Source organism: Mesorhizobium sp. M1227, assembly GCF_040318315.1.
Lineage (GTDB): Bacteria > Pseudomonadota > Alphaproteobacteria > Rhizobiales > Rhizobiaceae > Mesorhizobium.
Genome location: NZ_JAMYLZ010000018.1, coordinates 1 through 56,248, shown reverse-complemented (window position 1 = coordinate 56,248; position 56,248 = coordinate 1). Strand labels below are relative to the sequence as shown.

Here is a 56,248-nt window from a genome sequence, read left to right as displayed (position 1 = left end):
TGCCTATCCGTTCTAACCGTGGGCTCGCTGTCCGATATATGCAGCAGCTTGCCTTCCCGACTCTGTCGACGAGGATGCGATAATGGACATCAAGGCTGCCGTCGTCCGGGAGAGGGGCGGGCCGTTCCTCATCGAAGACCTTCAGTTGGAAGCGCCTTCTGCAGGAGAGGTTCTGGTCAAGGTCGTGGCGTGCGGCATCTGCCACACCGATCTGATCATCCGCGACCAATTCTATCCCACCCCGCTGCCGATCGTTCTGGGGCACGAAGGAGCCGGCATCGTCGAAGCAGTCGGGGTGGGCGTCAAGACCGTCAGGCCCGGTGATCACGTCCTGATGTCGTTCGCCTATTGCGGAACTTGTCCCAGCTGTCTGGAGGGAGCGACCTCCTATTGCTGGCACCATATGGAGATGAATTTCTCCGGCAAGCGGTATTCGGGCAGCGATTGGACGATCCCCGCACCACTGTCAAAAAAGTGCGCTCATGGCAACCCGGAGCCGATCAACGGGGCGTTCTTCAACCAGTCCGCGCTGGCAACCCATGCGATCGCGACGGAAGAAAACGTCGTCGTGGTCGACAAGGAGGCCGACCTGAAGACTCTTGCTCCCTTGGGCTGTGGCTTCCAGACGGGTGCCGGTGCGGTCCTCAATACCCTGCGGCCTGAGGTTGGATCCTCGCTGGTGATCACCGGAGCCGGCAATGTCGGCCTGGCCGCGGTGATGGCGGCCAAAATAATCAAATGCGATCCGATCATCGTCATCGACGTCGTGCCGGAGCGGCTCACGCTCGCCAGGGAACTGGGTGCCACCCACACGATTGACGCGACGCGGGAAGATGCGGTCGCGGCCGTAAAGCGGATTTGTCCGGGTGGCGTGCGCTACGCAATCGAATCCACCGGCAATCCCAACGTGCTGCGATCCGCGTTTGAGGTGCTGCACGCGCGCGGAGTCTGCGGGTTGATCGGCGGCTCCAAGATCGGGACCGAGGTCAGCCTCGACATGACACATCTGCTGTTCGGCCGAACGGTGCGCGGCATCCTGCAGGGCGACAGCAAGCCGAAGAAATTCCTGCCTCAGCTCGTCAAGCTCTACAAGGACGGGCTGTTTCCAATCGACCGCCTGATCAGCCACTATCGGCTGGCCCAGATCGAGGACGCGGTCGCCGACATGAAATCCGGGCGCACGATCAAACCCGTGCTGCTTATGGACTAGCTGAGGAATCGGCCGTTCCCGAATTCAGGTTGATGACGATAGATCATGGCGTGATGCGGCTCCCGCCGCAGGCCGAAGGTACAGAAGACGATTTGACAGATAGTCAGTATTGTGATCATATTACTGACTGTCAGGCGATGGAGGAAACGACATGTCACTGACGGGAAAGCATGCAGAGACGCCGGAGCGCAGAGCGTTCTACGACAAGATCGACAGCAGGAGCTTGACGCCTCTCTGGACTGTGCTTTCCAGCATCATCACGCCCGAGCCGAAGAGCGGCTGCTTGCCGCACTGCTGGAACTTCGCGGAAGCGAAATCCTACCTTCTCGAATCCGGCGAACTCATAACCGCAAAGGAGGCGGAGCGCCGCGTCCTCATCCTGGAGAATCCGGGCCTTCGTGGCCAGAGCCGAATTACGACGTCTCTTTATGCCGGGCTGCAGCTTGTACTGCCCGGCGAGGTGGCGCCGGCGCATAAGCACAGCCAGTCCGCGCTCCGCTTCGTGCTCGACGGCAAGGGCGCACACACTTCGGTAGACGGCGAACGCACCGAGATGTCTTTTGGCGATTTTGTGCTTACCCCACCGGGGGCCTGGCACGACCATGGCAACAAAACCGCCGAGCCGATGATCTGGCTGGATGGGCTGGATGTTCCAATGGTCTCGTTGTTCGACGCGTCCTTCGCCGAAGAGCATCCGAAGGACGAGCAGCCGATCTACCGCGCAACCGGCGACGCGTTGGCCCGCTATGGCGCCAACATGCTGCCTGTTGATTTCGCAACCCGCAGGAAGACCTCGCCCATCTTCAACTATCCCTACGAGCGGTCACGCGGGGCCCTGGACCAGATGCGAAAGCAGGAGGAGTGGGATCCGTGCCACGGCCTCAAGCTGCGCTACGTCAATCCGGTTGACGGCGGGTTCGCCATGCCGACGATCGCGGCCTTCCTGCAGCTTCTGCCGAAGGCGTTCTCGACCAGCGCCTACCGTGCGACGGATGCTACCGTTTTCGTGGTTGTGGAAGGATCGGGCAGTTCGACGATCGATGGACAGGTGTTCGAATGGGGGCCGAAAGATATTTTCGTGGCGCCGAGCTGGAAATGGATTTCGCACGCGCCGCTCACCGATGCGGTGATTTTTTCCTATTCAGATCGTGCCGCCCAGGAAAAGCTTGGCCTGTGGCGGGAGGATCGGGGCAATCACTGAGGAGATTCGGACATGACTTTCGTATTCGAAGCTCCGACCCAGGCGAGTGTGGCAGTCCGCGGGGAGCAAGCCAGATTCCCGGTCCGGCGAATATTCTGCGTTGGGCGAAACTATGCCGAACATGCGCGTGAGATGGGGCGCGACCCTGATCGCGAGCCGCCCTTCTTCTTCACCAAGCCGGCCGACGCTGTCGTCGACGACGGCGAGGTGGTCGAATACCCGCCCCTGACCGGCAACTTCCACTATGAGGCGGAACTTGTCGTGGCTATCGGCAAACATGGCTTCGAGGTCCAACTGGCCAACGCGCTCGACCATGTTTACGGCTACGCCGTCGGCAACGACCTGACGCGCCGCGATCTGCAACTCGAGGCGCGGGCGCAGGGCAGGCCTTGGGATTGGGGCAAGGCCTTCGATCGTTCGGCGGTATGCGGCCCAATCCAGCAGGCCAAGGACGTCGGGCACATCCATCGCGGTGCGATCCGGCTGAGCGTCGACGGGGTGACGAAGCAGAACGCGGACATTGCCGACCTGATCTGGTCGGTGCCCGAAATCATTTCCTTTCTGTCGCAGTCGGTGGTGATCAAGCCAGGCGACCTGATCTACACGGGCACGCCCGCGGGCGTCGGCCCATTGGTCGCGGGGGATACCTGCCTCGTTGAGATCGAGGGGTTGGGCACAGTTTCAACTACGATCAATGAACGGGCCAGGCGGTGAGTGGGCTGGTTCTGCATAATTATTTCCGGAGTTCGGCCTCTATCCGGTTGCGTGCCGCGCTGAACCTGAAAGGGCTCGACTACAGCTATGCAGCCCACCATCTGAGAAAGGGCGAGAACCGTTCGCAAGCCTATCTCGTGATCAATCCTCAGGGCCTTGTGCCTGCTCTGGAACTTGATGACGGCAAGGTGCTGACCCAATCGCTCGCCATTGCCGAGTATCTCGACGAGATCCACCCGGCCCCGCCCTTGCTGCCGAAGGCGCCGCTCGACAGGGCGCGTGTTCGGGTGCTTGCCTATGCGATCGCCTGTGAAATCCATCCGGTGAATAATTTGCGGGTGCTCAACCACCTGCGGACCGTCTTTGGGGTCGACGACTCGAAGATCGCGGCCTGGTATCGACATTGGGTTGGCGAGACGTTTGTGCCTCTGGAAACGATGCTTGCCGGTGATACAAGCACTGGCCGTTTCTGTCACGGCGACGAGCCCGGGCTGGCCGACCTTTGCCTTTTTGCCCAGATCGTCAACAACCGGCGGTTCGATTTCGACATGTCGCCGTTCGCAACGATCAGGCGTATCTACGAGAATTGTCTGGCTATGCCGGCGTTTGCCAACGCGATGCCAGAAGCACAGATCGACGCCGAATGAACGAAGAGCAGTACCGCCGATGAACGACATCAACGAACAGATGCAAGGGGACCACGCCGATTTCCGTATGATGCCTGGATATCTGCTTCGGAGGTGTCACCAAATCGGCGTGGCGATCTTCCTTGACGAGTGCAGGCAACTGGAGCTCACGCCGTTGCAATTCGGTTCGCTCGCGGCTCTGGACCGTTTCGGGCCGATGGACCAGGTCAGCCTCGGCGGCGTCATGGCCTTGGACAGGACCACGATCCTGGTCGTGCTGAGCAAGCTCGACCGGTGTGGGCTGATCGAGCGCCGGCCTTCCGACACCGACAAACGGTCGAGAATTGCTTCGATAACGGAGGCTGGGAGCAGACTGTTGTCAAAGGCGCGCCCATTGGCGGAGGACGCTCAGGAGCGCATCCTTGCGCCACTGACGGCGCGCGAGCGTTCTCGGCTGGTAGATCTTCTTGCGAAGGTCGCGGACGGAAACAACGACGAGAGTCGCGCACCATACCGCCGCCCCAGATAGGGGCATTGGTGCAAAACCCGGTCGGGCAGCCGACTTGACGCGGATAGCATTCACGAAAGGCGCATAAGGGCAGACAAGGAAAAAGAAGAGAAGCGCGCGTTGGAGGACGCCAAGCCATGATACACAATATAGAATCGGGCAGTCAGAGCTACGAGGAGTTGAGGGCGTGGGGCGACTGCGTCAGCCGCACCCTTATCAACCTCGATTTCTCCGCAGCGGGTTCGAGATTCTCGGGATCTTACCACTACATGATCGCCAAGGACTGCGTGGCGTCGCGGCTGTTCGGAACGGCGCACCGGACCTCGCGGCCGCAACGCAAGCTGCGGGAAGTCGAGAACGATTTTGTGCTGTTGATCTATCTCAAGACCGGAAAGGCGACGGTCTCCCATAGGCGGCAAGACGGGTCGGTTCCTGAGGGATCCTTCATTGCCTTCGACAGCTCGAAGCCGCACGAACTGGCGATGAACGAGCCGTTCGATCACCTCGTTCTCCGCATGCCGAGGGCGCGGTTTATTTCGCTGCATCCCGCAGTTTCCTCGATGCTGGATCGGCCCGTTGAAGGGCGAGCAACAGAAATACAAGCAGCGGCCGGCATACTGGACATGACCGTCTCATTGGGCGGCGCGATGCCCAGCACCGTCTCGGTGATGGCTGAGACGGTCGTGAAACTGTTGGGCGACTGCGTCGTCAAAGAAGGCGAAGGCGAGGTAGGGCGGGCGGTCCGGCATGATCTGCTTGCTGGCCGCATCGTGAAGTGCCTTGAAGACAATTTCACTGATCCCGACTACTCGTCGACCGACCTTGCCGAGGCGATGGGCATTTCGAGACGTTACGTGGATAGCATCTTCGCCGGGATGAATAGCACGTTCGGCAAGACGCTTCTGGAAAAGCGCCTGGAGCGCTGTGACCTGCTGCTGAGAGATCCCCAGTTCCGCGGCCGGTCGGTGACGGACATAGCCTTCGAAAGCGGCTTCAACGATCTGTCCCATTTCTCGAAGCGGTTCCGGGAACGTTTCGGCGTCGCGCCGCGGCAAGCCCGGAAGTCCGCGCAGCCGGCTCTGAATTGACCGCAACAAAGGCACGAAGCAAATCGCACGGTGCGGTTGCCAGCGGGCTGACCCTAATTAGAGCCGGACCGCGTGCTCGTCTTATCGGCCACGGAGGCAGTCGGTCCTGACAGCGCTACCTCGCGCAATCCGCGATTAATGCCGGACAGTTGGCAGCCAAACGACCCCTTCCGACACATACAACTCTCATTGCTCTCCTGAACGAGCGACAGCCTCCTTGCTGCGATATCCTGGCAATGCTCTCGACGGTCTACGCCCTATCGACCTTCAAGCTGAGACGGTCCGAGTGCAAAGGCAATTTGAAGTTGCTTTGGGAGGATGGAATGATGACGCTCAAAATACTGCGCCGGTCGACAATGGCGTCGGCAATATCATTTGTTGCCGCATCGGCGGCGTTCGCGGACAGCACCGTCCCAATCGACGTGGGCGACGGAACCACAATCAATCTACCGAGCGACCGGCCCCTCAAAGTTGCCTTCTTCATCGAAGGAACCAACAACTCCGCAATGCAGGCGACGCTCGATGGAGCCGTCAAGACAGCGGCGCAATTTGGCTGGAAAATGGATGTATTCGACGCCAAATGGGATGCAATCGTCCAGACCAACCAAATGCAGAATGCATTGAGCCGTGGCTACGATGCATGGTTTCTTCGCGCCGCGGAGGGCAGTACGGTTTGCGACATTGCCACCGAACAGGCTGTCTCCAACAACATCCTCGTGGTGACTGGAACGCTTCCGATCTGCGGCCGCTCGGTTAACGAGGGCGAGGAGCAGTGGGCACCCGGCACGCTGTCCTATGTGGGCGGGACACAAAGCGGCGACGCCTGGGTCGAGCTGCTTGAGAACATGGCGAAAGAAAACCCTGGCCCGCAGAAACTCGGAATTGTTACCGGCCCCGAACTCAACCCGATCACCCGCAATTTCGAGATCGGCCTCGATCGTTTTCTCAAGAAGCATCCCGAGATCCAGGTCGTCGCCAAAGCCAGGACCGACTACTCGACGCCCGTTGCCTACGAGAAGTCGGTTCCGATGATCCAGGCGAATCCGGACATCTCACTCTACTTCAGCTCATACGGCAACCTGACAAAGGGCCTGGTCACCGCCCTCAAGGAGTTGGATCGGCTGAAGTCGGTCAAGGTCTACGAAGGCGGCGCGACGACATGGTCGAAACAAGCCATCCTTGATGGCGAACTTCAGTCATCGTCGATGCTGACGGTTCGCACGAACTCTGTGAAGGCGCTTGAAGCATTGCGTGATGCCCAGCAGAGCAAGCCCGTTCCTCGCTTCATCGCCAACGACGGCCTGCCCATCACGAAAGGCAAATTGCTGCAGATTCTGGACGCCAGCAACATCAGCCAATTCGAACCCGAAGCTCAGTAGCAGCATCACTTGGCGGCCCGTTGGTGCCCTCCCGGCCAGTCCGGGCCGCTTTTCTCTGGGTTCCAGGGGATTTTACATGACGACGGTCTTCGAAAAAACCAAGGGTGGCGGGCCTGCTCGTTCGCAGGGGATCGCAATAGGTTTTCACGGCGTTTCGAAGCACTTTGGTTCAACGACCGCGTTGTCAGACATGAGCTTTGATGTCCGAGCGGCCACGATCCACGCGCTGGTGGGGCAGAACGGGGCAGGCAAGTCAACCGCCCTCGGCGTGCTGGCCGGCCGCAGCCCGCCGAGTGGTGGGAGCGTCGAGATCTTCGGCGAGGCGGCAAAACTGTCCGACCCTCGCAGAGCGCACGAAGCGGGCATCGTCGCAATCTATCAAGAACTCACAATCATCCCGCATTTGTCGGCGGTGGAGAATGTCTTCCTTGGCCAGATCCTGTCGTATGGCGGCTTCGCTTCGCCAGCGCGCATGAAGGCTCGCTTTCGCGAGCTGTGCGGTCTCTTCGGCGTATCGATTCCCGCGGATACCAGGGCGCGATACCTCTCGGTAGCCGACCAGCAGATTTTGGAAATCATGCGGGGCGTCCAGTCGGACGCCCGCATCCTGCTCTTTGATGAACCCACGGCATCGCTTGCGCCGGCCGAGCGAAGAGCCCTCTTTCGCCTGATGCGCGATCTTCGCGCTGCAGGGCATACGATGGTGTTCGTCTCGCACAATTTGGACGAAGTGTTCGAAATTGCGGACGACATAACCGTATTCCGTAACGGCCAGATGGTTGCTTCGAAGCCTGCGGCCGGATGGTCAAAGGGAACCCTCGTCGCCCAAATGCTCGGCGAAAGCATGACCGACATTTACCGCCGGCGAGAGGCTTCGGTGCCGTTCGGAGGTGACGTGCTGAAGGCTCGGAACGTTTCGGTGCCGGGTGCGATAAGGGACGTCGACATTTCAGTGCGAAAGCGAGAGATCGTCGGTGTCGCCGGGCTTGCAGGTGCCGGCCGCACGACGCTTCTTCGTGCGTTGGCGGGCGCCGAATCCAAGGCGACCGGGTCGCTCTGGATCGATGGGGCGCAGCATAGCTGGCCCAGACAACCGAAAGAGGCGCGGCGGCTTGGCATCGCCCTGGTGCCGGAAGAGCGCAAGACAGACGGGCTCGTCCTTGGCATGAGCTCATCCGAGAACATCGCCCTGCCGCGCCTGAAAGGCTGCAGCACCCTGGGCTTGCTTTCTGATGCGACGCTGAAGGAGGCCACCGAAGCGGCAGCTTTCACCTTCGGTCTCAATCCGGCGCGTCTTTCCGAGCCTGTTCGGAATTTGTCGGGCGGCAACCAGCAGAAGGCGCTATTGGCCCGATGGAAGTACTCGCCGCCGACCGTTCTCCTTGTCGACGAACCCACGCGCGGCATCGACATCGGCGCCAAAGCCGAAATTCTCGACGCGCTTCGACTGTTCTCCGATCTCGGCACGGGCGTCGTCGTCGTGTCGTCGGAGCTTGAGGAAATCGTATCGATCGCCGATCGTGTCATCGTGATGGCCGAGGGGCGGAAAGTGAAAGAACTCGTCGCTGATCGCAACGAAGTTTCTCTCAGCCGTATCCTCAGCGCGGCCTTCGACTTGGAGGACCATCATGTCTAGCTCACAGTCGAAAGCCCTCGGCGATAACCTCGCCGCTCCTGCGCCGACGGTCGAAAGCCAGACCGGCAATGTTCGACGCGAAACCCGACTGTCGCGGGCCAGCCGGCACGGTCTGCTGGCTTCGCTGTTTCTGCTGATCGTCGTTTCCGAGTATCTGTATCCGGGTTTCCTCATGCCTCAGAACATCAGGAACATCCTCGGTCAAAGCGCGCCGACCGGGATTGTTGCCGTGGGCATGACATTCGTCTTGATCACCGGGGGCTTCGATCTGTCAGTCGGATCGATTTACGCCGCGGGCGCCACGATCTATGCGAGCCTTGCCGTCGCAGGATGGCCGCTTGCGGAGGCTGCGGTGGCGACGATCGCCATCGGATCCCTGGCAGGTCTCACCAATGGCCTTATCGTGACCAAGCTGAACGTCAACGCATTTGTCGCGACGCTGGGCACGATGTCGGCATTCAGCGGACTTGCCTTGATCTACTCGAATTCGTCACCGTTCATCGCCCCCGATCCTGCTTTTGCCGTGCTTGGACGGGGACATATGCTTTCCATACCGATCTCAATCTGGATCCTGTTGGCGTTTCTCGTCGCGGGCCAACTGGTGCTGTCCCGAACGGTCTACGGGCGCCAACTCTATGCGATCGGCGGTAACGACGAAGCGTCCCGCCTCGCAGGTCTTCGGACGGCGGCGCTGCGGACGTCAGCCTATGCTCTGTCGGGTGCGTGTGCCGCGATAGCCGGAATGCTCATAGCCTCCCGGCTTGGCATGGGACAGGCCGATATCGGGGCGGCAATGGCGCTTGATGCCATCGCCGTTGTGGTCATCGGCGGCACGTCTTTGCTGGGCGGCGAAGGCTCGATCTGGCGTACCGCGATCGGTCTGCTGATCGTCGCGGTCCTGACAAACCTGCTCGACTCGCTCGCGATCAGCTCGCACTACCAGCTTGTCATCAAAGGCACCATTATCATTGGCGCTGTCGCCGTGGATTCGCTTATTCGCTCCCGACGCTGATCGGTATTCCTGATCGCCCGGTCCGGCCGGGACGACGCTCCAGCCCTTCCGCCCGGAAACAAAGACAGTGCCTTCCTGGCAAAGTCGCTTGCCCAGACTTGGCTAAGCTCGCCTGCAACCGCCCGCAGGCAAACGATACCACGCGGCCATTGTGACCGTGTCGTCAGGGCGCGGGCAGGCGGGGTCAGCTACCAAATTTCAGGAGCGGAGCAAGGCGATGGCAAAGATACTGGTCCTCTACTACTCGAGCTGGGGCCATATGGAGCAGATGGCGAAGGCTGCGGCCGAAGGCGCAAGCGAGTCTGGCGCCCAGGTGACCGTCAAACGGGTGCAGGAACTGGTTCCGCAGGAGGTGGCCAAGGCCGCCTACTACAAACTCGACCAGGAGGCGCTGATCGCCGATCCACTCGAGCTCGAAAATTATGACGGCTTCGTCTTCGGCATTTCGACGCGCTTCGGCCTGATGGCCGCGCAGCTCAAGAACTTCCTCGACCAGACCGGACCGTTATGGATGAAGGGGGCGCTGGTCAACAAGGTGGCGACTGTCATGTCGTCGACGTCGACCCAGCACGGCGGTGCCGAGTTGGCGATCCTGACGACGCAGGCCACGTTGCAGCATCACGGCCTGATCATTGTGCCGCTCTCCTATGCCTACCAAGGCCAGATGGGCAATGACGTGGTGCGCGGCGGCTCGCCCTACGGCATGACCACGACTTCGAGCTCGGACGGGTCGCGCCAGCCGTCCGACCAGGAGCTCGATGGCGCCAGGTTTCAAGGCAAGCGGCTGGCGGAAATCGCCATCAAACTGCACGGCTGAGCCGCAATGACGTTCCAGAACGGACTCATGTGTCGGCGTCTCAAGAAAACTGGTGAATATCTGCATGGGTAAGATGGGAGCCAGCAGAATTCGCGTCGGTATCATCGGTGCCAATCCGGACCGCGGATGGGCGGCCGAGGCGCACATCCCCGCCTTGAAGTCGCTCTCGAATGACTTCGAGATAACGGCGTTGTCCACCAGCCGGCGTGAATCCGCCGATGCGGCCAGCAGGCTTTTTGAGGTGCTTGTCGCGTTCGATAATCATCAGGATCTCGTAAACAGAGCGGACGTGGACGTCGTCGTCATCACCGTGAAGGTACCCTATCACCTCGAACTGGCGACTGCAGCGCTCGAGGCAGGCAAGGCCGTGTATTGCGAATGGCCGCTCGGCAACGGCTTGAACGAGGCGGAGAACCTTGCCGCGCTGGCGAAGAAGAGGGGTGTCCTTGCCGTGGTCGGGCTGCAAGCTCGTTCTGCGCCGTCGGTGGCTTACGTGCGTGACCTGATCAAGCAAGGCTATGTTGGTGAGGTGCTTTCCACCTCATTGATCGCGTCGGGTATGGGCTGGGGACCGACGGTCGAGGCGTTCAACGCCTACCTCAACGACAGGAAAAACGGCGCGACCATGCTCTCGATACCGCTCGGCCACACTGCGGACGCGCTGTGTTACTGTCTCGGTGAGGTCCAAGAGCTCTCGGCCACGATGACCGCGCGCCGAAAGTCCTTTACGATCGTCGGCACGGCCGAGCGCCAGCCGATGAACACAGATGATCAGGTGTGCGTCACCGGACTGCTTGATGACGGGGCGGCGTTCTCCATCCACTATCGCGGCGGACTTTCGCGCGGCACGAATCTGCTCTGGGAGATCAACGGCACCGAGGGCGATCTGCAACTCACTGCCGTCGGTGGCCATGCCCAGATGTTCGAGATGACCGTCCGCGGTGGCAAGGGCGCGCAGACCGGGCTCGAAGTCTTGCCCGTGCCAGACGAGTATCGGTGGTCGCCGCCGCAAGGCCTTTCCACGAACGTCGCCCAGGCATACGCGCGTTTCGCCCGCGACTATCGCGAACGAACGCATTTCTGCCCAACGTTCGACGATGCCGTCGCGCGCCATCGCATGCTGAGCGCGATCGAGATAGCTGCGGCAACCGGTCAGCGTCAAACGCTCGGGTGAGGTAGCCGTGCGGTCGGCTCGTTTCTCGCCAGTGAAACCGTCCCGGTTGACCTCGGGCCGGGCTCCATACCGAGGTTAAGCGCGAGTTCCGCAGTTGGAGAGGCGGTCGCCTGGGCTGACAGACCCGACACTTCAGCCCTTCCGTCCGGAAACAAAGACAGTGCTTTCCGGGCAAAGTCTCTGGCTAAGACATGGCTAAGCTCTCCTCCACCATAGTGGGAGGAAAAGATGTTGAAATCGTTCAGTCACACCATGCCGACGCGGCGCGACGTCCTCAAGGTGTCAGCCGCAGGTGCTTTGTCATTTGTAGCGTTTCCCATGCCCGCCATTGCACAGGCGCGAACCATCAAGCTCGGCTATGTCAGTCCAAGATCCGGCCCGCTGGCACTTTTCGGTCAGGCTGACGAGTTCGTGCTCGGCACCGTCAAGTCCGCTCTCGACAAAGGCCTGCAGATTGGCGGCAAAGTCTTTCCGGTGGAAATTGTCTCCAAGGACACGCAATCCAACTCCAATCGCGCCGCAGAGGTCACGAGTGAACTGATCTTGAGCGACAAAGTTGACCTTGTGCTGGTGTCGTCTGCGCCGGAAACGGTCAACCCTGTCTCCGATCAATGTGAGTTGAACGGCACGCCCTGCATTTCAACCGTCGCGCCGTGGCAGGCCTGGATGTTCAACCGGGGAAGCAACCCCAAAACAGGATTCGAGAGCACGTTCCATTTCTTCTGGGGCCTGGAAGACATCATGTCGGTCTTCGCGAACATGTGGGATACGGTGACAACGAACCGGAAAGTCGGAGGGTTGTTTCCGAATGACGAAGATGGTCGCGCATGGAGTGACGATAAGAACGGAATTCCTGCTTTGCTGGGTCCGCGAAACTACGGCGTCGTGCCCTCTGGCTTTTATCGGAATCTCGGCGACGACTTTTCTGCCGTGATCGCGAAGTTCAAAGACGGTGGCTGTGAAATCGTATCCGGTGCGCCCCTGCCGCCCGATTTCACCACCTTCTGGACGCAAGCGCGCCAACAGGGCTTCCGCCCGAAGGCCGCCTCCATCGCCAAAGCGATCCTGTTCCCGGCCGCTGTCGAAGCCCTCGGCGATGCCGGCCACAACCTCTCAAGTGAGATCTGGTGGTCACCCTTCCATCCATTCCGCTCGTCACTTTCGGGCCTTAGCGCCGGTGAGTATGCGGCTGCCTATAGCCAGGCGACCGGCAAACAATGGACCCAACCGATCGGCTTTGCCCATGCGTTGTTCGAAGTCGCAGCGGACGTCTTGAAGCGGGCAGGTGAGCCTGGCGACGCGAGTGCGACTATCGCCGCGATATCAGATACCTCTCTGGACACGATTGTGGGAAAGGTCGACTGGAAGAACTCGGCCATCAAGAACGTCGCCAAGACGCCGCTTGTCGGTGGTCAATGGCGCCGCACCCCGAACGGCCCGCACGCCTACGACCTTGTCATCACGTCGAACCAGACGGCTCCGGAAATTCCGGCCGGGGCCGATTTCGAGGAACTTACCTACTAGGTCGTCGGCTCATGTTGCACATGGAAATCAAAGGGCTGCGCAAGTCGTTTGGTGCGGTGCGCGTCGCGGACGGAATTGACCTTGGTGTCGGGCGCGGAGAAGCCATTGGGATCATTGGACCCAATGGCGCGGGCAAGACCACCTTTTTCAATCTGATCGCGGGAGACCTGCACGGCGAAGCCGGTACCGTCGTCTTCAAGGGAGACGATGTGACGAGCTGGGGGGCGCGGCGGCGGGCGCGCGCCGGCATGGCGCGCACGTACCAAATTCCGCAGCCATTCAATGGCATGACGGTCTACGAGAACGTGCTGGTCGGTGCGGTCTTTGCCGGCGGCCGCTCTCAAAGCCAGTCCCGCCAATACTGCGAGGAGATCCTCCATCAGACACACTTGTCGGAACTTGCGAACAATGCGGCAAGCTCGCTCACGCTCCTGAACCGCAAAAGACTTGAGTTGGCGCGAGCGCTGGGTTCGTCGCCCGAACTCCTTCTGCTCGACGAGATCGCGGGCGGTCTGACCGACGCCGAATGTTCCGATCTGGTGAAGACGATCCTCGACATCAATGCCCGCGGCGTGACGGTCATCTGGATCGAGCACGTGGTTCATGCGCTGCTTGAGGTCGTAGGCCGTCTGGTCGTACTCAACGCCGGTTCGGTTTTGAGGGACGGCGAACCCCATCAGGTGATGCGGTCGCCCGATGTCCGCGAAATCTACCTCGGCGTCGAACCGGAACCCGACGGAGCCGCATCATGACGCTGTTGCACGTCGAAGATCTGAACGCTTTTTATGGCGACTTTCAAGCGCTTTTCGGCGTTGGGCTTGCCGTAGGCGAAGGGGAGTGCATCGCCGTCATCGGTTCAAACGGAGCGGGCAAATCAACTCTCCTCAGGTCGGTGGCCGGCCTGCACCGCGGCAAATCAGCCAAACGACTGAACTTCGCGGGCAGGGAGGTCGGCACGGTGGCGACGAATGAAATCGCCGCGTTCGGCATGACGCTCGTACCGGAGGGACGGCGGCTTTTCTCCTCCCTTACGGTTGAGGAGAACCTGACGATCGGCCGATCGGCTGGCCGCGCTGGCTACTGGAATCTTGCCCGTGTCTACGAGCTGTTTCCGGCGTTGCCCGAGCTCGCACGGCGGCAGGTGACGAGGCTTTCGGGCGGGCAGCAGCAGATGGTCGCGGTGGGCCGTGCGTTGATGACGAACCCAACACTCCTTCTTTGCGATGAGATTTCGCTTGGCCTGGCGCCCGTTGTCGTCAAGGGAATGTACGAAAACTTCAGGCGGGTGCGCGGCCAAGGCACGGCGCTGGTCGTTGTCGAGCAGGACATCGGCCAGGCACTTTCGGTTGCCGACCGTATCTACTGCCTGCGCAGGGGCGCCGTCGCGCTGAGCGGACGGCCCGCAGAATTCACGCGAGATCAGATCGCCGCTGCGTACTTCGGCGTGGCGGAGGCATGACATGAGCAATCCAGCCGACGTTATCGTTCAAGGAATCCTCCTCGGAGGCCTCTATGCCCTGTTCGCCACCGGCCTTTCTCTGGTGTTCGGGGTGATGAGGCTGGTGAACCTGGCGCATGGCGATTTTATAGTTGTCGCAGCCTTCGCGGCGTTCTGCGTCGTTTCTGCCGTCCCGATCCATCCTTTCGTGGCGATCGCCGCCGTCGTGCCGTTGATGGCCGGCCTCGGCTATCTTATTCAGCTCGGTCTGTTCAACCGGCTGCTTGGAAACGATCCGCTGCGCCCGCTGCTGGTGACGTTCGGAGTCTCGGTCGTTGTGCAGAACGTGCTGATGATGATCTTCTCGGCCGATACGCGCCGCCTTTCCGCCGGCTCGATCGAAACACAGAGCATCAACGTCGGCGCAGTTTCGGTCGGCGTGTATCCAGTTGTCGTGTTGTCGACAGCGTTGGCTGTGACGATGGCACTGCAGTGGATATTCTATTCGACTGCCCTTGGGCAAAGGCTTCGTGCGACATCCGACGATCCCGAGATCGTCGGCCTGGTCGGGATCAATCACCTGCGCGTCTTCGCCATTGCCAGCGCCATCGCATTCGCGGTGATCGGCGTCGCGGGCGTCCTGATGGCCGTTCGCGGCAACTTCGATCCGTTTATGGGTCCCGCCCGCCTCCTCGTCGCCTTCGAAGCCGTCATCATCGGCGGTCTCGGCAATTTCTGGGGAACCCTCGCCGGGGGCCTCGTGATCGGGCTTGCCCAGTCGATCGGGGCGGCCGTCGATCCAGCCTACCAAACGATAGCCGGTCATATCGTCTTTTTCGTCGTCTTGTTGCTTAGGCCGAACGGCCTCTTTCCGAAGGTAGCACACCAATGAACGAGACCAGCGGAGCGCTGCAAGCAAGCGGCTCGCAGATCGACGCCCATCCCGCCGGCAATTCCGAATTGCAGATCACCGTGCGCACGACGTTGGGAATCGTTTGCGTATGCATGCTCTTCACGTCCGCGCCCTGGATACTCGATTTGGCGGCCTTGCGCTTCAGCACCGATTTCCTCGTTTACCTGTCCCTCGCGGCAACATGGAACCTGCTCGCCGGCTACGGGGGGCTGATATCCGTCGGGCAACAGGCATATGTCGGTATCGGCGGATATGCCTTCTTCGCCTCACTTGTGTTCTTCGGTCTGCCACTGCCCGCCTCGATCCTCGTCGGCATGGCTTCGTCCGCCGCCGCTGCGCTTGTGTTTGCGCCATTGCTGCTTCGCCTGAAGGGACCACATTTTGCCATCGGAACATGGGTGATGGCCGAACTGTGCCTGCTCGCGGTCGCCAATATGCCCTATCTCGGAGGCGGTTCCGGAATGAGCCTTCCGGCGAGCGTCGCGAGACAGATCGCGGCAGACCGTGCTGGTCGTGAGGCGGTCATCTTCTTCTGCGCGCTTCTGCTGGCCTCCTCGTCGATCGTCGGCTCGTATCTGCTTCTCCGATCCAAGTGGGGTTTGGCGCTGACCGCGATGCGGGATTCCGAACGGGCCGCGGAGAGCCTCGGCGTCGACACGAGACGAATCAAGGTCGCCGTTTTCGTCGGCTGCGCCGCCATGGCCGGGGCGGTCGGCTGCGTCGTGTTCCTGAGCAAGCTGCGGATGACCCCTGATTCCGCATTCAGCCTGATCGACTGGACGGCCTATGTCGTGTTCATCGTCATCATCGGGGCAATCGGACGCATCGAAGGGCCGATTGTGGGAACCATCGTCTTTTTTGCCTTGCGGGGATTCCTCGCCGATCTCGGACCCCTTTATCTTATTGTCCTGGGCCTCGTTGCCATCCTCGTCATGTTGAAGGCCCCGCAAGGCCTTTGGGGGCTCGTGGCCGAGCGGTACAAAATCGCGGTGTTCCCGGTCGGGCGACGGGCACGGTAGGCGGTCGACTACATTCGCGGAGCCTGGCGGCGAGTTTCCAGAAATCTGCGCCAGCCAAGGCGCGACCGCAGAAGAACTTGCCGAGTCGGGGTGGTCGAGCGCGAGGAACATGCAGCCCTCGTAGCAGTTCACTCTCAACCGGCGATGTCCAGGAGCCGCAACCGCAAGAGGGCGTTGAAGCGGCTGAGGGCCACCTCGCGCTCCCCAATATGAAGGACATATGGTTTTAGACCGCACCTCACGCGCGGCGGCAATCACTCACTTCGAACATGAGGACACTCATACGTATCAACGCTCCAAAGGGCATGCGCCGACGTACGGCACTCGGGACGGGCAGCACTGGTTCGGATGTCTTTTTTTGGAAGGCTATGGCGTAGACGTAGTTCTCTATTCGCCGGCCCGCCGGGCGAGATTCGAACCGAAACTGTGTGTCCAAATCTCACTTAAGTCCGGTTTATTGGCCACCCACTCTAAAAGCGGACGGTCTCTTTACGGCCCCAAAAGCCGCCAGGCGGAAACGCACTGTGAGATGAACTCTGCCGCTTCCTGTTGGCCGAAATTGCAAGCGGGCCCGCTAACAATGGTTCAGACCCGGCGGATTAAACTCATGTTGGCTTCGCGATCGGCTCATCGCTGCCGACAATCGGTGACCTATGTAAAGGGGCATGTCCAAGCTCCGAAAAATCAATGCAACAGCGAATCTGATTGGAGAGTGGCCTCTAACCACGGCTGCAACGCTTGGATCGTCCGTCAGAGCGAGGGGTATTTTTCTCGAAATACGCGCCAGCCTTCCAGCGGAATTCAGGAAACTGCTCCACATCGAGTCCCGCGTGCTTACCCTGCGCCTGTCTGAGGGCGCCGAGACTGATGTGCAGGTGGCATTCGAGATCGTAGCCAAAGCAATGCAGAAGATCGAAGGCCTGCCCGTAATTCCCCGTGAAATCGAGGACATTCTGACGATCTCGACGGCCGAACGACACCGCTGGCTGAAAGATGGTCGTTTGCAGAGCGCCGGGACCAAAACGGTGAAACTCCGCGGGCGGGCAAGGAACATCACCTTTCACGTGTTCGAGCCGCAGCACGTGGAGGATGTGCTTGACCGCGACCTGGTTACGGTCTGGCGCGAGCAGGACGCAGCGACAGCTGCAGAGAATAGGCGGCGAGCCGCGGGGAAGGCGGCTATGAAGCGCGCCCAAAGAAACGATCGTGGAACTGCTGCTTCAGCTGGCTATGGCCCCGATGAGAACTCGCACTCCAGTTTGCGCGGCTGGGAAGATTTTGAGAAGGACGGACTCCTGCGCTGATAGGCCGGGCGCACAAGCAGTTTAAGACGTTTGCCTGCGCCGTGCGAGATGCGCAAGGAGGGCCACCAAACGCATCGCGTTCAGGACCCGCTTCGCAGGGACACCGCCCTTGCGCGCCATCTCGACACCCCAATGCATGTGGTCGAGCTCGCGGATCGAATGAGCGTCCGGATTGATGCTGAAGATGCAGCCCTGATCGAGTGCCTTTTGATGCCAGCGCCAGTCGAGGTCGAGTCGCCACGGATGTGCGTTGATTTCGACAGCGACACCATGTTTCGCACACGCTTTGAGGACTTTGTCGACGTCGAGATCATAACCGGGCCGGCGCAACAGCTGACGACCGGTCATGTGCCCGATGATTGTCGTCCGAGGATTTCCGATCGCCTCGATGATACGCTCCGTCTGTTCCTTCTTGGGCAACTTGAAGCGGCTGTGCACGCTCGCGACGACGAAATCGAACGTCTCCAAGATATCATTTGGGTAATCGAGCGAGCCATCCGCCAGGATGTCCGCCTCGATGCCCTTCAAAATGCGAAATTTTCCATTGTATGCCTTGTTCAGCCGGTCAGCTTCGCGGTGCTGTTCGGCAATCTCCTGCAACGAAAGGCCGCCTGCGTAGTGAGCGGACTGCGAATGATCGGCGACACCATAGTATTCGAATCCGCGCTTCCGAGTGGCTTCAGCCATTGCCTCAAGCGTTTCGGTGCCATCGGATGCGGTCGTGTGAGAATGCAGGATGCCATGCAGATCTTCATCCCGAACGAGAACGGGTAGCTTCCGCTTTGCGGCTCGCTCAATCTCGTTCCTGCCTTCGCGCAATTCCGGCTCGATAAACTGCAAGTCCAGAGCTTGGTAGATTTCTTCTTCTGTCGCTGACGCGATCAGTTTTCTCCCGCGATGAAGCCCGTCGGCGTTTAGGGTGAACCCCTTATTGGCCGCGAACGTCTTCAGTTGCTCGAGATGGTCTGCCGAACCGGTTGCTTCGAGCAGGCTCGCCCCAAAGTGCTTCCTGTCAGTAACAACAAGCCTGAGGGTCGTATCCTCGGTTCCAGTCGACTTTCTGCCCTGCGCTACCAGGGCGAAGTCGGAAACGAGCTCGCAACCGCGCCGGAAGTCACCTGCAATTTCGACGCGCGAAAACTCTGGATGCTCTTGCTTCACCGATATGACCGCATGTTCGAGAAGCGCGGCGGCCTTGTGCAGGTGAAGTTGTGTTTCGCCGCTTCGCACGATGGCCAAGTTCTGCAGGACTTTTGCCTGAAGCGCGGCGCCTAGGCCTTTCACTGGGCGTATGCGGTCTTCTCTTGCTGCGGCCTCGAGCTCCGCCAGCGAGTTCACGCCGAGCGCCTGATGAAGCTTCAGTATCTTATCAGGACGAAGCCCAGGTATGGCAAACAGCTCCAGCACGCCCGCTGGAACATCCTCGCGCAGCTTCTCAAGACTTGGGTGCGTGCCGGTTTGGTAGAGCTTGGTCACGATGTCTGCGATCGCGTCACCGATCCCCGGGATCTTAGTGAGGGCGCCGGCGGCGATGATGCGATCAAGCGGCTGCGACAGCGCCGTCAGACTGTCTGCCGCGCGCATGTAAGCTTTTGTGCGATACGGATTGTCGTCGCGCATGGACGATCGTTGCGCGTATTCCCTCAAAAGACTGGCGGCGGTCCTCGGATCGATTTTTGCCATGGCTTCAGCCAAACGACGCCGATCTCCGCAGGTTCCAATCAGGCAAGGCCATGAGCGCCGCGTTGCCCTTTGAATCCCGGCTTTGCTGGCTCTTCTGCGTCGCGCGCTACAGATTGGGCAAGGATTGGTCAGCGCGACCCCATCCCGCCAGAGCTTTGGAGGCTGCGCGCTTCTTTAATTCAGGAGCATCGCCCACGTGGAAATGAGAGGGCGCATCTATTGTCTTCATCTCCGCCCACGTGATCGGTGCGGCGACAGGAGCACCCGGACGTGATCTTGCGCTGTAGGGCATGATCGCAGTCGCCCCGCGCTGATTGCGTAGATAGTCCACAAAGATGCGACCCTTGCGGCGCGCCTTTGACAACACGGCCGTGAAATGGGCCGGATCGCTCTGGGCGACCGCTTGCGCCAGGCGAAACGCGAAGTCCTTCACCTCCGGCCACTCGGCGCCAGGGGTGAGCGGCGCGATGACGTGCACTCCTTTGCCCCCCGTCAGCATCGGGAAAGTCGTAAGCCCTAGCGATTTAAGGATAGAGCGGAACTGAAAGGCAGCCGCGCGGACAGCCTCAAAATCCAGGCCTTCATCTGGGTCGAGGTCGAATACGAGGCGGTCGGCCTTTTCGACATCCTCGATCCGAGCCCCCCATCCATGCAGCTCAATCGTTCCCATCTGGACGCAAGTCATCAATCCGTCGGCATCGTCGACATAGAGATATGGTTCCTCGTGCCCGTCCTTCTCCGTGATGCCGACGTGGTGAACTTTGTCGCCAAAGCTTCCGGCGTCGTGTTTTTGGAAGAAGCACTTCTTCGCGCGGCCCTGTGGGCATCGAACCAGGCTGATCGGCCGGCTGCCAACCCAAGGAAGCATGATCGCCGCGACCGCTGCGTAATGGTCGGCGAGCTGTCCCTTGGTGATGTTGGACTCCGGATAGATGACGCGGTCACGGTTGCTTATCGCGATGGCGGTCGTCGCAGATGCCGCGAGGTCGCTTGCATGACGTTCCGTCTCGAGCACGACCGCCTCCGGCTTCTTGTCTTCGCGGAGACCAAGATAGCTCGGATGTCGCAACGTCCCTTCATTTGTCATTTCGGTGAACGCAATCTCAGCGACCAGTTTCGGACGGAGCCAGTGTGCGCCGCGCACTTCGGCGCGTGGTGCGTCGACGGTTGCGGCCTTCTGCTCAAGCGGCGCCATGATCTTCAAGAGACGAAGAAGTTCAGCGGTATCGAAGCCGGTGCCGACTTTCCCGGCGTAACGCAGCTTGCCGCCGTCATGAACGCCAAGGATCAAGGACCGAAACGCGCGGACCTTGTCGGACGGCGTCCAGCCGACAATCACAAACTCCTGCCGCCTGATGCATTTGATCTTCAGCCAGCTTGCGCCGCGGGCCGCCACATAACTCGAATCCGCGAGCTTTGAGATGACGCCCTCAAGGCCGGCTGCGCAGAAGCGATCGAGCAGCTCTTCTCCGCGACCGAGGATATGGTCGGAGTAACGAAGGACCGGATTTTTCGCGGGCAAGATCGCCTCCAGCTTCGCCTTGCGCTCAAGAAGAGAAAGCCTTGTCAGATCGTCCCCGTCGAGCTGCAGCAGATCGAACGCATAAAAGTCGATAGTCGTCGGGGCAGCCTTCAATGCCTTCTGAAGCGCCTGGAAGTTAGATCTTCCTTCCGCATCGACAACCACAGCCTCCCCGTCAATCAGGGCGGAGCGCACCTTGAGCTTGCAAGCCTCAGAGAGGATCGAGGGAAAGCGGCTAGACCAATCCAGACCAGATCGTGTGTAGGCTCGCGCTTCGCCGCCGCCGACGGCAACGAGAATACGATAGCCGTCGTATTTCATCTCATGGATCCAACGATCGCCGGCAGGGACCCTGTCCACGAGCGTTGCGAGCTGGAGCGGCCGGAAAGCAGGCGGCGCTAAAGTGACCTCGTCGCGAGCGGGCGACTTCGCTCGACTAGCGCTCGACCCATTGATTGCCTTGCGCGACGTTGGCTTGACCACCCTGACCTAAACCATACTCAGAGACGAATAGCGTTTCGCGTCCAACGCGCGACTACTTCTTTAGTTTCGTTGCCGGCCGTATTGAGCTTTTCGCGATGATTTGCCGACCCGCTTGATTGGCGCCTCGGCCTGAGGCCGTGATTCCTGGGTCCGGCCCTTCATGTCCCCAATTTGCGCGCACAGCTCACTGGCAATAATCAAGCGCAGGAACGTGCCCTCAAATGCCGCCACAGCGTATCCGCTTTGTGCCATCGGCTTTAGAAGCCCGGTTGGCCTCCGTCGAGGGAGCAGACTTTCCGCAGCTTTTCGCCAGCGACGGATCCTTTGCTAATCGCGCATTTGAAGCCTATGCTCGCTCATCGGCCGCCAGCGCTTCGGATGCAGCCGACCGTAAGAGGGAGACATGCTCTTGCCCGTCAGGGAGAGAGCCATGCCACAGTCCCTTCTTCGAAATCATGTGTTGAAAACCCTCTCGTCTGAGGACTTTGCCCTTTTGCAGCCATCGCTGCGTCAGGTCGAACTCGGGATCAAAACGTGGCTGGAGGTCGCACATCGGCCCATCGAGCATGTGTATTTCCCGGAGATGGGTATTGCTTCGGTGGTCGCCACCTTGACCGGGGGGCGGCAAAGCGAAGTCGGCCTTATCGGCCATGACGGCATGACAGGGATTGCTGTCATTCTCGGCCAGGACAGTTCTCCCAATGAAACCTATATCCAGGTTGCCAGCAATGGTTGGACCCTGCCCGTTGGAAGTCTTCGCTCTGCGATTGCGGCAAGCCAATCCCTTCGCGAGTCACTGCTTCGCTATGCCCACGCGTTCCTCGTCCAGTCGTCCCGGACCGCATTGGTCAACGGTCATTCGAAAATCGAAGAGCGGCTGGCCCGCTGGCTACTGATGGTCCAAGACCGCACCGATGGAAACAAGATCTACCTGACGCATGAATTTCTGGCGACGATGCTTGGTGCCCGGCGCCCTGGCGTTACCATCGCCCTCCAAATGCTTGAATATCGGGGGCTCGTTCACGCCAAACGCGGCGAGATCACAATTGTCGATCGCGTTGGAATGATAAAACTCACGCACGGTGCTTACGGCGAGGAGGAGCAAAGTCACTTCGGCCTTGCCTCCGCCTGATTGTTCGGAATCAGACAGACCCTTGCAGGCTACGGAATTCCTGCCGTAAATCGCGTTGAGGGTTTTAGGGAGGTTTTCTCGATGACCAGGAGTTTTCACACCGTCACAGTTGAAAGCGCCGCTGAAGCCTACGTCCTCTCCCGAGGCAAGGCCCGTTTTCTCTCCATCGCGCAGGCAATCCGCGCCATCCGAACACTCATGCCGGCATGCAGGGCTACCGACCGCGACCTGGAGGAGTTGGTGGCGGCAGCATCCATTATTCACGGTGTGCCCGTCGCGTTCGACTTAAAAACAGCCGTGGCCGCAGAACCACGGCTCCATTCATAGGGCCGGTGATGCCTGCGCTCGCGCAGACGCCTACCTTATCGGACGTTCGCCAAGCGATTGTCCGCCACCTGATCGACAACATCGGCAGTCCGAGCATTTCGATATCCGAGGTTAGCCGGAACGTGAGGAGAATGCTTCCGCTCTGCGAACTCACGGATTGGGAACTTGGCGATGTCATTGCGCGAAGCGCGGTCGATGCGGGATTTGCGATTGAACTTGACGGGGTGGGTCCCTGAAACGCCTGTCGAGGCCCAGTATCGTCGACGTTTTCGCGCCGTGTGATCTTCTTGATTGAGCCTTGCACTCCCGAAGCGCGCCGCAATTTCCTCCGCCGCCATGACGTGTGGACAAGGTCACGGTAGACAAATGACCTCTCCGCCGCATTGGAATGCTAGCCTACCCATCGACTACATCAGGCAAAGCATCTTCGACGACGCTCAAATTCCTATCGAAAGCCTCGATATCGGATGCGTTGGCGCGCAGAGACCGCACCTTGTTCAGGATCGCCGCTACCGCCGCTTCTTTGTCGGGCGCTATGCGTGCTGTCACTGCTTTGGCCGCCAAAGCGGAAAAATCTATTGCGGCATAGGCTGGTACGTCTGCAGCGTCTGTTGCTTTCAGCCTTTCTTTTACGATTGCGCGCCGGCCCGGCGACGGAGCTATACGGCCTGCTTTTGCGGCAAATGTCGCGCCGCGCCGCAGGCGGGCCTGCAAGAGGCCTGAGCGATACGCGGGTGCTGTCGGCACAATCGTCAGGAGCACAGGAGATGGAACCGCCGCAGAGGAGTCCGCGGCAGGGCTTTTCGTCCGCGAAACGTCGGTAGAGGCGGGTAGGGGTATGAACGCGCGTTTGGCGAGCTGGCCGTCGGCGAAATAGAAATTGCGCGTGCCGAGGATCGGCAGTTCCCCACGCGGCAATATGATGACCTTGTTCTTGTCGAGGGTGCGGATTTCATCTGGCCGCATCAGGGGCCGCCGCACTTCCTTGCGGTGCTCCGAGCGCGTGTAATAAGTGTCGAACAACGTTGCCTTGGTGCGCGTCACGTCCTTTTGCACGTCCGACGTTTCGCCGAGCTGCTCGGAAACGTAGCGCAGATCGTCCGCATCCTGCGCACCAAAAAAGATCTGCACGCGAGCAGCGTTGATGAGCGTCTTGCGCCCTTCCTGGCGATAAATCTCGTCCACAGCCTTCAGCGACTGCACGAAAAACCACATGGAAACGCCGTTGCCGCCGAGTACGCTCGCCATTTCGGTCACGTTCTCGAGCTTGCCGAGGTTCTGGAACTCGTCGAGCAGCACAAGCACTGGATGCTCGCCCGGCTGCGGCAGGCTTTCCGACATGAAGTTCATCATCTGCGTAATCAGGACATTGAACAGCGGTCCAAGCGACGTGATCTGCTCACGCCGCACGTCGAGATAAAGAGAAATCCGGTCACGCTTGAGGTTGCGAATATCGAACGTGCTGCGCGAGGTAGCTCGCATCAGGCGCTCGTTGAGAAAGGGGGCCATGCCGGTCCGGACGCCGGCGTAGATCCCGGAAAACTGCCGCTCAGACATCTCGAAATATGGCAGCAGGGTTTGCAGCGTAAAATGCGAGCATTCGCGGCGGCGTTCCTCGCGCAGCGAGCCGATGAATTCGAGGAGCGGCTGCTCGGCACCGTTCATGATCTCAAGGATCGTGGCGAAGGTCTTCTTCTCGTTCGGGATCGCAGGCGATTCCATGACGAAGGACGCGATGCCGGTAAAAAGGAGGCGGGCGTCGTTAACCCAATAGGGATCCGCGTTGGACGGGGGGCGCGGAAACAGCGCCGCAGCGATATTGCGAAGGTCGATGTCGCGCTGTGCAGAATCCAGCGAGATGAAGTCCATCGGATTGTAGCAGGCGTTATTGCCGCCCGGGTCAGCCGGCGCGAAGCGCACCACACGGCTGATGGTTGAACGATAACCGGCAGTCGCCGCATAGGTCTCGCCTCGCAGGTCGAGAACCACGAGCGAATGCGGCCAGGTCAACGCGTTCGGGATGATGAGTGACGTGCCTTTACCGGAGCGCGGCGGCCCTATGACGAAGCCGCCGACATCATCGCCATCAATCCACAATTTCTTGCCGCCGATCAGCTTGCGCTGCATCAGGCGGATCTTGCCGGAGCGCTGATCGCGGCCGGGCGACAGGATTTCGGTAAGCCTGCCGCCGGCTCGACCGACGAAGACGCCGCCAACTTTCGTCAGGCCGGTTTTTGATACGTCGCTCATAGTCATGAAGCGAGAGTCATTGCGCTTTCTCGGGCGCATGAGAAACAGGCCGACCAGGGGCGCAAGAAACCCTAATGCTCCCGCTGGAACGGCGTATTGTATCCGGCCAAAATTCCTCGCCATCGTGTCCGCCCAGGCCTGACGAACGACCGGCAACGGATTGGCGTTCAGCTGGTCGAACAGGACGTGGGAGCCAGTCCGGTACCAATCCGTCGCGGCATAGGCGACGGTGAAGACCAGGGCGCCCAGGGCCATCGCCATGAGCACCGTGAAAATTGCTGTTGCGATTTTCTGCATGGATGGGCCTCGCTAGATCGTCTCCGCCTTGGTGAACTTGATCTCGCTGATGCCGCGTCGTCCGCCTTCGGCGCGGACCATCTGGACGACCACCGGAATGACCTCGCGCAAGTAGTCGAGGATTTCGCCTCGTGAGAGGCCCGAACTGCCCTGCATGACCATCAGCGCCAGCCGCTCGTAGGCGGACCGGGCGGAATTGGCATGAACGGTGGTGAGCGAACCAGGATGGCCAGTGTTGATCGCCTGGAGAAATGCGAAGGTTTCAGCGCCGCGCAACTCGCCCAACAGCAGTCGGTCGGGCCGCATGCGAAGCGAGGCCTCGAGCAGCTGTTGGGCGGAGACTTTGGCAAGGCCCTGGTCGCCCTTTGAGGCTATCAGGGTGACGTTGTTGGGAGCCGGCAGCCGCAGTTCGCGGGTGTCTTCGATCGTGATGACCCGTTCATGGGCCGGGATCTCCTTCAGGAGCGCATTCAAAAACGTCGTCTTGCCGGTCGACGTACCGCCTGAAACGACGATGGAGACACGGTTGCGCACCGCATATTGCAGGAAGTCCATCGGCGACGTGTCATGGAGCATTTCGACAAGTCGCTTTTCTTCGGCCGACAGCGCCAGGCCGCTGCCCATCGCCGTGTTCTCGAAGGCGCCGAGATCTTTGTAGGCATCAAGGCTCATATCCATGATGACCTGCTTGCGGATTGAGATCGCCCCCCCTTCGGGGGCTGCCGGCGGCAAGATGCATTGGATGCGCTCGCCCGAGGGCAAAGCAGCCGACAGGACCGGCTTTTCTTCGTTGATGACCTGATTTGTCGCCGAGGCAACGCCAGTCGAGATGTTTCGGATCCAGCCGGGCGTGACCTCGCGCTTGACGACGTGCTCCATTTCCTTCGCGCCGAGGCGTTCGATGAACAATTCACCGGGCCTGTTGATTGCAATCTCGGACACCGCATCTTCGTTCAAATAGGACCATATCGGCTCCAGATGAGCCCGCAGGACCGGGGCTCTGGCCCAAGGGTCGGGGAGGGGATGCACGGCATTCATTTCACCGGGCTCCCATAGCCGGGATAGAAATGATCCTTTGGCGTCTTGTAGAGAGGCGTCGGATCGATCGCCATCTTCGGTCGCCCACCCGCCTTCAGGCGCGCCACTTCTTCCTGGACGGGATCAGCATACAAATCCGAGAAATCGAGATCTCGCCGCACCAGCACGACAATCGATGTGCCCTGGTCGACGTAGACTGTCGGGCCGATGTTCTGCGTGTCGCGAAACGCCTCCTGCGCGAGTTGCTGCAAGGCGGTCGATGACTTGTCGAAAGCGATGCCGCGGGCGTCGCGCTGCGAGCCATTGCCGCCATAAGTTACGGTCGTGGTCTCACCGGTCACGGGATCGACCGTCGACACCTGGCGCTGTTGTCCGTTCTGGCCGCTATCGCCAAGCGAGGACAGATATTCAGAGACACCGCCAACGACGGAAAGCATGATCGCGTTGCCGTAGCGTTCAAGCCAGTGTGTATCGACACGGCCGCCCATGCCACCGCGGCCGAGCGCGTCTGCCCCAGGCGACTTGATATCGACGGAAATGCCGTCCGAGCGGATGACCCTGCTCCAGACGATGAAAACACGCTTTTGACCGCGCGCAAGCCCCGAGCGGTATTCTCCGGTCAGGCGCGAGCCCTTCGGAATGAGGATCCGCCTGCCGTCGAGCGAGAAGACATCCTCACGCACGACCGCGCGCACGGCACCGGGTAGGTCGGTGTTGATCGCGGTTTCCAAATAGCCGCGAATGATCGTTCCCTCTGAGATCAACGCATCGGTGCGTCGGAATGCCCTGGCTTTGACGATGCTGGAAGAACTTGCCTCAGACTGCGCCAGGAATGCCTTGTTGGGGTCACTGTCGGCGCCGGGGACCGGGATGATCTGACCGTCGGGCGCGATTTCGACCTGTGCCGCCTGGGCGCCGGCATCCGTCGAGCCGGTTTGATCATTCGTCACCATCTGGCTCGACCGCAGGCGTTCCCACACCGCTTTTTCGCGCTCGGCCGCCTCCGCTTTACGACGAGCCTCGTCCTCGGCCGCCGCCTTGCGTCGGGCTTCTTCCGCCTCGGCCTTGCGGCGTGCCTCCTCGGCCGCCATTTGCGCCTCCAGCGTGCGTCGCTGCGCATCAAGGTTGGCGCCCTCCTGAACGGTCTGATCGACATTATCGGCTTGTTGCGTGCCGTTCTGGACGTCAGCCGGTGGCGGCACCACGATCTGGTCGATCGTGCCGTCGGCAGGTTGCGGCGGCTCGTTCAACGTCGGCGCGCGGAACTCGGGCGGGTTGAAGTTTTCCTCGCCATCGCTGCGAACATCGCGCGATACAGGCTCCCTGGGCCAGTTCAGCCATATCAGCGCGCCTACGAGCACTACGCCGAGGCCGACCAGGGCGATCCTGGTACCCACGCCCGCACCACGGCGCGCGACCGTCGGGCTGCCGTCCAGTTGGTTATAATCGATCTGGGTCATCACCGCCCTCCGCTGGATCCGAACAGGGTGGAACCACCCGTCAGTTTCGTTGGACCGTAGACCTGCTCGACTGGATCGATAGCGTTGGGTCGCGCCCGGTTGTAGAGGCAGAGCGTCTTGCCATCGGCCCGCAAGGTGAATTGCCGTGCGACCTTGTCGATGACTGTGTATTTGCCCTGAGTACGAACGTTGACCAGCGACTCATGGCGCTTGTCGTCGACAACGAAAATCGCCGGAATGTCGCCCTTGAACTCCAGAAACAGCTTGGTGCCGTCGTCGAATACGGTGCGCGGCTTCAGGCTGTCGTCGCCCTTGTAGGCGTAGTCGTAATTGAGATCGGCATAGTTCAGGTCCTTCAAATCCGGATCGGTTGCGCTCTCCTTGGCCTGTGAGAGCAGGCGCGCGTTGATATCCTCGTCCGGGTATTTGAACCGGACCTGGAAGGATGCCCGGTCACGGCTATTGTCAGTGGCCTGCAGCAGCAGGGAATAGACGCGCCGGTTGGTGACCACGTTGACGTTGGTCCAGGCATCGCGCTCCAGCGGCTTGACGAACAGAAACCGCGATCCGCGTTTGGGGATGATCGACCAGCCTTTCGTGTCGCCAGCCGACACGGTTTCGATGACTTCGGTCGGACTGAGTTCGACCATCGTGGAAATCCCAAGAGCGGCGCGCACCGACGTCACGTCGTCATTGTTGAAGGTGACATATCGGATGCGGCCGTCGCGTGCGGCCGCGCTGTGCATCGCGCCGAGCAGAAGGGCGGCCGATAGGACGAGGCCCGCGCGCCGTCTCATTGCAGGCTCCCCGCGGCCGGGGCCGATTCCTGGTCGCGGCGGTAATCCGTAACCTGAAATCCCAACGGGTTGTCGAAACGCCATTCGTTCTTGAGCGGCGTTGAGGTGTAGCGGAATTTTATCACCGCCACCCAATTGTCGGCTGTGGACGAATTGTCCCGCCGCGTCGTCGTGGCAAAGCGCACCGAGGCTGTGTTGCGATTGAGCAGTGAAACCGACTTGATCTCGACCGAGACAGTGACATTGCGGCCAAAAATCTTGTCCAGCGATTGTGGGTTTGCTGGCGTATAAAGCCATGTCAAATCCTTGGACGCGGCGTCGGTCGAGTAGAGCTGTGCCAGGTCGTAATTCTGTTTCAGTTCACGGGAGTCGTAGGTTTCGCGGGCCCTGATGTAGCGCACCAGATTGGCGGCCGTGACGGCCTCGTTCTGCGACAAATCTCCAGGCTTCAGCGCGCGCATGATCTCGAGGTAGCCCGTCGATTTGTCGACCTCGACAACATATGGTTCGAACTGCCGGAGCGGCAGGATCAGCACGAGCGCCAGCAGCGACAGCACCGCAACCAGTCCGGAAACGCAGCTGACGATCCAGGCCAATGTACGCGATCGACGCATTGACCTGTGCGTGTCGTCTTCCCAGGTCGCGCCCGCCCTGTAATAGCGCTTGTCGACGAGTTCGCTGCTGCTGTTAGCAGCTGTTTCCATTGGAATTGCCACTTTACTATTGCCTCGTTTTCGCGACGCATCTGATCCAGCACCGCGATCGGTGATCATTGTGTGGTCTAGCCCAGAGGCCTGGAGTTATCGCGCGCACCTTGCTGGATAGCGGTCCGGGTTGCGGCATCCGCCCTGGCTGCTCGCGAAGATCGAAAACTGTTTGTCGCGAGCTGCCGGGCGCCCCGAGCGGCGCGGGCTGCGGCCCATCGCGCGCCGGAGTAGCGCACGGCATTCCTGCCGAACGTCCCATATGAGTAGCGAGCGCCCATGGTGCTGAGATACCCGCCGCCATTCAGGATCGAAGCAATCGAGGGTATCTGCATGAGAACGTAGATGCCGATGATCGTCACCAGCACCAAGGGCAACACCAGCGACATTTTGCTGTCCATGGTCGCTCCGCTGGACGTGGCGGTGTTCAGCGCCGCATTGACGAGCGAGAAGTAGAAACCGAGAAAGCCGTAGATCAGAATTTGCTGGATCATCAGAAAGGTGGTCAGCGAAAGAAAGCCTTCGCTCATGCGTGAGGACCATCGGTAAAGCCAAAGGATGATCCATATCGGCGCCAAGGCCAGCGTGATGAACAACATCACTTTGGCGGCGATGATCGCGGCAATGGCAAGCGCTGCGAAGATGATGGCAGACAGCAGGACGAGCAGCGACAAGAGCGCACCAAAAATGTCATAGAAGGATCCGCTGTAGACCTGATTGGCGACGTCCTGGGCCCCTTGGTACAGATTGTCGATCAGCGCTGGAATTGCCGCCTGGTCGCTAAGCTGATTGCCGGTGGCCCGCGACACGGCGCCGACGATCACCTTACCGACCTCGTCTGGAATGCTTTGCACGAGCTGATAGATCGTTGACGAAAATGTGCCCCATCCGGTCAGCAGCAGATAGATGATGACGGCGCGGCCGAGGCGATAGGCCGCTTCGATTGGCGAAATCGACTCACGCCCGCTCAGGATCGAATAGCCCCACCACAAGATATAGAGGGTCAGCATGAGGGTGAAGACGTTGCCCATCGCATTACCCAACTGCATATAGACGGTGCGAACGAAGTCCTCGCCGATGTTGTCAATGCCACCGAGGATGCTTGCGGCGAGACCGTTCATGGATCCTCATCAATGATGCTGGCGAACGGCGTTGAATTGACCGGCTTTAGCGCGCCGCATTCGTCGGCGTGGGCATACGCCAAAGGCCCGCACGGAGCTTTCAGTTCGCGATTTGCGCATCCAAAAAGCCCTGCGCCGAGCCCAATCACAACGCATATGCGCAGGACTCGCCCCGACAAGCGTTCAGCCCCCGCTCTTGCCGAATTCCGCGAACGGATTGACGGTGCGCGGTGTCATCATCTTCTGCACCTGGCTCTGGCGAAGAAGATCTCCCTTCAGCTTCTCATTCAGGGCCGCGACCGCGCCGTTCTGGACGCCGATCAGTTCGTTGACCGCACGCGCGTTTTCCAGCTGCATTCGCGTGTTCTGGTCCACCGAACCCTTGACGTCCTGCGACTGCCCGATCTGGCCGCTCGCTGACTGCAGAGACTGTTGGCGCTGGGTAACGCCCTGCGAAGCCTGCGAGGTCAATGCGCTTAGCAGCGAGGCCACATTGACGCTGCCGCCATAGGCGGTGTTGACGGCGCTCGTCTCCTTGCCGGCAATCTGCTGGAGCTGCTTCACCAGCTGGAGCCCATTGATGACCGCGCCGGCGATTTTCTGGATTTCGGGCGAAAGGCCGCCAAACGAAAGAGCCCCGCCGTTCAGGATCGATCCGAACGACGGCGCCTGGGCAATCGACATATTGCCGCCAAGGCCCATCTGCCCGATCCCGAGCGAACCGTCACGACTGCCGCTGAGAGCCTGCAGGATCTCCTCGCTCTTTTTCAGGATATCCTTGTTCGAATCCATGATGGAGTTGGTGTTGTCCGCATTCTTGCGGGCGACATCGAGATTGGCGCCATCAATGACGGCAATCTGTGCGTGGGCCGTGCTTGCCCAAAGCGCCAGACTGGCAGCAATCGCGAATTTTTTCATGTCAGCCTCCTATTGCTGTAGAGAATTGATCACGCTGGCAGCGCCGGCAGGATCACTGGTGATGATCATCGAGCGGCTGTCGGCCGAGCTTGCCCCCGCGTTCTCAAGTGCGCATGGTAGCCACCGGCCGCGATCGATCCTCAACCGCTCCAATTCCGCGGGATCACAAGAGAACGGGTTTGGAGAGCCGCTCTTCGGCTGTTGCACCAGCTTGGACGACTGCGATGCCTGAACATTCTGCAACGATAGAAGTTGGGCCAGCAACGTCGTAAAATCCCCCGCCTGGGCGAGGTACTGGTTGGTGACATCGGCGTTGATCCCACGAGCCGACGAGTTCAGCTCCCAGGCGTCCTTGTATTCGGTCACCTGGCCAACGTTGCCCGCCAGCGCGTCGATTGCCGCGCCGTTGGCGCCGATCTGCGATGAGCTTGCATCAAGGCCGCCAGCCGCCTTCCTCACCGTGCCCATGGCCGCGTCCTGAGCCGTGCCGCCTGCGCCGTCGGCCGTTACGATCGAGAATGGCGGCGGCGCGGCGGCCGGAGCCTTGCCGCTCGACACATAGTCGTTGAAGTAGCTGTACCAGCGGCCGACGCCGCCGGCCCATTGGTTCTGCTCGCCTGCGTTCGATCCGTTGTAGAAGGAGGCGAGACAGCTGTAGTTCGTCGCCCCGCATTGCTTCACGCCCATTCCGAGGTATTTGACGCCGCCTTCGACATTTTGCTCGTTCACGTCGCGGTCCAGTCCCATGGACTTGCCGGTGCCCTTGGTCAGCTGCATGACGCCTTTGACGCCGGTGTGGCTCCCGGCGCATGTGTCGAAGCGCGATTCCTGATAGGCGACGGACAGTGCTAGGCCTTCGGGCACGCCGTATTTTTGCGAATAATAGCGGATCATCTTCACGTTGCCCGCGTCGCGCTGCAACGCTTCGGCAGGCGACCGGCGAAACATCTGTGAGCGGTATTTGTTCGAATAAGTGCAGACGACGCTTTTCTTCTTGTCGGTTTCGTCCTTCTTGGCCTCATCCGACTTCGTGCTGTGCTGCTCGTCCTCTTGCCGCTTCTCGAGGTTCGGCCCGTCGATCACCGCGATCTGAGCGACCGCCACGCTCATGCTTTCCGCCGTAGCGAGAGCCATGACCAGACAAGCGCTGCTAAGCCGCTTCGTCATGCTCGTTCTCCCATCCGCAGAAGTATGGCAGCCACATCTCTGGCTCGTCGCCGAAGGTCTCCCGGAGCCGTGCGCATTCCTTGCTGTTGGCTTCGTTCGAGGACAGGACCTTGATGAGATCGGGCATCGCCGACAAATCGAGCTTGGCCACGATCGAGTCGCTGTCGTGCTTGACGAGGAAGGTGCGCGTCTCTTTCGCGGTTCGGCGCACGAACTCGAATTCCTTCGCTGTCAGCGAGAAGCGCTCCATGTAGGATTCTTTGCTCGCCTTCGGGTTGGGGAAGAAAATGTTGGTCTTCGTTTGCTCGATCAGTGACGACGAGATGGAGGAATTGACGACGTCTTCCGCTGTCTGCGTGCCGAAGCCCACCACGCCGTTGCGGCGACGAATGGTCTTCAGTGTCTCGTTGATGAAAGCGGCGAAAACCTCGTCGTCGAGCAGCTTCCAGCCTTCATCGAGGAAGAGCATGATCGGCGAGCCGTCGATGACATCCTCGAGACGATGGAAGATGTAGAGCAACGCCGCCGAGCGCAGCTTTCGGTCGCCCAGGATCCTGGTCATGTCGAAGCCGACGACGGGTTTCGAGAAATCGACCAGATCGACGGGATTGTTGAAAAGCCAGCCCTTGTCCTTCGGGTCGAGCCAGGGCTGTATCCGCGCGGCCAGATCGTTCATGCCGGGCATGAGCGAGCCGCGCAGCACTTCCGGCAGCAGGTCGAAGGTGCGCTGTTCGCGCGGGATCTTGTAGATCATGTCGACGGCGGCGTTGATGACGCGCATCTCCGCCACATCAAGCGTGCCGCCTTCCGGGGTCAGAATGTAGAGGAGCAAATCTTCCAGGAAAGAACGGTTTTCTGCCGTGTCATCAAGCTGCAATGGCGCGAACCCGGTCGGCTGAGAAGGTTCCATCACCTCGTAGCGACCGCCGAGCGCCCGAACGAAAATTTCAGCGCCGCGCATGTAGTCGAAATAGACACATCGCGGCCGCGGCATGATGCGCATGGCTTGCGCCATCAGGAACGACAGCACGACGGTCTTGCCCGAGCCGGTCGGGCCGAACACCGTGAAGTGCCCGACATCGTGAACGTGGAAATTGAAATAGTAGGCAGTCTGGCTGGTCGTCTCGAGCAAGGCGATGGGCCGTTTCCAATGCAGCCGCTCACGTTGGCCGGACGGGAAATTGTGTCCTGAAAAAAGGCCGGCGAAGTTAAGAGACGAGATCAACGCACGTCGCGCGATGTAGCTGAAATTTCCCGGCAACTGCGCCCAGAAGGCCAGTTCCGTGTTCAGTGTCTCGCGTACCGGCACGATCGACATGCGCGAAAGCTCCGCCGTGATGTCGGATAGCGCACGGTTGAGGCCATTCATGTCCGATGCCAATGCCATGACGCTCATGTGATGTTGTCCGAAGACGACTTCGCCGCCAGCCAGCTTGTCGGCGCCGTCGTGGACGGACTCCTCGACCGTCGTGCCCGCCTCGTCGGAGCCTTCAACCTGGTTCGCGATGGTGTTGATCCTGCGCATCGCGGTTACACGGTCTTCGATCGCGAAACTCTGCGTCAGGACAAACTCATGTGGCAGGCGCAAGAGACCGTCCAATGAGCCCGGAGCGGTGAACGGTGGGTATTCCTTGATCGACACCATGGCGCCGAGCTTGCCGGCGTCCGGCCCGCGAAGTTCCAGCGCGGACTTGCCGAAAAACAGCTGTCGTGTCGCCAGCACATCGCCAAGGCTCATGCGCGGCAAAGGCATTTCCACGTCGACGCCGCCGGCGAGGATCTTCGCCAAGAATTCCGCCGGCTCGGAAAAGAAGCTTTCGCGGCGTTTTACGACGCCGAGAAGACGCGCACCATAAGCCGTGAAATCCTTGACGACGCCGTCGAGAACGTCACGCAATTCGGCCATCGCCTCTTCGCGGGTTTCCTCGCCCGCGGTACTTATGCGAAACGCATTGAGCGCCTTGTCCACCCAGCCGACGCGGCCGACCATCGGTCGGCGTATGACAGTCAGATACGCCTCGTTGACGAAAAGGTTTTTCGCCCCAAGCTCATCCATGTAGCGGGCGTCGAGCTCGGCCACGAAAGGATTGTCAAAGTCGCCTTCGATCTCAGGCGTCACGTGGCGGCGGATGATCGTCGTGTAGACCGCAAAGCGAGACGTCGAGAGATTGCGGAACGTCGTGTTGCGGTTGAACATACGGCTGTTCAACTCGGCCTGGTCCATCGTCTGGAACGGCAGGCCACTAAGCTGGATGACGCCGACAAGAAAGCCGCTCTTCGTCACGATCAGATTGTCATCGGCATGGCGAAGGTAAGGGATGTGCATCGCCGCGGGCTTTTCGCGGCGGCGCTCACGGCCAAATTTCAGGTCGGCATCGAGGCTCATGGCGAATAGCTCCTCGCCCCCCAGAAAGTAAGGTTTGCCACCGCTCCGCGTTTGGAGACGCGCCGCTCGAAAATATGAAACATGTAGGGGTCGCGCTGGCACAGATATGCGCTGACCAGATGCACTACGCCGAACACGCCAAGGCCGAGCATGAAGCTGCTCGTGGCGATAAAACCGATCACCGCCAGGATGCCGTTCAGGGCAAAAACCTCATATCGCACCCCCCATTTCATCGGGGGGCGTGTCAGTGGCAGGCTGACCGGCTCGACAAAGACTTCCTCGTCGTCCATGTCTCAGCTGCCTCCAGCGGTCGCGCGAACCGCATCCACCAGTTGGGCAGCGCCGAAGATGAGAGCGATGCCAATGATGATGGAAAAAGCCATCATCCACGCCAGCCGGCCCGTCATGGCGAGGAAGCCGAGAAAACAGACCGCGATGATGGCGAATGAGCGCGCGATGTTGCCCTGCAGAACTCCGACGAACCACTCCAGCACGTTTTCGACTGGCGCCGCCGACTGGGCATACGCAGTGGCTGGCGCGAGAGCTATTCCGACCGCCGAGGCCAAGGCCAGTTTCAGGGCAAATTTGCCCGCTTTCCTGTATTCCACCCTTGGCTCCTTTCAGTTGCCGAGATCCATGACATGACCATCCTGCCAAGCGTCCTCGCTTGCTGGCGGAGCGGCCGCGAGCGTCTCGGATTTGGTCAGGGCGGACTTCTTCACCACACCGCCGAACTTCCAGCGGTTCAGTATTTTCACGATGTATTCCGCCGTCTCCGGATTCACCGGAATGCCCTGCGCCTTGTAGACGCTGTTGGGCCCGGAGTTGTATGCCGCCAGCATCAGCAGCGGATCCCCGAATTCGTCATAGAGTGACTTCAGGTAGCGAAGGCCAGCCCGGACATTTGCCTGTGTATCGCAACGGTCGCTGACCCCTAGATCGGCCGCCGTGCCTGGCATCAGCTGCATGATTCCCAGGGCTCCGGCTTTTGAGGGACCCTGACTGGAGCCGAGATCGCTTTCGGCCCATGCAATTGTCTCGGCCAGATCGGCGTCGAAGCCTTCCTCTTGCGCGATTGAACGCACAAGTCGGGAGACCTCGGTCCGATTTACGGTCTTACACTCCCCCGGCCTTTGCGCCCCGGCCGCGGCAAGACCTTGCGCCGGCGTTGCAAAGGCGATTGCCACGCGGTCTGATGCCAGGTCCCGGCCGTGCGCTTGCAACGGCAACGTGGCGCCAAAGAGCGTGAGCAGAAGAGCGGATCGAGTGTTCATACTGTCGCCAAAATTTAACACTTTACTATGGCTACACGCAGCCCTAGTAAAGTGTCAACACGATATCGATCACAAGGACGGATTTCGATGAAACAGACGGCCCTTTGCACGGTCTTGCTGCTCCAGGGCACCCTGGCTTATGCTGCTGGCGCCGACGCCCCGAGCGCCTTCGCACAGCCGTCGGAGCACTATCTGCTCCAGTTTGCGAAGCCGGGCGAAAAGGTGTTCGTCTATGAACGCTACGATGGGAAAGGCGCGCTCTTTCAGCGCGACGCGGCCGCTCTCATCGGGCCAGTTAAAGTGCCGTCGGCGACCGAGCGCGTCGTCAACGGCGTGACGTACCGGCTGCGCGGCCTTGCCGCCTGCCCAAAACCGAAGATTGCGTACAAGACGCAGCAGTGGGACTGCACGAAAGCCGCGCAGGACTACGAAGAGGCGATCTACAACGATCGTGCATCCGTCGTGCTTTGCAAAACACTCGTGCTGCAAAGCAGGAAGGGTGAACCCGACGCTGTCTCGTGCTTCTCGCTCGTGGGTGCGGGTAACGCAAACGACCCGTACAACGTCGCCTACGACGACGACGAAATGGTTTTTTTCGACATGGCGGCGATCGGACGCAACAAGGACGGCAAGTCGCTGCGCCCGGATCTCGAGCATTCCGCCGAACTCGGTGGACAGTTCCAGGAATGAAGCGGGCGAGCTTCGCAGTGCTGGCCGCATTTCGGTTGTGTGCATCGGCACAGGCCCAGGATGCATCGGAGTCTGCCGTGCCGCTCGCGGTATCGAAATCAGCTCAACTGCTGACTGGAGATACATGGCGTGACGGAGATCACCTTTTCCGCCTCTATGGCGTCCAGTCATGTCTTCGAGGCACATCAGCCGAAGAGCCAAGTGGGAACAAAATCGATTGCGGGAACACCTCGCTGGCGCATCTGGCAGCGCTGTTCGACAGCGCGGCGGTTACGTGCCAGCCAATCGGCCACGCCCTGGACAAGGCGGTTTTTGTCGTGTGCGGTGCGCAGCTCAATGGCGAAACAATTGACGTTGGCACCGCGCTCATAGCGACCGGATATGCGTTTGCCGCAACGACAGCAAAGGGCAAAGCCGTCAATGAGAACTACCTCGTCGCGGAAATCAACGCTAAGATGAAACGTGCGGGTTTGTGGGGCACGACGTTTCAGCATCCTGTGCAGCTGCTGCTAAACAAGCGTTCGGAGAGACAACAATGAAGCACGACGATGATGCGCACAGATATTACTATCCCGTGGAAGGACGCACTGACGGCGCCATCGGCGATGCTGTCGCTCTCATCGCGATCATCTTGGTGCCGGCAGGAATCTATGCGGCCTGGAATACCGTGGCCTCATGGATTTCAGCGCTCTTCTCCTAGGACTGCAGTTTCGCAAAAGAACCGAGCAACGCGCGAAAATCGTCGACATCAACCTCGCACCAGTCGTTCCCCAACAACCGCCGGAAATAAGCTGCCTTCATTTTCATCTCAACGACATCGGCCACCGGCGCAGCGGCGGCGCGCCGACGCGCGATAGCCTCCTCCGCCATGAACGAATCCAATCGCCGGCCGATCAGAGTCGCGTCCGGCCCTTCGGCCCTCAGCCATCGCTTGCCGAGACGTTCAACCATGGCGACTGCATGACGATGCGCCGCGAGCAGATTCGCGACCCCATCGGGCTCTTCCATCACTCCGTTGTTACAGACCACTTGAATGGGCATCGACCGGCTCCACGCGCATGACAATTCGTAAATGATACCTGGGGAGGCGAGAAAAATAGGGATGGGTTCATCCTCTGCTTCTCGGGCTCCCGAAGCCCTGGCTACCGCTACTTTTCGCTCATGCGGTCACACTACCCTGCCACCAGACAAACGTTTCAGATTGTAGTCGAAATTGCCCTTGGCCGGCGGTTTGCGAAACATCTCCCACGCAGCAACCGTGTTCAGCCTCTCCAGCGGGTCACCCGTCATCCGATCTTCTCCCGTGCCGGCCAAAATCGAGTTGATAAAAACGTTGATTGAGGACGAAGGCACGATAGGATACGAAGCCTAGCGAAACGGAACGAAACTAGAGCCTATAAGTTGTTGTTTAGGAACGGAAAGTTATTTCTCCCTCCGCCGAGAGACGGGAGTGATTTCAAAGAATTATTCAAACGACTGGCGGCGGCGGGTGCGGGTCGACTGTTGGCCAAAGACGGGTTTCCTGCTGGCCCATGGACGCCCGAGCTCCTTGCAGAGGCGATTTCACTGATTGATTCCAACCGGGTTGGGGTCGATCTGCGAACGGTGCAGCTTTGGTTTCAAGAGAACGAGAAGGGAATTAGCATTGCCAACATTCGTTGGCTGGCCAGGATTTTTGGATGCGATGATCCGGTCGCAACTAGCGAATGGCAGATTGAGCTTAGTGAGGCGCAATCGCGGTTATCGGCCAAGAGACGAGAATGGAGGAGGGCCGGAAGCAGCGTTGCACAGGAGATTCCAGATACGGCACCGACTGCGCCCTTCGATGACGAGACAGACTCCCCCGTAGAGCTGACACTGGATACTGACCCCAAGGGGCCGAGCCGGCGTTTTAGTTTGGCGAGGAAATCGGAGGCGTTTTTTAGTCGCGGATCTCCCCTGAATTTACCGACGTCGGTGTTTGCGGGCGTCACCGCTCTTGGGTTTTTGTCGTATCTTACGGGGATTCACAGCGTGACGTATGACCGGGCGGATGGCGTCGTCAAGCAGGTTGGGTTTCTTTGGACGGCGAATTGGACATTCGTCTTCATGGTATTTTTGCCACTGTTTTTTGCCTTCGTGACCGAGCTGGTGACCTTTTGGAAAGACGAAGGCCGCCCAAAGCTTGTAGCGCAGGGCGACAAGATGAAAAGCGATGATGCCTGGGCTCGCACCGTACAAGCTTCTTCGTATTCATATTGGGCGGTTTTTTTGATTTGTGTGGTGTTCGCCGGTCTTTTTCAGTGGATCGGCGTGTCTTTAATCCCGTTGCTCAAAGGTGGTGGCAACTATGCGACGGATTGGGGCTCGTTAGCGATTGTGCGCCCTGAGGTTATATCGGTGCCGGAAGCAATCGTTTTCACGGGGCTCGCTTACCTGTATATGTGCCTCTGTTTTTATCTGTTCTTCGTAGGCCTCATTTTGCTTTATACGGTGATCCATGATCTTTGGAGAATTGGAGAAGCAGCGAGTAATCGGCCGGAGGTGGATTATCAACACGAGCTCCATGAAGCCAGCCTCAGGGTTATGCGTGCGATTTTTCGGTGTACTGTTTTGGGGCTTCTGATCGCCATAGTCATGAAGCTCCAGAGTGCTTACCTGACATCGCGTGGAGAGAATATTGTGTCTTGGTTGGTCGGCGATATGTCTTCCGCCTTTTATGAGCGCAATGATGTGAGCGCCGGGATCATCTACCGTAGGCCGACCCATTACAGTAGCCTTCTTATCGCTATTTCGACCTGTGTTGTATTTCTGTACGGCTCCATCCGTTTAGGTGTCGAGCGTCGGTTTTGTATGTATTTGTGGAGGATGTCAGTGATCGTAGCGTTACTCGTGGCTAGCTATTTGCTGATCGATGCATTTTCTGGCTTTTCGATCCTTCTGGGCGTTGGAGTGCTGTTCGCAATATACGGCCTGTTTGATCCAGGGTTGGGGCGAGGGCAAGCGAGTAAGTTAGGAAACAATCAGAGTGTATCATAGTTGGCTTGATCGTTGGGATGAGCGGCGGGCGCGACACGGTGAGGAAGGGAAGAAACCAACGGATTTCGCCCTTGACGCGGAACGCGCCTTTCCAGGTGCGAAGAAGATTAAAAGTATCGAGGAATTCTGTGCCCTTGCGGACCAGGCCGTAGCTGATCCAGCCTTTTTCGATGACCCGAATGTGAGTGATCAGGGGTTTGAAAGGCTAGATGGGTGGCTCAAATTTCCATCGGACATTTCTACTGATATCGAACAGAACAATGTCGTCTCGGCGAAAATCACAGAAAGCCGGTCGTTCGATCAGGCGTTGGTGATTTTTCACCATTGGAATGCAAGCTCCCGGAATCGTCAGATTGCCAATTTTTTCTCGCAGCGTGGCATCACGGTTGTCGAGATTGCTATGCCTTATCACTTCGAACGCAGCCGTCCCGGCTCCGTGCACGCCGACTATATGCTTAGCCCTAATCTCGGTCGAACGATCCAATCTGTAAGGCAGGCAGTGTTGGATGGGCGAAAACTCATACGTTGGTTGAAGATCGAAGGCTATCGAGAGATTTCGGTTCTCGGTATGAGCTTAGGCTCCTGGGTTGCGGGGATGGTCGCGGCGCACGACTCGGCTGTGTCAAAAGCCTCGTTGTTTCTGACGGCCGGGAGTCTAGCGGATATGGTTTGGACGGGTCGCGCGACACGATTGATACGTGATAGCCTTGAGCCTGAGATTGAGCTGACCGATCTCAGAAGGGCCTGGGGTCCACTTAACTTGGAGAATTACGCACATAGTTTGGCGCGGCCTGATCTCGATCTTCATGTCGTGTTGGCTAAGAGAGACAAAGTGGTGTTGCCAGAGCTATCGGAGAGGTTCATGCAGAGGCTGAAGGACGCCGGAGCTAGGCCAAATATTTTGAAATTAAACTGTGGTCACTATTCGCTCGCCATGCCGCCTTACATTTTATTGGCCGGTTTGAGCTTGAAACGGTTTCTGTCGCGTGCTGACAAGTCGGCCCGGCGAGCATGAGTTTGGCTTTGGCCGGTCGTCATCCATGTCAAAGTCCTGTTATCATTCCCGCCGCTAACAGCCGACGCTGACAGCAGCGGCCCGACAGCCGCGGCGGGGGGGCGCTAGTCGGCCACCGGGCCTGACCGGCAGGGCAAAGGAGCGACGCCGGCGCTGGGCGAATTATGGCCCTTTAGGAACACTCGTGGGGGGCGAGGTGTCGGCTCTGCCAGGCGGGTTCTTTTCGGAAAAGAGGAAGGTCGCCGGATCAAGTTTCAACGCCTTGGCGATCGCCGCAATCGTGTCCACGCTGATATTGCCACTCGCGCGTTCGAGTTTCATGTATGTCGCCTCCGCCACGCCGATGAGCTCGGCCATCTCATAGCGGTGCAAATTACGTCGTTGTCGCTCAAAATCGATGATGTGCGCCAGCCGCTTGCGGATCGCATTGTCGTCCAACCGATGCGCCCAATCCGGAACTTTCTTACTGCCGGCGAGCAGTCCTGCGAAAGACACTTGCAAGCCGTTTGCCATGATCTGTAGCGTCGTCAATGTGACATTATTTTTCTGACGCACAGTCTGAATGTACGTTCGGTAGGCGAGTTTTTCGCCGTCGGCGGTCCGAAACAGTTCGGCCATGTGCATATGGGATAGGCCGCGTCTGGCTCGCTCCCGCTCAAGGGTCAGGGCAATGTTGGCGCGCAACGGGTTGTTGACCACGCCTCCGTCGTCTCGTTTCATAAATCGATGTAGTCGCACAAACCTACCTTTTCGATCTGTCCTTTTTCGCGCCAATCATCCATAGTAAACTGTCAAATCTGCAGCGAGGAAAAGGCTATGACCATACTCAAATTTCTACTGGGGGGTGCCGTCGCCATCGCGGGCGCCGCAGCTCTTCCATCCCAATCAAAAGCGTCGGAATGGGGCTGTCAGGTCCTCCTATGTCTTTCCGGCGACTGGCAAGGCACCCCCTCGTGCCACCCGCCAATTTACAAGTTGATTGCGGCGATGGAAGCCCCGGGTTTCAATTGGCCGACCTGTCCGCAAGCCAACTCGAGCGCGGCGAGATTTGAGAAGTATGAGGATTGTCCGTCTGGCTGGCAAGCAGTTGGCAGCTCCGAATCCGATCGGCCGGGCTTAGGTCAAGAACGGAACATCTGCCGCCTCGCGGCTGATAGGCTCTCCTTGCCCGTCGTTTTCAAAAACAACGCCCTCGGCGGGCATCATGGAGACGGATCACGTCAGATCCAAATCGAAATCGACGGCAAGGCGGTTGCGGCAACAATCCAGACCGCGGGGAACGATCGAGGGCATTCCATTGGTAATGGCCCGACCTACTACACCATCCCTCGACCGATGCGCGGAAAGCCCTGGTTCATCGAGTATGATGACGCGAACGGCGTGCGCCAGAAAAGCTGGTTCAATCTCAACATGCCATAAGCCAGGCTAGGACGAGGACTATGAGGGCCACAATTCAGGGAGGTTTGTAGTGTTCAAGGCGCTTCTGCTATCCACAATGATTATGAACACAGGCGCAGTGTTGACGGCGGCTGGTCAGAGCGACAAGCCGCGATCAAGTGTGGACAATCCTATGTGGCCCGCTTCACTGAAATGGGACTGCAGGACCGCTGCCAAAATCGTGTGTGAGCGTGGTGGCAGTTGCTCGGTGGCTGAGGACCACACGGGATTTGTGCTGAACTACGGCAGCAACGAGGCTGAGTTCCCGGCCAGTAATGTCAGGATCAAACGTCACTATCAACAGACCGTGCAGGCAAGCCCTTTGCAGCAGGAAGTCAAAGTCGAACTGGCCGACAACCGCGTTCTATGGCTGACGGCCGTGGATGCCAGCCGCACGTATTCGGAAGCGTGGGTCGGCGCACTAAGCGAGCTGAAGGGTGGCGCGGTACTGATGGAATCCGAGGGAGTCTATTGCATGCCGCACAAGTGAGTGCGCCGAGAGGACAGGCGAGCGAGGGCGATGTGGTCTGAGCGGGGCGCCGACCCCGGCGTTTAAGAAGTGTTCAGAGTCTTCAGCCCGATTTTATCGAGCGGTGAGGTGATGGTAAGTAATATCGATCTGTCGTATCGAGATGTAGAGCAGGAGTAACTGAAACGGCACTTCATCTTGCCCCTCTATGTGACTGACGAGGACGTGAGGCGCGCACCATGCGTACTTTGCATAACTGGGGAAATATTAATTATAATTGGTGAAAGTCGCATAAGATATCTTATGGAACGGCCGAGAAGGCCTTCGGCGCCAATGTAGCGATCCAGATGCGCAACCCAGCGACGAACGTGCAGGAAGTCATCGTGCCAAACGCCGGCCATTGGCTGATGGACGAAGCACCCGCGGCAACGATCGCTGCGGTGAAGGACTTCCTCGTACAGCACTAAGTCCGGCGGGTCGCTCGCTCGCTCAGACCAGCGCCCTTTCGAGGGGCTGTTCGAGGCACTGACCTTTGCAGGATATTGCGCGCTCTGAAGGACGCCATGGTCCGCGGATGGCGAGCGGCATCGCGAGCCCGGTCTGTGTGGCTGGCATCGGGAAGTATCGCCGATACTATCGTGCAATAGATCGTCAGGATGATGCTAGGGCCATGCCCATGACCAACACCTTTGTATCATTGTTTCAACTTCAATGACGCCAGATACCTAGAATAGAGCATCTGAGGAAAGTCCTCGAATCCGGGATGCCCGCCCCCACCTTTGAGGAGCCGAAAATGTCCGTAACCGTTTGGTCCACGTTCTCCCGCCGCTTCCGCCAACTGGCGGCCGGCCTCGCCGCCAGCCTGGTGCTGGGCGCTCTGCCGGCGCACGCGCGCGCGCCCTTCCCGGCTGACTTCCACAGCTCGCGGGTGGTAAACGCCGACGCGACGATCAACGTCCGCGTCGGCGGCCACGGGCCGGCGGTCGTGCTGATCCACGGCTTCGGCGAGACCGGCGACATGTGGTCGCCGATGGCAGCTGCGCTCGCGAAGGACCACACCGTCGTCGTGCCTGACCTGCGCGGCATGGGCCTCTCCTCGCACCCCGCCGGCGGCTACGACAAGTGGACGCAAGCTGGCGACATCCGCGCCGTTCTCGACAAGCTCGGCATCGACCGCGCCGACATTGTGGGCCACGACATTGGCGTGATGGTCGCATATGCCTACGCCACACGCTATCCGGACAAGACAAGCCGCCTGGTGGTAATTGACTCACCAGTACCCGGCATCCCGCCGTGGGATAAGATTGTGCGACTGCCTGCGTTGTGGCACTTCAACTTCGGCGGCCCGGACGCCGAGCGCCTAGTCGCCGGCCGCGAGCGCATCTACCTCGACCGCTTCTGGAACGAGTTCGCCGGCGATCCGTCGAAGATCGACAAGGCGACCCGCCGTCACTACGCCGCGATCTACGCCAAGCCCGGCGCGATGCATTCCGCGTTCGCCCAGTTCCTCGCAATCGACCAGAAGGACACGGCCGACAACCTCAAGGCTATGGAGACGAAGCTGACCATGCCGGTGCTCGCCATCGGCGCCGAGAAGGCTTTCGGCGCCAACGTAGCGATCCAGATGCGCAACGCGGCGACGAACGTGAAGGAAGTCATCATTCCAAATGCCGGCCACTGGTTGATGGACGAAGCGCCCGCGCCGACGATCGCCGCGGTGAAAGACTTCCTCGCGGCACACTGATGCCGGCGGCGCTCCTTCGCTCGGGACACAGCCCCTTTGCGGGGGCTGGGTCCAACCGGCGCCGCAGCCCCTCCGCTAGCAATGGGATTTGACGTGACGTCTGGCCGCTCCGTGCGGATTCAGGTCACCGTTTGGGAGTAACATATGAGCGCGCCGCCAAACATCGATCACGTCACCGCACATTCTGACAGCGACGTTCTGCACTGGCTGACAAACAACACGCACGACGAGCGCTTCCTTGACAATATTTTTGCTGAACTGTGTCTCCGGCTCCAGCGAGCGGGCATTCCGGTCAAGCGGGCGACGCTTTATGTCATGATCCTCCACCCGCAATGGATCGGCTCCCGGATCATGTGGGCCGACGGCCTGCGCGAGGCCGAGCTTAGGAGAGTTGACTACGATGTCAGGGAGCTTCCCGAATTCATCGGCAGCCCCGCCAATGAAATCAATGACGGGGCTTCCGAGGTGCGCGAGAATCTGGAGCGCGATCCCACGCTCGGCCGCAAGCACGCCGTCTACGACGCGTTGCGGGCAAAAGGCCTGACCGACTATGTGGCATGGCCGCTGTACCATACGCTCGGCAAGCGGCATATGGTGGCTTTTGCAACCGACCGGCCTGGCGGGTTCGATGACGCGGATGTCGCCAGCCTGTTGAAACTGCTGTCCGTTCTGGCGTTGGTCAGCGAAATCCGTATGAAGAACCGGCTGGCACGAACGCTGCTGGAAACTTATGTTGGGCCACATGCCGGCGAACTCGTCCTGGCGGGCGCCACCAGGCGCGGAAGCGGGACGACGGTACGCGCCGCCATCATGATCTGCGATCTGCGTGATTTCACCCGGATCTCCGACAACTGGCCGCGCGATGACGTGATTGATCTTCTCAACGGCTATTTCGAGGCGATGTCGGAGCCGATTGCGCGACATGGCGGGGAAATACTGAAGTTCATCGGCGACGGTCTGCTCGCAATTTTTCCGCTCGGCGATCCGTCCGCCTGTGCAAATCTGCTGCGTGCCGTGGCCGAAGCCAGTCAGGCAATAGTGGCTTTGAACGAAAGGAACCGCCAGACCGGTCGTGCGCCGCTGAACTACGGCACCGGTGTCCACGTCGGAGACGTCATGTATGGCAATATTGGGTCGCGGACCCGCCTCGACTTCACGGTCATCGGTCCGGCAGTCAACATGGCTTCGCGCCTCGAAACCCTCACCAAACAACTGGGGCGAACGGTGCTGGTGTCTAGCGCGTTCGCCGACTTGGTCAAACTCGATTTCGACCTCGAACGCGTCGGCGAATATCCGGTGCGCGGGTTCAGTGACCCAATCGAGGTGTTTGCGTATCACGGCTGATTGGAGGCCGCCCCCGGCGACCATTGCCGCGGTGAAGTGCTTCCTTCCAGCGCACCGCGTGTTGCGGAACTCGCCTGCAACTTCGTCAGAGCCAGGGCGATGTCACGATTCGTCAAGCTTGCCCCCTGGGTTGAACCCGTGATGGAATGGATGACGCTGGGAATGTCCCATCACACCTATCGGATGGCAGACGGTTTTCGCGGATCAAGCTCGGCTCCTGCAGGGGCATCACTGAGCCTTTTTACAGCCATGTTGGCGCGCGGCGGCCCAACCGAGTTTGAACATATTCTGAGCTTTGTGCTGAAGAAGGTTTGCAAAGGCGAGCCACATCGCCTTGAGTCCATGATATAGGAGATCGCTGATGATCCCGCCGCTGACCGGTGTCCCAATCCGTCTAAGCCTACGCAATGTACGCACTCGCGCCGTGCGCGTCCCCCTAACCTTTACGCTGGGGACGAGCGCCGCGATCATTCGAGCAGTGCCGATGCTGATGGTCGACCTCGAGACGGAAGAAGGCACCACCGGACGAACATATCTATTCTGCTATACGCCGTCGGGCGCTCGCGCCATTGCCGGGCATATCCAGGAAGCGGTGGATCTCGTGCGAGGTAAGCCAACGACGTCGCTTGATCTTGCTCTGCTGCTGCAACGGCGCTTTTCGCTGCTCGGTGTGACAGGCACCGTTAGGATGGCACTTTCGGCGATTGACATGGCATTCTGGGATGCGCTCGCCCAATCCTTCGGTCAACCGCTTGCCTGTCTCCTCGGTGGTTCTCTGAAGCCTCTGTCGGCCTACGACAGTCGGGGGCTCGGGTTGATGGCGCCAGCCGAACTCGCCGATGAGGCGGAGAGATTGCTAGCGAAGGGGCTGAAAGCGCTGAAGCTGCGCTTGGGCCATCCGTCGCTCGCCGAAGATCTGTCGGCGCTCGATGCCGTACGCCGTCGTGTCGGTCCGGCAGTCTCAATCGTGGTCGATTACAACCAAACCTTGACGACGGCCGAGGCTCTAAGGCGCGGACATGCCCTCGACGAACACGACATCCTCTGGCTTGAAGAACCGATCGCTCACGAGGATTACCGCAACTACGCCCGGCTCGCTCGAGAGCTTCGGACGCCCGTCCAGATCGGTGAAAATTTCAATGGCCCGACAAGTATGAGCCAAGCGCTCGAGGCCGTTGCCTGCGACTGCGTCATGCCGGACGTCGCCCGCATCGGCGGCGTTACCGGATGGATGCAGGCGGCGGCGATCGCGCGAGCCGCCGATGTCGAGATCTCGTCGCATCTGATGCCGGAGATCAGCGCACAGCTGCTGTGCGCTACCCCCGGAGCCCATTTCCTCGAATATGTCGATTGGGCAGACGCACTGCTAGAGGAGCCTTTGCAGATCCTGGACGGTATGGCTATCCCATCGAATCGACCCGGCGCCGGGCTTTCCTGGGACGAAAAGCGACTAGCAGTCTTGGACATGCTGTAACGCTACCAGGTCGTCTCATTCCTCATCGGGCGTCTACGATTCAAAGCATCGAGCATCTGTCGTACAAAAACAGAGCGGCGGGCCAAGCCCACCGCTCTTTGTTGTCGCCCGAGCATTTTGCTGGAATTAGCGGTTGGCCGGACTGGGCCGGCACGTTGGCATTGGCGTCGGCCTCCACATTTCGGACTTCAGAATCGCGCCGGCCCGGCACGCAACGGTAAATTCGCAATTCATAGATCATGGCCATTACCTCCAGCTGTGTGGACAGCTTATCAGCCGGTCACTGCCTGCTCGCATTGGAGCGACCTCAGACCAGCGTCGTTTCGACGGCGATGTTCCCGTCTGTTGCTCGCGAAAAGGGGCACACCTGATGAGCCGCGTCCACGAGACGCTGCGCCGCCGCGCGCTCCATCCCAGGCAGGCTCACGTAGATGCGAGCCGCAAGGCTGAAGGCGCCACCTTCGGGACCAAGATCGATCTCGGCGTCAACCGCGTGATCTGCCGGCAACACGATCTTAATGTTCCGCGCGGCGAACTCCATCGCCGACTGAAAACATGCGGACCAGCCGGCCGCCAGGAGTTGCTCCGGATTGGTGCCTGTGCCGGAACTGCCCGGCCGTGACAGGCTGATCTCAAGACGGCCATCCGAACTACGCGACATACCGGTGCGCCCGCCCGTTGTGTGGACCCTTGCCGTGTACAATACTTTCTCAAGTCGATTCATATCGTCCTCACACGTCTTTCCTGGTTATGCAGTTGGCACGAAGGTGTCGTCCGCACCGTCCTGGGACGATCGTACCGACGGGCGGAAAGTGGTAGCCGGGGACCAGTGCCTCGTCGGATACGGCGCGGTCGACCAATCTGCGCCGCGTCGACTCGAAAAAGCGCCGCGTCAACGTCAAGCTGGCTGTGCCAGTCTGGGTGCTTGGCGAACAATGCAGGCATGTTCGTCACGGAGAGCGTATGGATTTAAGATAGGCAATGATATCCGCGCGATCCGACCCATTGGGCACGGTGGTCGTCATGGTCGTGCCCGGGATTGCCTTTGCGGGCGCTGCAAGAAAGTTTTCGAGTGTCTGGTCGTCCCAATGCCTGGCATAACCGATCATCGCTTTCGAGTAGCGGAAGTTCGGAGCAGTTCCCGCCTGACGTCCAAATACGCCGGCCAGCCCCGGACCGAACTTGTTCTGGGCTGTTGCCGCATGACATCCCGTGCAACGGCTGAACAATGTTTTTCCGTGATCGGCATTTCCTTCGGCCTGGGCCGAGGAAACGATGGCGGCAAAAATCACGAGAGCCAGCGCCAAGGGATGGGACATTGCCAATCTCCAGCAGGTTGTGAGCCGAACGCCAGGTCGGCACTGCCGATCGCGATAGCGTCAGGCCGATTTCAGTTGCTCAGTATCGATCGGTAGCTTTCGCAAGCGCTTGCCGGTTGCCGCAAAGATCGCGTTGGCGACCGCTGGGACGATTGCCGAGGTCCCAGGCTCGCCGATCCCACCTGGCGGCTCGGAGTTCTGCACGATGTGCACTTCGATGACCGGGGTCTCATTCATGCGCAGAAGTCTGTAGGTATCGAAATTGGCCTGCTCGACACGGCCTTCCTTGAGCGTGATCTCGCCGTAGAGTGCCGCCGTGATGCCGAAAATGATGGCGCCCTGAACCTGCGCTTGGACGGTATCGGGATTGATGACGGTGCCGCAATCGACCGCACAGACGACGCGCCGGACACGAACCGCTCCGTCCATCGACACCTCGATTTCCGCAACCTGCGCCATATAGCTGCCGAAGGCGAACTGGAGGGAGACGCCACGGCCGGCCCTTTGAGGCAGCGACTCACCCCAGCCTGCCTTTTTCGCGGCAAGCTCGAGGACCGCTTTTGCGCGCGGTTCCTTGTCGAGGAGGGCCGCCCGATAGGTCACCGGATCCTGCATCGCCGCAGCCGCCAGCTCGTCCATGAAGCTTTCGGTCACGAACACATTGTGCGAGGGGCCAACGCTGCGCCAAAAGGCGGTCGGGATGCCCGGCGGTTCTACCTGGACGTATTCGACGTGCATGTTCGGCAAGGCATAGGCGAGATTGATAGCGCCATCAGTTGAGTCGGGGTCCAGACCGTCCTTGAAATACTGGGGGAAGTATCTCGCTATGACGGAAGACCCTGCGAAGCGATGGTTCCAGGCAACCGGCATGCCTTTTGCGTCGAGGCCGGCGGACAGCTGATCGACGAACATGGGCCGGTACATATCGTGCTGGATGTCTTCCGCCCGCGTCCACACGACCTTTACCGGGCCGTCGACGTGCTTTGCGATCTCGACAGCGCGAACGACACCATCAGCCTCTAGTCTGCGTCCGAAGCCGCCCCCGATGAGGTGATTGTGTACAATCACTCGGTCTACCGGCACTCCCGCGACCTTGGCAGCGAACGCCTGAGCGCGCGTGACAGCCTGGTTGCCTACCCAGATTTCGCAGTCGTCCTTTCGGACATGGACGGTACAGTTCATCGGCTCCAGCGCCGCATGCGCCAGGAACGGAACCTGATAGGTCGCCATCACCTTGGTCATAGCCCCTAACATCGCGCGGTCGACATCGCCGATGTTCTGAGCAACCGCCCCCGGCGTAGATGTCGCCTGCTCAAGTTCTGCGGCGATCGCTGCGGTGGTCAGCGTGGCGTTCGGGCCGTCGTCCCATTCGATTGCCAGTGCCTCGATTCCCTTTTTCGCCGCGCCCATATGGTCGGCGACCACGGCAACGGCGTCGTCGAGCTTTACGATCTGATGCACGCCCTTGACGGCCTTGGCGGCTGTATCGTCCACGCTCTTCACACGACCGCCGAAAACGGGCGATTGTACGAGCGTCGCGATCCTCGCGCCGGGCGGACGAACGTCGATGCCGAAGACCGCAGTTCCGTTGACCTTGCCCGATGCGTCCAGACGTTTTGCCGAGGTACCGATAAGCTTGAAATCTTGCGGTTGCTTTAGCGTCACGCTTTCGGGGACGGGAATGCCGGCGGCTTCCTCGGCAAGTTCACCGTATTTGGCGCTCTTGCCTGTCGGCGTGTGAACCACTTCGCCGCTTTGTGCGCGGCAGGACGCCGGATCGACCTTCCAGCGCTTTGCCGCTGCCAACACGAGCATCGTCCTGGCGGTCGCGCCGGCTTGGCGCATCGGGCCCCATGCTCCGCGGATCGCGTTGGAACCTCCCGTCGCTTGCACTCCAAGCAGGGGATTGACATACAGCTTTTCGTTAGGTGGCGCATGTTCTAGTTGCACATCTTTCAGGTCCACCTCCAACTCTTCAGCGATCAGCATCGGAATGGAAGTGTAGGTGCCTTGGCCCATTTCGACATAAGGCATGGTCAAAACGATCTGCCCATCGCTTTGGATGCGCACGAACGCGCTGGGCACGAACATGTCGGCAGCGGCCGCGTTTGCTTCGTCCATGGCGAACGGCAGGTTGAGACTAAGCAGTAGGCCGCCACCTGCGGCAGCTCCGGCTCTCAGGAAGCCGCGCCGAGAGAGAGCGGTCGCCCTGCCCTGCTCGTCGGGACCGGAAGTTTTGGATCCGTGGTGATCGAGGGTCATGACAGTCCTCTCAGCTCGCAGCAGCCTGTTTGATCGCATCGCGAATTCGGACATAGGTGCCACAACGGCAGATATTGCCGGACATCGCATCGTCGATATCGGAATCAGTCGGATGTGGGTTGCTCGCCAGCAACGCCGAAGCGGACATGATCTGGCCCGATTGGCAATACCCGCACTGAACGACCTCCAGGTCGAGCCAGGCCTTCTGGATATTAGCGCCCGCTTCGGTCTCATTGATCGCCTCGATGGTGGTGATCTCAGAGGTGCCTATGCTATCGATTGTAGTGACGCAGGAGCGGGTGGCCTGACCATCGAGATGCACCGTGCAGGCACCACAAAGTGCGACGCCACAGCCGAATTTTGTGCCGGTCAAGCCGAGCACATCGCGCAGCGCCCAAAGAAGTGGCGTGTCGCCATCGACATCCACTGAGTGTGTCTGCCCGTTAACATTGATGGTGAAGGCCATAGCTTCCTCCCTGTTCCGAAAGTGGGTCTGGCCAAAGCTATCGCCGAGCGGCGCCAAGGCTATTGTCCGATGGTGTCGGCGATGCTTTGGGATTGGTTTGTCACGGCCTTGCTCCAATCTGAATCGAGCCGTCGACTTGCGGTCAACCGCAAAGGGCCGTTGCGGAAACTCGCTTTTGGAGAAAGCCCGCCTCTGCCCGCAAATCCATTAGACAGTGGTATTGTCGATACCTTTGTATTGATGACAAAGGTGCGTTCGGAGTGACCGCCGCCTAATTCAGCATGACCGACATCGCACGACGAGTTCCTCGTGACCCGCGCCCCGGCTCCAGCGCCCAGATTGGGCCATTTGATCCAACAGACTTTTGGCCGTTTCACCATCGGGAATGTGATTGGCGCAGGCCACCACACCAGGGTGGCCAGTGATCGCAAAGGCATCTCAGCCGTCGCCGCTCACCCGCGGCGTGACATGATCCTTCATGCCTCGACGGCTTCGCTGCGTGCCATTGGTGAGGTTGCGATGATCGTGGCGCCGAGGGCAACACTGAGCCAACCAGCACGCCGGTCTTGGCGGAGCCAACTTCGGGTTCGGCGGGCAACCCTGATCCGCCATCAGAAACGACACTGTATCGCCGGGGCCGCAAAGACACGCAGCAGCCGGCCCGCGCGCGAGCGCCGGATCTTATCGCAGGCAGGCCGCCGAAATACCGAGCGGTTTGCCGACCCGAGAATGACGCCGGCAAGAATACGCCAGGCATCGGTCGCCAACAGATCGAGATCGAAAGTGACGCACCGCTTCCAGCATGGAGACGGCGAGTACACGTGACCTTTCGACGAAGGGATTGACCCCAAGCGGACCGTCTTGAGGGATGGAGAAAGGAAGCGCGGTCACGGTTTCGAATTCGGTTTCGACCCCTCTAATTCGCCGGTGAGGAATTGGGCCCGGCCATGTCCAAAAGACCAGTCCTCGTCTGCGTTCTCGACGAACCTTACGATGACGTCTGTAGGCGCAACGATGCAGGCTACTTGGAGCTCCGAGCAAAGTTCGCGATAGAAAGCAGTCTTTTCCTCGGTCGTCCGCGGACGGGTAGTAATCTGAAGGGAGACAACCTTATCCGAACGCGGAATTCCGAGGCCCGTGTCCTCGATCCGAACCCGGCTTGGCCTGTGCTCGTGAACGATCTGGTAACGGTCACCTTTTGGTACATGGAAGGTGCGAAGCACAACTCGATGGGTCGCATCGAGCAGTATCGCGAGTTCTTGATCGGTGCGGCCTTCAATGAGATCGAAACGGAGAAAGGGCATGGCTGTACTTCCTTCTAGCGCCATCAAGCGGCAGCATGGACGATGCCAGCGGTCGACGTCTGCAAGGGCAGACGACGTTCCTTAAGGTCGCTGCGCATAGCGTCGCGATCCTGTCGTGTTCTGGCCGTCTAATTCGACGCCAGAAGCTCTCCCGCCGGACCTAGGTTCAAAAAACTCCCGCGCACAATCCGACGCCTATGGAGACGCAGATTACACCAGCGAGGCGATCGACTGGATCTGGCGCCGCGCGTTGCAAGGCGAGCGCCAAACCGATGCCAATTGCATGCAAAATAGCGGTGGCGACCGCAAACCCCGCGAGGTATTCGAGCCTGTTCACCGCATCAGGCATCTCGGCCCCGTGAGCATGACCGTGCAACAGTGCAAAAACACCAATGATCGCAGCGCCGACCCATGTGGGCGGCTCTATGGCAAACGCCACCATGAGTCCGAACACGACGACCGACGCCAAGATGCCTGGCGCGACAAACGGGACGGCGATATGCGCCAAGCCCAACCCGCCGCCGATCAGCATGATCGCGACGAAGGTCAACGGCCATATCCAGAGCGCTCGGTTGCCTTTGGCGGCGGCCCACAAGCCGACCACCACCATGGCGGTGATGTGATCGAGGCCGCTGAACGGATGCTCGACGCCTGCGGCAAGTGAGATGGCAGAGCCGATATTGGGATGAGCCGAGGCCGGCACTACCAAGGCTACGGTTAGAGCTATCCAAATCAAGATCAATCGCATCGCATTCTCCTTAGTGAAACGGATAATGGGTCTGACTGTCCATGTTGCGGAAGGACAACACTAGTATCGATAGCAAACGCACGCCCTCAGTTAAGCGCCATGCGGCGGCCCCAAGTAGGGGAACTCAGCAAGCAGATCACCGTGCGGCCCGACCATATCCCCCGACACCTTGCCGTTCGTGAGAATGCTGATGAACGCATCGACGGTGTCGTCAGTGAGGGTCCTGCCATTTTTCGGAAATGAGGCGGGTTGTGCCGGGTCATAGGGCAGTATGTCCGGCAGCATTGTCCTCGCCACCCGCTCTGCTTCATCTGCCTGATATCCACCCGTATGCTCGAGCGCGTGTGCGAACACCGGGACGAAGCGGGCGTCCTCTGCAGGCTCGCCCGCGAGATAGGCCTCTTTCTGGTCACCAGGCAGGAAGACTGCCTGCTGGGGGCGCGCGCCGCGTTCGATCTGCACCCAACCCTTGCTTTGCTTCTCAAGGGTGCGGGCCCACAGCCCAACCGGCTTACACCCCAGTGCAGAGTTGGGAACTTCCAACACGATGCTGCATACATTCTTGTCCGAGAAGAAATCAGCTCCAGTGAACCGCAGATCATTCAGGGCACCCAAGGTGTCGAAGAAAAACGGATCGCTTCGCCAACCCGCAAAAAAACGGTAGTCGCCGACCTCTGTTATCTGTGCAGCCCGGCCTGTCGAGACTGGCGCCTCCCTAACGACTACCTGTCCGCCGTCGGCTGTCCCAGCCGCCAGTGCACCTTCAAAGCGGCGCAGAGTGGCAATCTGCATCCCCCCTGATAGGGACGAAACGCTCACTCGATACGCGATATCGGCAACCGCATCGCCGTTCGTATCAATCTTGAACTCGTAAAGCCCGTCGGGCGCAAAAGGCTCGGAGGTGGTAGGCTGCGGAGGGATCACGGTGGAGGACGGATGCACATTCAAGATGAGGATCGACTTGTTCGCGTCCCCCGGTTTGGGAAAGGCATACAGATCGGTGAGGTCCAAACGCGCGTCCCCGCGTGGGAACCCGAAGTCAGGACCTGAATAATGATGCGACATCGCGACATGCTCCTCAGCTATGAAATGGGCTCCGTTGAGCAAACACTGGCAGCGGCCAAAGACGGAATATATTGAACGAAGGTATTGTTTTCATCGAATCGATACTCTAGCGATGCTAGACTCTAAGAAGTTTGTCAGCGGAACGGTATGCACACATGCTTCGCTTGTCAGTAGACAGCGAAGCATGTGCGTAGATAGGCGGATCGGATGATCCGTCGAATGTTCACCTCTCGGCTGATCTACTTCGCAGCATCTTCAATCACTCCGGCGACTGCGGCCGGCTGAGAGATGAAGACAGCGTGGCTTCCGGCCACTTCGGTCACCTTGGCGCCCGAGCGCTGATACATCCAGCGCTGAAGCTCCGGGCTCACGACGTGATCCTGGGTGGTCAGGATTGCGAAGCTGGGTTTGGTTTTCCATGCCGCCACGGAAACATGCGCCGCCAGAGCTTTCTCCGCGAGTTGCTGCTGTGAATCCGCAAGGAACTGAGCGTCCGAGGCCGGGACGTCCTGGGCATAGGTCGCGGCAAACTGAGCCGGCTGCATGAAGAAATACTTGCCCGTGGTGGCGGCGGGCGCCGGGGTTGCCCGCATGGCATCGTTGGGCGCCGCGAACTTTGTAAGAAGCTGCCCGCTGGCTTCCCCAACATCGGGCTGGAGTGCGGCCACATAGACAAGTGCACTGACCTTAGGGTCGGCACCCGCCTCCGTGATCACCGAGCCGGCATAGCTATGACCGACCAGCACGACAGGCCCCGTCTGCTGATCAAGAATACGCTTGGTGGCGTCGACATCCTCTGCCAGACCGGTGAGCGGTTCCTGCACGATAGTGACATGGAAACCATCCTTGGACAGGATGTCGTAGACCGCCCGCCACCCTGAGCCATCCACCAGGGCGCCGTGGACGATGACGATGTCTTTTGCCGGTGTTGAATCGGCGTGTGCCATGGTGCCGCTCGCGGCAACCATGAGGGCAACGGCAAGGCTCTTTGCTAGTATGGACATTTGGGTCTCCTGTGTTTCAATTCTGCCCACCGTCTCGCGTAGCCATCGTGGTGGGAGGCTTGTGTCGATCGGTGATGGCCAACCGGGTCGTTGCTGATCGAATTCGCGCGCCGGCGCACCGGGATTCCGCGCTCATTCGATGATGTTGAAAAACGATGCTCCTCTTCCGGCCGATCGCAGTCCGAGCAGGATCACCGCGCCTTGCGCGCGTCCTCGAGGCGAGGATCGAATGCAAACTCGATCCGTATTCCACTGGGCCCCCGCACGATGAAATGGATCCTGGGGCCGGCACCCGAGGGTTCCGGGCTGAACTCGACGATGACGCCAGGCCAATTCGACACGCGCTCGTAGAGAGTATCGAGGCCGATCCGATCGACGACGGCGAGTGCCAGGTGATGCAGCCCGACGTTTGCACGCCGATCGAACGAGATCGCCTTGCTCGGCGCTTCGACTTGCCACAGCGTCACGACGTCATGTCCGTCCGATATGAACACCGCTGGATAGTCCGCCCGTCCGCCGACGATCCGCCATCCGAGACAATCACAAAAGAATCCTCGCGTGCTCTCAAGGTCGCGGACGCTTAGCCCGATGTGGTCGATACCGCATGTGCTTGGGTTATCTGCCATAGACCCTCCGTCGCTCACGCCGGATTCTCCTGGCCCGCGCCTAGAGCCTTTCACGTTTTGATGGAAGCGTAGCCGGCGTTTGCGAAGTAGTTGTTGCATTCGGTTGCCTCGATCGTTTCAACGAGGTGGCCGATGTGGCGC

Annotated in this window: 60 protein-coding genes (1 of these 60 cut by a window edge); 33 read left to right on the top strand and 27 right to left on the bottom strand. The window is 59.8% G+C overall.

What is annotated here, in order from left to right; genetic code table 11:
- The 18 genes from NKH28_RS20615 to NKH28_RS20530 all read left to right on the top strand — a co-directional run.
- A protein-coding gene (locus tag NKH28_RS20615; protein WP_352980284.1) for a benzaldehyde dehydrogenase crosses the window boundary here: on the top strand, positions 1–16 show its final stretch. It extends 1,466 nt beyond the left edge of the window; only the last 16 of its 1,482 coding nucleotides appear in the window; its start codon lies off the left edge, out of view; its stop codon occupies positions 14–16.
- 66 nt (positions 17–82) lie between these two features.
- The gene (locus NKH28_RS20610; RefSeq protein WP_352980283.1) at positions 83–1,210 is read left to right on the top strand and encodes an NAD(P)-dependent alcohol dehydrogenase; all 1,128 of its coding nucleotides are present in this window, start codon (positions 83–85) and stop codon (positions 1,208–1,210) included.
- Positions 1,211–1,361: 151 nt separating this feature from the next.
- On the top strand, positions 1,362–2,411 hold the full coding sequence (gene gtdA, locus NKH28_RS20605; protein ID WP_352980282.1) for a gentisate 1,2-dioxygenase: 1,050 nt from the start codon (positions 1,362–1,364) through the stop codon (positions 2,409–2,411).
- 12 nt (positions 2,412–2,423) lie between these two features.
- Positions 2,424–3,125: a fumarylacetoacetate hydrolase family protein gene (locus NKH28_RS20600; protein WP_352980281.1), complete on the top strand. Its 702-nt coding sequence runs from the start codon at positions 2,424–2,426 to the stop codon at positions 3,123–3,125.
- Complete coding sequence (maiA, locus tag NKH28_RS20595; protein WP_352980280.1) at positions 3,122–3,772, top strand: maleylacetoacetate isomerase; 651 nt, start codon at positions 3,122–3,124, stop codon at positions 3,770–3,772. The genes NKH28_RS20600 and maiA overlap by 4 nt, the downstream gene beginning before the upstream one ends.
- Positions 3,773–3,791: 19 nt before the next feature.
- Positions 3,792–4,280: a MarR family winged helix-turn-helix transcriptional regulator gene (locus NKH28_RS20590; RefSeq protein ID WP_352980279.1), complete on the top strand. Its 489-nt coding sequence runs from the start codon at positions 3,792–3,794 to the stop codon at positions 4,278–4,280.
- A 116-nt stretch (positions 4,281–4,396) separates the two neighbouring features.
- Positions 4,397–5,347, top strand: coding sequence for an AraC family transcriptional regulator (locus tag NKH28_RS20585; protein WP_352980278.1), 951 nt, complete (start codon positions 4,397–4,399; stop codon positions 5,345–5,347).
- A gap of 323 nt (positions 5,348–5,670) precedes the next feature.
- Positions 5,671–6,726, top strand: a complete 1,056-nt coding sequence (locus NKH28_RS20580) for a sugar ABC transporter substrate-binding protein (protein WP_352980277.1) — start codon at positions 5,671–5,673, stop codon at positions 6,724–6,726.
- Positions 6,727–6,802: 76 nt separating this feature from the next.
- A complete protein-coding gene (locus NKH28_RS20575) occupies positions 6,803–8,362 on the top strand; it encodes a sugar ABC transporter ATP-binding protein (protein ID WP_352980276.1) in 1,560 nt (519 codons plus the stop codon).
- A gap of 172 nt (positions 8,363–8,534) precedes the next feature.
- Complete coding sequence (locus tag NKH28_RS20570; RefSeq protein WP_352980275.1) at positions 8,535–9,374, top strand: ABC transporter permease; 840 nt, start codon at positions 8,535–8,537, stop codon at positions 9,372–9,374.
- Positions 9,375–9,591: 217 nt separating this feature from the next.
- Positions 9,592–10,191, top strand: coding sequence for an NAD(P)H:quinone oxidoreductase (gene wrbA, locus NKH28_RS20565; protein ID WP_352980274.1), 600 nt, complete (start codon positions 9,592–9,594; stop codon positions 10,189–10,191).
- 64 nt (positions 10,192–10,255) lie between these two features.
- Positions 10,256–11,365: a Gfo/Idh/MocA family protein gene (locus NKH28_RS20560; RefSeq protein ID WP_352980273.1), complete on the top strand. Its 1,110-nt coding sequence runs from the start codon at positions 10,256–10,258 to the stop codon at positions 11,363–11,365.
- Between the two features lie 252 nt (positions 11,366–11,617).
- A complete protein-coding gene (locus tag NKH28_RS20555) occupies positions 11,618–12,889 on the top strand; it encodes an ABC transporter substrate-binding protein (protein ID WP_352980319.1) in 1,272 nt (423 codons plus the stop codon).
- Positions 12,890–12,900: 11 nt separating this feature from the next.
- Positions 12,901–13,641: an ABC transporter ATP-binding protein gene (locus NKH28_RS20550; protein WP_352656945.1), complete on the top strand. Its 741-nt coding sequence runs from the start codon at positions 12,901–12,903 to the stop codon at positions 13,639–13,641.
- Complete coding sequence (locus NKH28_RS20545) at positions 13,638–14,348, top strand: ABC transporter ATP-binding protein (protein ID WP_352980272.1); 711 nt, start codon at positions 13,638–13,640, stop codon at positions 14,346–14,348. Before NKH28_RS20550 ends, NKH28_RS20545 begins: the two co-directional genes overlap by 4 nt.
- A gap of 1 nt (position 14,349) precedes the next feature.
- Positions 14,350–15,219, top strand: coding sequence for a branched-chain amino acid ABC transporter permease (locus NKH28_RS20540; protein ID WP_352656939.1), 870 nt, complete (start codon positions 14,350–14,352; stop codon positions 15,217–15,219).
- The gene (locus NKH28_RS20535; protein ID WP_352980271.1) at positions 15,216–16,259 is read left to right on the top strand and encodes a branched-chain amino acid ABC transporter permease; all 1,044 of its coding nucleotides are present in this window, start codon (positions 15,216–15,218) and stop codon (positions 16,257–16,259) included. The genes NKH28_RS20540 and NKH28_RS20535 overlap by 4 nt, the downstream gene beginning before the upstream one ends.
- A 665-nt stretch (positions 16,260–16,924) precedes the next feature.
- The gene (locus NKH28_RS20530) at positions 16,925–17,563 is read left to right on the top strand and encodes a hypothetical protein (protein ID WP_352845476.1); all 639 of its coding nucleotides are present in this window, start codon (positions 16,925–16,927) and stop codon (positions 17,561–17,563) included.
- Positions 17,564–17,584: 21 nt separating this feature from the next.
- On the opposite strand, the gene NKH28_RS20525 is transcribed toward NKH28_RS20530, so the two are convergent.
- Together NKH28_RS20525 and ligD are read right to left on the bottom strand one after the other, a co-directional pair.
- Positions 17,585–19,246 (bottom strand): DNA polymerase/3'-5' exonuclease PolX, encoded by a 1,662-nt coding sequence (locus NKH28_RS20525; protein ID WP_352980318.1) that lies wholly within the window; start codon positions 19,244–19,246, stop codon positions 17,585–17,587.
- A 106-nt stretch (positions 19,247–19,352) separates the two neighbouring features.
- Positions 19,353–21,251, bottom strand: a complete 1,899-nt coding sequence (gene ligD / locus NKH28_RS20520) for a DNA ligase D (RefSeq protein ID WP_352656933.1) — start codon at positions 21,249–21,251, stop codon at positions 19,353–19,355.
- A gap of 430 nt (positions 21,252–21,681) precedes the next feature.
- Between ligD and NKH28_RS20515 the strand changes: the two genes are divergently transcribed.
- Entirely contained in the window at positions 21,682–22,383 is a 702-nt protein-coding gene (locus tag NKH28_RS20515; protein WP_352656931.1) for a Crp/Fnr family transcriptional regulator, read from the top strand.
- Positions 22,384–22,464: 81 nt separating this feature from the next.
- Positions 22,465–22,710 (top strand): hypothetical protein, encoded by a 246-nt coding sequence (locus tag NKH28_RS20510; RefSeq protein WP_352656929.1) that lies wholly within the window; start codon positions 22,465–22,467, stop codon positions 22,708–22,710.
- A 396-nt stretch (positions 22,711–23,106) separates the two neighbouring features.
- Here NKH28_RS20510 and NKH28_RS20505 read toward each other — a convergent pair whose 3' ends face one another.
- From NKH28_RS20505 to NKH28_RS20450, 12 genes are all read right to left on the bottom strand, one after another.
- On the bottom strand, positions 23,107–25,257 hold the full coding sequence (locus tag NKH28_RS20505) for a type IV secretory system conjugative DNA transfer family protein (RefSeq protein ID WP_352980270.1): 2,151 nt from the start codon (positions 25,255–25,257) through the stop codon (positions 23,107–23,109).
- Between the two features lie 12 nt (positions 25,258–25,269).
- The gene (gene virB11, locus NKH28_RS20500) at positions 25,270–26,295 is read right to left on the bottom strand and encodes a P-type DNA transfer ATPase VirB11 (RefSeq protein ID WP_352980269.1); all 1,026 of its coding nucleotides are present in this window, start codon (positions 26,293–26,295) and stop codon (positions 25,270–25,272) included.
- A complete protein-coding gene (gene virB10 / locus NKH28_RS20495; RefSeq protein ID WP_352980268.1) occupies positions 26,292–27,755 on the bottom strand; it encodes a type IV secretion system protein VirB10 in 1,464 nt (487 codons plus the stop codon). The genes virB11 and virB10 overlap by 4 nt, the downstream gene beginning before the upstream one ends.
- Positions 27,755–28,552, bottom strand: coding sequence for a TrbG/VirB9 family P-type conjugative transfer protein (locus NKH28_RS20490; protein WP_023758693.1), 798 nt, complete (start codon positions 28,550–28,552; stop codon positions 27,755–27,757). The genes virB10 and NKH28_RS20490 overlap by 1 nt, the downstream gene beginning before the upstream one ends.
- Positions 28,549–29,325, bottom strand: a complete 777-nt coding sequence (locus NKH28_RS20485) for a VirB8 family type IV secretion system protein (RefSeq protein ID WP_352845463.1) — start codon at positions 29,323–29,325, stop codon at positions 28,549–28,551. Before NKH28_RS20485 ends, NKH28_RS20490 begins: the two co-directional genes overlap by 4 nt.
- Positions 29,326–29,333: 8 nt before the next feature.
- Positions 29,334–30,377 carry a TrbL/VirB6 family protein gene (locus NKH28_RS20480; protein ID WP_352980267.1) on the bottom strand — a complete coding sequence of 348 codons (1,044 nt, stop codon included), beginning with the start codon at positions 30,375–30,377 and terminating at the stop codon, positions 29,334–29,336.
- Between the two features lie 183 nt (positions 30,378–30,560).
- Positions 30,561–31,295: a type IV secretion system protein gene (locus NKH28_RS20475; RefSeq protein WP_023785080.1), complete on the bottom strand. Its 735-nt coding sequence runs from the start codon at positions 31,293–31,295 to the stop codon at positions 30,561–30,563.
- A gap of 9 nt (positions 31,296–31,304) precedes the next feature.
- Positions 31,305–32,462 carry a transglycosylase SLT domain-containing protein gene (locus NKH28_RS20470; RefSeq protein ID WP_352980266.1) on the bottom strand — a complete coding sequence of 386 codons (1,158 nt, stop codon included), beginning with the start codon at positions 32,460–32,462 and terminating at the stop codon, positions 31,305–31,307.
- Positions 32,446–34,848: a VirB4 family type IV secretion/conjugal transfer ATPase gene (locus NKH28_RS20465; protein ID WP_352980265.1), complete on the bottom strand. Its 2,403-nt coding sequence runs from the start codon at positions 34,846–34,848 to the stop codon at positions 32,446–32,448. Before NKH28_RS20465 ends, NKH28_RS20470 begins: the two co-directional genes overlap by 17 nt.
- On the bottom strand, positions 34,845–35,138 hold the full coding sequence (locus NKH28_RS20460) for a VirB3 family type IV secretion system protein (RefSeq protein WP_352980264.1): 294 nt from the start codon (positions 35,136–35,138) through the stop codon (positions 34,845–34,847). The genes NKH28_RS20465 and NKH28_RS20460 overlap by 4 nt, the downstream gene beginning before the upstream one ends.
- A gap of 3 nt (positions 35,139–35,141) precedes the next feature.
- A complete protein-coding gene (locus tag NKH28_RS20455; protein WP_023720448.1) occupies positions 35,142–35,456 on the bottom strand; it encodes a TrbC/VirB2 family type IV secretion system protein in 315 nt (104 codons plus the stop codon).
- Positions 35,457–35,468: 12 nt separating this feature from the next.
- A complete protein-coding gene (locus tag NKH28_RS20450; RefSeq protein ID WP_352675910.1) occupies positions 35,469–36,122 on the bottom strand; it encodes a lytic transglycosylase domain-containing protein in 654 nt (217 codons plus the stop codon).
- Positions 36,123–36,209: 87 nt separating this feature from the next.
- Here NKH28_RS20450 and NKH28_RS20445 point away from each other — a divergent pair, with 87 nt between their 5' ends.
- From NKH28_RS20445 to NKH28_RS20435, 3 genes are read left to right on the top strand one after another with little or no spacing between them, the layout of a single operon-like run.
- Positions 36,210–36,812, top strand: coding sequence for a hypothetical protein (locus NKH28_RS20445; RefSeq protein WP_352656906.1), 603 nt, complete (start codon positions 36,210–36,212; stop codon positions 36,810–36,812).
- On the top strand, positions 36,809–37,351 hold the full coding sequence (locus NKH28_RS20440; RefSeq protein WP_352980263.1) for a thermonuclease family protein: 543 nt from the start codon (positions 36,809–36,811) through the stop codon (positions 37,349–37,351). The genes NKH28_RS20445 and NKH28_RS20440 overlap by 4 nt, the downstream gene beginning before the upstream one ends.
- The gene (locus tag NKH28_RS20435; protein WP_023774993.1) at positions 37,348–37,512 is read left to right on the top strand and encodes a hypothetical protein; all 165 of its coding nucleotides are present in this window, start codon (positions 37,348–37,350) and stop codon (positions 37,510–37,512) included. The genes NKH28_RS20440 and NKH28_RS20435 overlap by 4 nt, the downstream gene beginning before the upstream one ends.
- Here the strand turns inward: NKH28_RS20435 and NKH28_RS20430 are convergent.
- Together NKH28_RS20430 and NKH28_RS20425 are read right to left on the bottom strand one after the other, a co-directional pair.
- Complete coding sequence (locus tag NKH28_RS20430; RefSeq protein WP_352980262.1) at positions 37,509–37,853, bottom strand: hypothetical protein; 345 nt, start codon at positions 37,851–37,853, stop codon at positions 37,509–37,511. The genes NKH28_RS20435 and NKH28_RS20430 overlap by 4 nt on opposite strands.
- Before the next feature lie 126 nt (positions 37,854–37,979).
- Positions 37,980–38,102 carry a hypothetical protein gene (locus tag NKH28_RS20425; protein WP_023774995.1) on the bottom strand — a complete coding sequence of 41 codons (123 nt, stop codon included), beginning with the start codon at positions 38,100–38,102 and terminating at the stop codon, positions 37,980–37,982.
- A 114-nt stretch (positions 38,103–38,216) separates the two neighbouring features.
- Here NKH28_RS20425 and NKH28_RS20420 point away from each other — a divergent pair, with 114 nt between their 5' ends.
- On the top strand, positions 38,217–39,830 hold the full coding sequence (locus NKH28_RS20420) for an RcgA family putative transporter (RefSeq protein ID WP_352675955.1): 1,614 nt from the start codon (positions 38,217–38,219) through the stop codon (positions 39,828–39,830).
- Positions 39,820–40,845, top strand: coding sequence for an RcgR family putative quorum lactone hydrolase (locus NKH28_RS20415; protein ID WP_352980261.1), 1,026 nt, complete (start codon positions 39,820–39,822; stop codon positions 40,843–40,845). Before NKH28_RS20420 ends, NKH28_RS20415 begins: the two co-directional genes overlap by 11 nt.
- Before the next feature lie 162 nt (positions 40,846–41,007).
- On the opposite strand, the gene NKH28_RS20410 is transcribed toward NKH28_RS20415, so the two are convergent.
- Entirely contained in the window at positions 41,008–41,565 is a 558-nt protein-coding gene (locus NKH28_RS20410) for a helix-turn-helix domain-containing protein (protein WP_352980260.1), read from the bottom strand.
- A gap of 96 nt (positions 41,566–41,661) precedes the next feature.
- Here NKH28_RS20410 and NKH28_RS20405 point away from each other — a divergent pair, with 96 nt between their 5' ends.
- The 7 genes from NKH28_RS20405 (at position 41,662) to NKH28_RS20375 (ending at position 47,313) form a co-directional block, all read left to right on the top strand.
- The gene (locus NKH28_RS20405) at positions 41,662–42,264 is read left to right on the top strand and encodes a hypothetical protein (RefSeq protein WP_352980259.1); all 603 of its coding nucleotides are present in this window, start codon (positions 41,662–41,664) and stop codon (positions 42,262–42,264) included.
- 49 nt (positions 42,265–42,313) lie between these two features.
- Positions 42,314–42,772, top strand: a complete 459-nt coding sequence (locus tag NKH28_RS20400) for a hypothetical protein (RefSeq protein WP_352442704.1) — start codon at positions 42,314–42,316, stop codon at positions 42,770–42,772.
- 326 nt (positions 42,773–43,098) lie between these two features.
- A complete protein-coding gene (locus NKH28_RS20395; protein ID WP_352980258.1) occupies positions 43,099–43,218 on the top strand; it encodes an alpha/beta fold hydrolase in 120 nt (39 codons plus the stop codon).
- Positions 43,219–43,544: 326 nt separating this feature from the next.
- Entirely contained in the window at positions 43,545–44,495 is a 951-nt protein-coding gene (locus NKH28_RS20390) for an alpha/beta fold hydrolase (RefSeq protein ID WP_352980257.1), read from the top strand.
- 144 nt (positions 44,496–44,639) lie between these two features.
- Complete coding sequence (locus tag NKH28_RS20385) at positions 44,640–45,839, top strand: adenylate/guanylate cyclase domain-containing protein (protein ID WP_352980256.1); 1,200 nt, start codon at positions 44,640–44,642, stop codon at positions 45,837–45,839.
- Between the two features lie 99 nt (positions 45,840–45,938).
- A complete protein-coding gene (locus NKH28_RS20380; protein ID WP_352980255.1) occupies positions 45,939–46,190 on the top strand; it encodes a hypothetical protein in 252 nt (83 codons plus the stop codon).
- Between the two features lie 10 nt (positions 46,191–46,200).
- On the top strand, positions 46,201–47,313 hold the full coding sequence (locus NKH28_RS20375) for an enolase C-terminal domain-like protein (protein WP_352980254.1): 1,113 nt from the start codon (positions 46,201–46,203) through the stop codon (positions 47,311–47,313).
- Between the two features lie 40 nt (positions 47,314–47,353).
- Here NKH28_RS20375 and NKH28_RS20370 read toward each other — a convergent pair whose 3' ends face one another.
- From NKH28_RS20370 to NKH28_RS20350, 5 genes are all read right to left on the bottom strand, one after another.
- Entirely contained in the window at positions 47,354–47,554 is a 201-nt protein-coding gene (locus tag NKH28_RS20370) for a hypothetical protein (RefSeq protein ID WP_352980253.1), read from the bottom strand.
- 66 nt (positions 47,555–47,620) lie between these two features.
- Positions 47,621–48,037 (bottom strand): organic hydroperoxide resistance protein, encoded by a 417-nt coding sequence (locus tag NKH28_RS20365; RefSeq protein ID WP_352980252.1) that lies wholly within the window; start codon positions 48,035–48,037, stop codon positions 47,621–47,623.
- 226 nt (positions 48,038–48,263) lie between these two features.
- Positions 48,264–48,632 carry a c-type cytochrome gene (locus tag NKH28_RS20360; protein WP_352980251.1) on the bottom strand — a complete coding sequence of 123 codons (369 nt, stop codon included), beginning with the start codon at positions 48,630–48,632 and terminating at the stop codon, positions 48,264–48,266.
- 60 nt (positions 48,633–48,692) lie between these two features.
- Positions 48,693–50,894, bottom strand: coding sequence for a xanthine dehydrogenase family protein molybdopterin-binding subunit (locus tag NKH28_RS20355; RefSeq protein ID WP_352980250.1), 2,202 nt, complete (start codon positions 50,892–50,894; stop codon positions 48,693–48,695).
- A gap of 10 nt (positions 50,895–50,904) precedes the next feature.
- Entirely contained in the window at positions 50,905–51,360 is a 456-nt protein-coding gene (locus tag NKH28_RS20350; protein ID WP_352980249.1) for a (2Fe-2S)-binding protein, read from the bottom strand.
- Between the two features lie 21 nt (positions 51,361–51,381).
- On the opposite strand from NKH28_RS20350, the gene NKH28_RS20345 reads away from it, so the two are divergent.
- Positions 51,382–51,624, top strand: coding sequence for a hypothetical protein (locus NKH28_RS20345; RefSeq protein ID WP_352980248.1), 243 nt, complete (start codon positions 51,382–51,384; stop codon positions 51,622–51,624).
- Positions 51,625–52,247: 623 nt separating this feature from the next.
- Here NKH28_RS20345 and NKH28_RS20340 read toward each other — a convergent pair.
- The 5 genes from NKH28_RS20340 to NKH28_RS20320 form a co-directional block, all read right to left on the bottom strand.
- Positions 52,248–52,664 carry a tautomerase family protein gene (locus NKH28_RS20340; RefSeq protein WP_352980247.1) on the bottom strand — a complete coding sequence of 139 codons (417 nt, stop codon included), beginning with the start codon at positions 52,662–52,664 and terminating at the stop codon, positions 52,248–52,250.
- A 166-nt stretch (positions 52,665–52,830) separates the two neighbouring features.
- Positions 52,831–53,412, bottom strand: a complete 582-nt coding sequence (locus tag NKH28_RS20335) for a HupE/UreJ family protein (RefSeq protein ID WP_352980246.1) — start codon at positions 53,410–53,412, stop codon at positions 52,831–52,833.
- A 90-nt stretch (positions 53,413–53,502) separates the two neighbouring features.
- Positions 53,503–54,423 (bottom strand): DUF4331 family protein, encoded by a 921-nt coding sequence (locus tag NKH28_RS20330; protein ID WP_352980244.1) that lies wholly within the window; start codon positions 54,421–54,423, stop codon positions 53,503–53,505.
- 293 nt (positions 54,424–54,716) lie between these two features.
- Positions 54,717–55,481 carry an alpha/beta fold hydrolase gene (locus NKH28_RS20325; RefSeq protein ID WP_352980242.1) on the bottom strand — a complete coding sequence of 255 codons (765 nt, stop codon included), beginning with the start codon at positions 55,479–55,481 and terminating at the stop codon, positions 54,717–54,719.
- Positions 55,482–55,672: 191 nt separating this feature from the next.
- Complete coding sequence (locus NKH28_RS20320) at positions 55,673–56,107, bottom strand: VOC family protein (protein WP_352980240.1); 435 nt, start codon at positions 56,105–56,107, stop codon at positions 55,673–55,675.
- Between the last annotated feature and the right edge of the window lie 141 nt (positions 56,108–56,248).

Coding starts and splice junctions, on each gene's coding strand:
- NKH28_RS20445 (WP_352656906.1), top strand. CDS start 36,210: ATGAAACAGACGGCCCTTTGCACGGTCTTGCTGCTCCAGGGCACCCTG.
- NKH28_RS20375 (WP_352980254.1), top strand. CDS start 46,201: ATGATCCCGCCGCTGACCGGTGTCCCAATCCGTCTAAGCCTACGCAAT.
- NKH28_RS20515 (WP_352656931.1), top strand. CDS start 21,682: ATGCCACAGTCCCTTCTTCGAAATCATGTGTTGAAAACCCTCTCGTCT.
- NKH28_RS20425 (WP_023774995.1), bottom strand. CDS start 38,102: ATGACGGGTGACCCGCTGGAGAGGCTGAACACGGTTGCTGCGTGGGAG.
- NKH28_RS20555 (WP_352980319.1), top strand. CDS start 11,618: ATGCCGACGCGGCGCGACGTCCTCAAGGTGTCAGCCGCAGGTGCTTTG.
- NKH28_RS20505 (WP_352980270.1), bottom strand. CDS start 25,257: ATGCAGAAAATCGCAACAGCAATTTTCACGGTGCTCATGGCGATGGCC.
- NKH28_RS20490 (WP_023758693.1), bottom strand. CDS start 28,552: ATGAGACGGCGCGCGGGCCTCGTCCTATCGGCCGCCCTTCTGCTCGGC.
- NKH28_RS20430 (WP_352980262.1), bottom strand. CDS start 37,853: ATGCCCATTCAAGTGGTCTGTAACAACGGAGTGATGGAAGAGCCCGAT.
- NKH28_RS20410 (WP_352980260.1), bottom strand. CDS start 41,565: ATGAAACGAGACGACGGAGGCGTGGTCAACAACCCGTTGCGCGCCAAC.
- NKH28_RS20560 (WP_352980273.1), top strand. CDS start 10,256: ATGGGTAAGATGGGAGCCAGCAGAATTCGCGTCGGTATCATCGGTGCC.
- NKH28_RS20590 (WP_352980279.1), top strand. CDS start 3,792: ATGAACGACATCAACGAACAGATGCAAGGGGACCACGCCGATTTCCGT.
- NKH28_RS20390 (WP_352980257.1), top strand. CDS start 43,545: ATGTCCGTAACCGTTTGGTCCACGTTCTCCCGCCGCTTCCGCCAACTG.
- NKH28_RS20435 (WP_023774993.1), top strand. CDS start 37,348: ATGAAGCACGACGATGATGCGCACAGATATTACTATCCCGTGGAAGGA.
- NKH28_RS20510 (WP_352656929.1), top strand. CDS start 22,465: ATGACCAGGAGTTTTCACACCGTCACAGTTGAAAGCGCCGCTGAAGCC.
- virB10 (WP_352980268.1), bottom strand. CDS start 27,755: ATGACCCAGATCGATTATAACCAACTGGACGGCAGCCCGACGGTCGCG.
- NKH28_RS20320 (WP_352980240.1), bottom strand. CDS start 56,107: ATGGCAGATAACCCAAGCACATGCGGTATCGACCACATCGGGCTAAGC.
- NKH28_RS20460 (WP_352980264.1), bottom strand. CDS start 35,138: ATGGACGACGAGGAAGTCTTTGTCGAGCCGGTCAGCCTGCCACTGACA.
- NKH28_RS20325 (WP_352980242.1), bottom strand. CDS start 55,481: ATGTCCATACTAGCAAAGAGCCTTGCCGTTGCCCTCATGGTTGCCGCG.
- NKH28_RS20525 (WP_352980318.1), bottom strand. CDS start 19,246: ATGGCAAAAATCGATCCGAGGACCGCCGCCAGTCTTTTGAGGGAATAC.
- NKH28_RS20370 (WP_352980253.1), bottom strand. CDS start 47,554: ATGATCTATGAATTGCGAATTTACCGTTGCGTGCCGGGCCGGCGCGAT.
- NKH28_RS20440 (WP_352980263.1), top strand. CDS start 36,809: ATGAAGCGGGCGAGCTTCGCAGTGCTGGCCGCATTTCGGTTGTGTGCA.
- NKH28_RS20545 (WP_352980272.1), top strand. CDS start 13,638: ATGACGCTGTTGCACGTCGAAGATCTGAACGCTTTTTATGGCGACTTT.
- NKH28_RS20570 (WP_352980275.1), top strand. CDS start 8,535: ATGCCTCAGAACATCAGGAACATCCTCGGTCAAAGCGCGCCGACCGGG.
- NKH28_RS20385 (WP_352980256.1), top strand. CDS start 44,640: ATGAGCGCGCCGCCAAACATCGATCACGTCACCGCACATTCTGACAGC.
- NKH28_RS20575 (WP_352980276.1), top strand. CDS start 6,803: ATGACGACGGTCTTCGAAAAAACCAAGGGTGGCGGGCCTGCTCGTTCG.
- NKH28_RS20405 (WP_352980259.1), top strand. CDS start 41,662: ATGACCATACTCAAATTTCTACTGGGGGGTGCCGTCGCCATCGCGGGC.
- NKH28_RS20335 (WP_352980246.1), bottom strand. CDS start 53,412: ATGCGATTGATCTTGATTTGGATAGCTCTAACCGTAGCCTTGGTAGTG.
- NKH28_RS20340 (WP_352980247.1), bottom strand. CDS start 52,664: ATGCCCTTTCTCCGTTTCGATCTCATTGAAGGCCGCACCGATCAAGAA.
- NKH28_RS20610 (WP_352980283.1), top strand. CDS start 83: ATGGACATCAAGGCTGCCGTCGTCCGGGAGAGGGGCGGGCCGTTCCTC.
- NKH28_RS20475 (WP_023785080.1), bottom strand. CDS start 31,295: ATGAAAAAATTCGCGATTGCTGCCAGTCTGGCGCTTTGGGCAAGCACG.
- NKH28_RS20535 (WP_352980271.1), top strand. CDS start 15,216: ATGAACGAGACCAGCGGAGCGCTGCAAGCAAGCGGCTCGCAGATCGAC.
- NKH28_RS20600 (WP_352980281.1), top strand. CDS start 2,424: ATGACTTTCGTATTCGAAGCTCCGACCCAGGCGAGTGTGGCAGTCCGC.
- gtdA (WP_352980282.1), top strand. CDS start 1,362: ATGTCACTGACGGGAAAGCATGCAGAGACGCCGGAGCGCAGAGCGTTC.
- NKH28_RS20355 (WP_352980250.1), bottom strand. CDS start 50,894: ATGACCCTCGATCACCACGGATCCAAAACTTCCGGTCCCGACGAGCAG.
- NKH28_RS20530 (WP_352845476.1), top strand. CDS start 16,925: ATGTCCAAGCTCCGAAAAATCAATGCAACAGCGAATCTGATTGGAGAG.
- NKH28_RS20360 (WP_352980251.1), bottom strand. CDS start 48,632: ATGTCCCATCCCTTGGCGCTGGCTCTCGTGATTTTTGCCGCCATCGTT.
- NKH28_RS20580 (WP_352980277.1), top strand. CDS start 5,671: ATGATGACGCTCAAAATACTGCGCCGGTCGACAATGGCGTCGGCAATA.
- NKH28_RS20480 (WP_352980267.1), bottom strand. CDS start 30,377: ATGAACGGTCTCGCCGCAAGCATCCTCGGTGGCATTGACAACATCGGC.
- NKH28_RS20470 (WP_352980266.1), bottom strand. CDS start 32,462: ATGACGAAGCGGCTTAGCAGCGCTTGTCTGGTCATGGCTCTCGCTACG.
- virB11 (WP_352980269.1), bottom strand. CDS start 26,295: ATGAATGCCGTGCATCCCCTCCCCGACCCTTGGGCCAGAGCCCCGGTC.
- NKH28_RS20585 (WP_352980278.1), top strand. CDS start 4,397: ATGATACACAATATAGAATCGGGCAGTCAGAGCTACGAGGAGTTGAGG.
- wrbA (WP_352980274.1), top strand. CDS start 9,592: ATGGCAAAGATACTGGTCCTCTACTACTCGAGCTGGGGCCATATGGAG.
- NKH28_RS20350 (WP_352980249.1), bottom strand. CDS start 51,360: ATGGCCTTCACCATCAATGTTAACGGGCAGACACACTCAGTGGATGTC.
- NKH28_RS20380 (WP_352980255.1), top strand. CDS start 45,939: ATGTCACGATTCGTCAAGCTTGCCCCCTGGGTTGAACCCGTGATGGAA.
- NKH28_RS20465 (WP_352980265.1), bottom strand. CDS start 34,848: ATGAGCCTCGATGCCGACCTGAAATTTGGCCGTGAGCGCCGCCGCGAA.
- NKH28_RS20365 (WP_352980252.1), bottom strand. CDS start 48,037: ATGAATCGACTTGAGAAAGTATTGTACACGGCAAGGGTCCACACAACG.
- NKH28_RS20550 (WP_352656945.1), top strand. CDS start 12,901: ATGTTGCACATGGAAATCAAAGGGCTGCGCAAGTCGTTTGGTGCGGTG.
- NKH28_RS20485 (WP_352845463.1), bottom strand. CDS start 29,325: ATGATCACCGATCGCGGTGCTGGATCAGATGCGTCGCGAAAACGAGGC.
- NKH28_RS20450 (WP_352675910.1), bottom strand. CDS start 36,122: ATGAACACTCGATCCGCTCTTCTGCTCACGCTCTTTGGCGCCACGTTG.
- NKH28_RS20540 (WP_352656939.1), top strand. CDS start 14,350: ATGAGCAATCCAGCCGACGTTATCGTTCAAGGAATCCTCCTCGGAGGC.
- NKH28_RS20395 (WP_352980258.1), top strand. CDS start 43,099: ATGCGCAACCCAGCGACGAACGTGCAGGAAGTCATCGTGCCAAACGCC.